The 40,531-nt window shown below is 63.9% G+C and carries 39 protein-coding genes; 27 read left to right on the top strand and 12 right to left on the bottom strand.

Annotation, left to right across the window (positions count from 1 at the left end):
- The 3 genes from GV035_RS26455 to GV035_RS26445 form a co-directional block, all read right to left on the bottom strand.
- Positions 1–1,533, bottom strand: a 1,533-nt coding sequence (locus tag GV035_RS26455) for a DHA2 family efflux MFS transporter permease subunit (protein ID WP_159838656.1), incomplete at its 3' end; no start/stop codon positions are given.
- 104 nt (positions 1,534–1,637) lie between these two features.
- A complete protein-coding gene (locus GV035_RS26450) occupies positions 1,638–2,420 on the bottom strand; it encodes an ABC transporter substrate-binding protein (RefSeq protein ID WP_159838654.1) in 783 nt (260 codons plus the stop codon).
- Positions 2,421–2,444: 24 nt separating this feature from the next.
- Positions 2,445–3,599: a methionine aminotransferase gene (locus tag GV035_RS26445; protein ID WP_159838652.1), complete on the bottom strand. Its 1,155-nt coding sequence runs from the start codon at positions 3,597–3,599 to the stop codon at positions 2,445–2,447.
- A 106-nt stretch (positions 3,600–3,705) separates the two neighbouring features.
- Here GV035_RS26445 and GV035_RS26440 point away from each other — a divergent pair, with 106 nt between their 5' ends.
- Entirely contained in the window at positions 3,706–4,644 is a 939-nt protein-coding gene (locus tag GV035_RS26440; RefSeq protein WP_236572848.1) for a LysR substrate-binding domain-containing protein, read from the top strand.
- 3 nt (positions 4,645–4,647) lie between these two features.
- On the opposite strand, the gene GV035_RS26435 is transcribed toward GV035_RS26440, so the two are convergent.
- Complete coding sequence (locus tag GV035_RS26435) at positions 4,648–5,808, bottom strand: branched-chain amino acid ABC transporter substrate-binding protein (protein WP_159838650.1); 1,161 nt, start codon at positions 5,806–5,808, stop codon at positions 4,648–4,650.
- Between the two features lie 301 nt (positions 5,809–6,109).
- Here GV035_RS26435 and GV035_RS26430 point away from each other — a divergent pair, with 301 nt between their 5' ends.
- Both GV035_RS26430 and GV035_RS26425 read left to right on the top strand, forming a co-directional pair.
- The gene (locus tag GV035_RS26430; RefSeq protein ID WP_159838648.1) at positions 6,110–6,538 is read left to right on the top strand and encodes a MarR family winged helix-turn-helix transcriptional regulator; all 429 of its coding nucleotides are present in this window, start codon (positions 6,110–6,112) and stop codon (positions 6,536–6,538) included.
- Between the two features lie 78 nt (positions 6,539–6,616).
- Positions 6,617–7,324, top strand: coding sequence for an SDR family oxidoreductase (locus GV035_RS26425; RefSeq protein ID WP_159838646.1), 708 nt, complete (start codon positions 6,617–6,619; stop codon positions 7,322–7,324).
- Here the strand turns inward: GV035_RS26425 and GV035_RS26420 are convergent.
- The gene (locus GV035_RS26420) at positions 7,321–7,740 is read right to left on the bottom strand and encodes a YciI family protein (protein ID WP_159838644.1); all 420 of its coding nucleotides are present in this window, start codon (positions 7,738–7,740) and stop codon (positions 7,321–7,323) included. The genes GV035_RS26425 and GV035_RS26420 overlap by 4 nt on opposite strands.
- A gap of 192 nt (positions 7,741–7,932) precedes the next feature.
- On the opposite strand from GV035_RS26420, the gene GV035_RS26415 reads away from it, so the two are divergent.
- The 10 genes from GV035_RS26415 to GV035_RS26370 all read left to right on the top strand — a co-directional run bounded on the left by GV035_RS26415 (position 7,933) and on the right by GV035_RS26370 (position 19,567).
- Complete coding sequence (locus GV035_RS26415) at positions 7,933–8,952, top strand: LacI family DNA-binding transcriptional regulator (protein ID WP_159838641.1); 1,020 nt, start codon at positions 7,933–7,935, stop codon at positions 8,950–8,952.
- A gap of 2 nt (positions 8,953–8,954) precedes the next feature.
- The gene (locus tag GV035_RS26410; RefSeq protein ID WP_159838639.1) at positions 8,955–10,442 is read left to right on the top strand and encodes a sugar ABC transporter ATP-binding protein; all 1,488 of its coding nucleotides are present in this window, start codon (positions 8,955–8,957) and stop codon (positions 10,440–10,442) included.
- Positions 10,423–11,439: an ABC transporter permease gene (locus GV035_RS26405; RefSeq protein WP_159838637.1), complete on the top strand. Its 1,017-nt coding sequence runs from the start codon at positions 10,423–10,425 to the stop codon at positions 11,437–11,439. Before GV035_RS26410 ends, GV035_RS26405 begins: the two co-directional genes overlap by 20 nt.
- A gap of 31 nt (positions 11,440–11,470) precedes the next feature.
- A complete protein-coding gene (locus tag GV035_RS26400) occupies positions 11,471–12,442 on the top strand; it encodes a substrate-binding domain-containing protein (RefSeq protein WP_159838635.1) in 972 nt (323 codons plus the stop codon).
- Positions 12,443–12,498: 56 nt separating this feature from the next.
- On the top strand, positions 12,499–13,560 hold the full coding sequence (locus GV035_RS26395) for a sugar phosphate isomerase/epimerase family protein (RefSeq protein WP_159838633.1): 1,062 nt from the start codon (positions 12,499–12,501) through the stop codon (positions 13,558–13,560).
- Positions 13,557–14,675 carry a Gfo/Idh/MocA family protein gene (locus tag GV035_RS26390; RefSeq protein WP_159838631.1) on the top strand — a complete coding sequence of 373 codons (1,119 nt, stop codon included), beginning with the start codon at positions 13,557–13,559 and terminating at the stop codon, positions 14,673–14,675. Before GV035_RS26395 ends, GV035_RS26390 begins: the two co-directional genes overlap by 4 nt.
- 427 nt (positions 14,676–15,102) lie before the next feature.
- A complete protein-coding gene (locus GV035_RS26385; RefSeq protein WP_159838629.1) occupies positions 15,103–16,110 on the top strand; it encodes an AfsA-related hotdog domain-containing protein in 1,008 nt (335 codons plus the stop codon).
- A complete protein-coding gene (locus GV035_RS26380) occupies positions 16,107–16,781 on the top strand; it encodes an HAD family hydrolase (protein ID WP_159838627.1) in 675 nt (224 codons plus the stop codon). The genes GV035_RS26385 and GV035_RS26380 overlap by 4 nt, the downstream gene beginning before the upstream one ends.
- 4 nt (positions 16,782–16,785) lie before the next feature.
- On the top strand, positions 16,786–17,991 hold the full coding sequence (locus tag GV035_RS26375) for a cytochrome P450 (RefSeq protein WP_159838662.1): 1,206 nt from the start codon (positions 16,786–16,788) through the stop codon (positions 17,989–17,991).
- 16 nt (positions 17,992–18,007) lie between these two features.
- Positions 18,008–19,567 carry an MFS transporter gene (locus GV035_RS26370; protein WP_159838625.1) on the top strand — a complete coding sequence of 520 codons (1,560 nt, stop codon included), beginning with the start codon at positions 18,008–18,010 and terminating at the stop codon, positions 19,565–19,567.
- 61 nt (positions 19,568–19,628) lie between these two features.
- Here the strand turns inward: GV035_RS26370 and gndA are convergent, their stop codons facing one another.
- The gene (gene gndA / locus GV035_RS26365) at positions 19,629–21,035 is read right to left on the bottom strand and encodes an NADP-dependent phosphogluconate dehydrogenase (protein WP_159838623.1); all 1,407 of its coding nucleotides are present in this window, start codon (positions 21,033–21,035) and stop codon (positions 19,629–19,631) included.
- A gap of 283 nt (positions 21,036–21,318) precedes the next feature.
- On the opposite strand from gndA, the gene GV035_RS26360 reads away from it, so the two are divergent.
- The 11 genes from GV035_RS26360 to GV035_RS26310 all read left to right on the top strand — a co-directional run bounded on the left by GV035_RS26360 (position 21,319) and on the right by GV035_RS26310 (position 31,113).
- Positions 21,319–21,660 carry a hypothetical protein gene (locus GV035_RS26360; protein ID WP_159838621.1) on the top strand — a complete coding sequence of 114 codons (342 nt, stop codon included), beginning with the start codon at positions 21,319–21,321 and terminating at the stop codon, positions 21,658–21,660.
- Positions 21,661–21,710: 50 nt separating this feature from the next.
- The gene (gene panE / locus GV035_RS26355; protein ID WP_159838619.1) at positions 21,711–22,649 is read left to right on the top strand and encodes a 2-dehydropantoate 2-reductase; all 939 of its coding nucleotides are present in this window, start codon (positions 21,711–21,713) and stop codon (positions 22,647–22,649) included.
- A gap of 68 nt (positions 22,650–22,717) precedes the next feature.
- Positions 22,718–23,263 carry a chromate transporter gene (locus GV035_RS26350; protein WP_159838617.1) on the top strand — a complete coding sequence of 182 codons (546 nt, stop codon included), beginning with the start codon at positions 22,718–22,720 and terminating at the stop codon, positions 23,261–23,263.
- On the top strand, positions 23,260–23,787 hold the full coding sequence (locus GV035_RS26345) for a chromate transporter (RefSeq protein WP_159838615.1): 528 nt from the start codon (positions 23,260–23,262) through the stop codon (positions 23,785–23,787). Before GV035_RS26350 ends, GV035_RS26345 begins: the two co-directional genes overlap by 4 nt.
- Positions 23,788–23,878: 91 nt before the next feature.
- Positions 23,879–24,217: a thioredoxin family protein gene (locus tag GV035_RS26340; RefSeq protein ID WP_159838613.1), complete on the top strand. Its 339-nt coding sequence runs from the start codon at positions 23,879–23,881 to the stop codon at positions 24,215–24,217.
- Between the two features lie 113 nt (positions 24,218–24,330).
- A complete protein-coding gene (locus GV035_RS26335) occupies positions 24,331–25,035 on the top strand; it encodes a FadR/GntR family transcriptional regulator (protein WP_159838660.1) in 705 nt (234 codons plus the stop codon).
- A 22-nt stretch (positions 25,036–25,057) separates the two neighbouring features.
- The gene (ltnD, locus tag GV035_RS26330) at positions 25,058–25,951 is read left to right on the top strand and encodes an L-threonate dehydrogenase (RefSeq protein WP_159838611.1); all 894 of its coding nucleotides are present in this window, start codon (positions 25,058–25,060) and stop codon (positions 25,949–25,951) included.
- A 136-nt stretch (positions 25,952–26,087) separates the two neighbouring features.
- Positions 26,088–26,876 carry a 2-oxo-tetronate isomerase gene (otnI, locus tag GV035_RS26325; RefSeq protein ID WP_159838609.1) on the top strand — a complete coding sequence of 263 codons (789 nt, stop codon included), beginning with the start codon at positions 26,088–26,090 and terminating at the stop codon, positions 26,874–26,876.
- A gap of 19 nt (positions 26,877–26,895) precedes the next feature.
- Complete coding sequence (gene denD, locus GV035_RS26320) at positions 26,896–27,861, top strand: D-erythronate dehydrogenase (protein WP_159838607.1); 966 nt, start codon at positions 26,896–26,898, stop codon at positions 27,859–27,861.
- Positions 27,862–28,216: 355 nt separating this feature from the next.
- Positions 28,217–29,323, top strand: coding sequence for a DedA family protein/thiosulfate sulfurtransferase GlpE (locus GV035_RS26315; RefSeq protein WP_442859606.1), 1,107 nt, complete (start codon positions 28,217–28,219; stop codon positions 29,321–29,323).
- Entirely contained in the window at positions 29,320–31,113 is a 1,794-nt protein-coding gene (locus GV035_RS26310) for an FAD-dependent oxidoreductase (protein WP_159838603.1), read from the top strand. The genes GV035_RS26315 and GV035_RS26310 overlap by 4 nt, the downstream gene beginning before the upstream one ends.
- 21 nt (positions 31,114–31,134) lie before the next feature.
- On the opposite strand, the gene GV035_RS26305 is transcribed toward GV035_RS26310, so the two are convergent.
- Positions 31,135–32,535, bottom strand: a complete 1,401-nt coding sequence (locus GV035_RS26305) for a heavy metal sensor histidine kinase (protein ID WP_159838601.1) — start codon at positions 32,533–32,535, stop codon at positions 31,135–31,137.
- The gene (locus GV035_RS26300) at positions 32,532–33,203 is read right to left on the bottom strand and encodes a heavy metal response regulator transcription factor (protein ID WP_159838658.1); all 672 of its coding nucleotides are present in this window, start codon (positions 33,201–33,203) and stop codon (positions 32,532–32,534) included. The genes GV035_RS26305 and GV035_RS26300 overlap by 4 nt, the downstream gene beginning before the upstream one ends.
- A gap of 124 nt (positions 33,204–33,327) precedes the next feature.
- On the opposite strand from GV035_RS26300, the gene GV035_RS26295 reads away from it, so the two are divergent.
- The 3 genes from GV035_RS26295 to GV035_RS26285 are packed head-to-tail and all read left to right on the top strand — an operon-like array spanning position 33,328 to position 35,392.
- Entirely contained in the window at positions 33,328–33,960 is a 633-nt protein-coding gene (locus tag GV035_RS26295) for a cytochrome b/b6 domain-containing protein (protein ID WP_159838599.1), read from the top strand.
- A 4-nt stretch (positions 33,961–33,964) separates the two neighbouring features.
- Positions 33,965–34,732 carry a molybdopterin-dependent oxidoreductase gene (locus tag GV035_RS26290; RefSeq protein WP_159838597.1) on the top strand — a complete coding sequence of 256 codons (768 nt, stop codon included), beginning with the start codon at positions 33,965–33,967 and terminating at the stop codon, positions 34,730–34,732.
- Positions 34,733–34,780: 48 nt separating this feature from the next.
- Positions 34,781–35,392 carry a DUF5666 domain-containing protein gene (locus GV035_RS26285; protein ID WP_159838595.1) on the top strand — a complete coding sequence of 204 codons (612 nt, stop codon included), beginning with the start codon at positions 34,781–34,783 and terminating at the stop codon, positions 35,390–35,392.
- A 106-nt stretch (positions 35,393–35,498) separates the two neighbouring features.
- Here the strand turns inward: GV035_RS26285 and acnA are convergent, their stop codons facing one another.
- From acnA to GV035_RS26265, 4 genes are all read right to left on the bottom strand, one after another.
- On the bottom strand, positions 35,499–38,204 hold the full coding sequence (gene acnA, locus GV035_RS26280; RefSeq protein ID WP_159838593.1) for an aconitate hydratase AcnA: 2,706 nt from the start codon (positions 38,202–38,204) through the stop codon (positions 35,499–35,501).
- Between the two features lie 69 nt (positions 38,205–38,273).
- On the bottom strand, positions 38,274–39,725 hold the full coding sequence (locus GV035_RS26275) for a bifunctional 2-methylcitrate dehydratase/aconitate hydratase (protein ID WP_159838591.1): 1,452 nt from the start codon (positions 39,723–39,725) through the stop codon (positions 38,274–38,276).
- Between the two features lie 32 nt (positions 39,726–39,757).
- Entirely contained in the window at positions 39,758–40,279 is a 522-nt protein-coding gene (locus GV035_RS26270) for a hypothetical protein (RefSeq protein WP_159838589.1), read from the bottom strand.
- 88 nt (positions 40,280–40,367) lie between these two features.
- Positions 40,368–40,531 (bottom strand): citrate/2-methylcitrate synthase (locus GV035_RS26265; RefSeq protein ID WP_328699813.1); only part of this gene is annotated, 164 nt, incomplete at its 5' end.

Genomic DNA, 40,531 nt, shown 5'->3' with positions numbered 1-40,531 from the left:
CTTCGCCACCTTCGTGATCCAGATCAGCGGAATGATCAAAATGAAGATCACCGCCGAGATCAGAAAGATATCGTTGAGGCCCATCATCGCGGCTTGCGAGTTGACGGTGAAATTGAACATGCCGCGCGCCTGCGCTTCGCTGATATCGAGCGTCGATTGCGACGCGCCGAGCGCCTGCAAGAACGTCGGATTAAAGGCATTCGCCTGCTCGGTCAGCCGCTCGTGATGCAGCGCGATGCGGTCGTCCCACGCGTTGCCCGCGAGCGACGTGCCGACCGCGCCACAAAAGACCCGCGCGAAGTTCGACAAACCAGCCGCCGCCGGAATCTTCGAAGGCGGCAAGCCCGACAGCACGATGGCGGTCAGCGGCACGAAAAACATCGCCATTGGAATGCCCTGAAGCAGCGTCGGCAGCACGAGATGGAAGGTGTCGATCTCGATCACGTACTTCGAGCGCAGCCAGAACACGAACGCGAAGCCGACGAACGCCATCGTCGCGATCACGCGGGCGTCGCTGCGCGGCAGAACCTTGCCCATCACGGGCGCGAGGATCACGGCAAAGATGCCGAGCGGCGCGGTGACGAGCCCGGCATCCACGGAGCGGTAGTTCAGATACTGCTGCATCCACTGCGGCAGGAGCACGAGATTGCCGAAGAACACGCCGTAAGCCACCGAAATCGCCACGGTTCCGCCAAAGAAATTGCGCCCGGTGAAAAGCCGTAGGTCGACCACCGGATTGGCCTCCGTCAATTCCCAGACCACGAAGAACGCGAACGAGATAACCGCGACGATCGCCAGCGCCACGATGACCGGCGACGAGAACCAGTCGAGGTCGCGCCCCTTGTCGAGCATGATCTGCAACGACGCCACCCACGCGACGAGCAGCGCGAGCCCGATCACGTCGATGGGCGCCTTGCGCGTCGGCGACTCGCGAGTGCGGTAGATGAACCACGTCACGCCCGCCGCGAAAATGCCGACCGGTATGTTGATATAGAAGATCCACGACCACGAATAGCTGTCGGTAATCCAGCCGCCGAGCGCGGGGCCGGCAATCGGGCCGACAGTCGCGGTCATCGCCCAGAGCGAGAGCGCCATCGACGACTTCTCTTTCGGATACGAGCCGAGCAGGATGGCCTGCGAGAGCGGAATCAGCGGCCCGGCGACCGCGCCTTGCAGCACGCGGGCAATCAGCAGGACCGGCAGATTCGGCGCGAGCCCGCAGAGCCACGACGACAGCACGAACATCAGGATGGCGCCGACAAACAGCCGGATCTGTCCGAGCCGTTGCGTGAGCCAGCCGGTGAGCGGAATGGAAACCGCGTTCGACGCCGCGAACACGGTGATGACCCACGTGCCTTCGTTGACCGAGACGCCGAGGTTGCCGGAAATCGTCGGAATGGCGACGTTCGCAATCGACGAATCGAGCACGTTCATGAACGTCGCGAGCGCCACGGCGAACGTGGCGAGCACAAGCTGGCCGCCTTTGAGCGGCGGCGGAGGCGGTGCGGCGTTTGTTGGCGGCGGCGTGCTCATGCATCTCCCGGCGAAGCGCCGCGACGGCGAAGTCGCGGCCGGATGTCAACGAATCCGCCAGTGTGCCTGTGCTTCTAAAAAGCTGCAGCGCCGCCGAACGCAGCTTACTTCGCTGAAATGTCGATGTTGCCGAGATACTTCTTCGCGTACTTGTCGATGGTGCCGTCCGCCTTCACCTTCGCGATCGCCGCGTCGAGCTTGGCCTTCAGCGCATCGTCGCCCTTGCGGACGCCGTACGCGATGCCGCTGCCGAGAATCTTGTCGTCGCGCACCGGCGCCCCGGCGAACGAGAAGCCTTCGCCGTCGGGCTTCGACAGGAAGCCGCTTTGTCCGGCGGGCGCGAGCACGAGCGTCGCGTCGAGACGGCCGGATTTGAGATCGGCATAGACCTGATTCTGGTCCTGATACGGCACGACCTTCACGCCTTCGTTCTCCCAGTGCGCCTTGGCGAACGTCTCCTGAATGGAGCCTTGCAGCACGCCCACGCTCTTGCCCTTGAGCGACGCCGCCGTCGGTTCGATACCGCTGCCCGTCTTCGCGATGAGTTGCGTCGGCACGCGATACACGACCGTCGTGAAGTCGATCGCCTGGCGGCGCTGCTCGGTCGCGTTCATCGCGGAGTTGATCGCGTCGAACTTGCGGCCTTGCAGCGCGGGAATCAGGCCGTCGAACGACGTTTCGACCCACTTGCACTGCATTTTCGCGGCGGCGCAGACCGCGTTGCCCACGTCGATATCGAGCCCTTGGAGCTCGCCCGTCGCCGATTTCGACTCGAACGGCGGATATTGCGCTTCGAGACCGAAGCGCAGCGTGTCGGCGGCGAGCGCCGCGCCGCTGGCAAACGAGCACGCGACGAACAGTGCGGCGGCGAGGTGGTTCTTCTTCATCGTGGTCTCCAGGAATTCAAAAGGCTAGATCAGGCAAAGGCGGCGCGCGCCTTCGATGAGCGTATCGTCGTCCTTCGCGAACGACAGGCGAATCAGGCGATGGTCGGTGCCGTCCGTGTAGAACGCGGACAGCGGGATGGTCGCGACGCGCGCTTCGCGGATCAGCCGCAGCACGAAGTCGCTGTCCGGCGCGTCCGAGATCGCGCTGTAGCGTGCAAGCATGAAGAAGCTGCCCGCGCTCGGCAACAGTTCGAAACGCGAGCCGGCGAGCGCGTTTGCGAGCACGTCGCGTTTGTGCTGATAGAACGGCCCGAGATTCAGGTAGCTCGATTCATCGGCGAGCGCCTCGGCGAACGCCATTTGCATCGGCGTGTCGGCGGAAAACGTCATGAACTGGTGAACCTTGCGAATCTCGGCGGTCAGCGCGGCGGGCGCGAGGCAATAGCCGACGCGCCAGCCTGTCACGTGATACGACTTGCCGAACGACGACACGATCACGCTGCGTTCGGCCAGCGCCGGATAGCGCGCCATGCCGTGATGCGGCGCGCCGTCGAACACGACGTGCTCGTACACTTCGTCCGACAGCACGACGATGTTCGTGCCGCGCGTGAGCGCCGTGAGCCGCTCGATGTCGGCGGTCGTGAACGCGCTGCCCGTCGGGTTGTGCGGCGTGTTGACGAGAATCATGCGCGTCTTCGGCGTGATGGCGGCGGCGACTTCGTCCCAGTCGATGCTGAAATCTGCGGGCGACAGCTTGATCGCAACCGGCGTCGCGCCCTGAAGCTGCACGATGGGCGCATAGCTGTCGAATGACGGCTCGAAGTAGATCACCTCGTCGCCCGGATGCACGAGCGCGCTGATCGTCGCGTAAAGCCCTTCGCTCGCGCTCGCCACGACGGTCACTTCCGTGCCCGGATCGTACTGCGCGCCGTAGACCTTTTGCGTCTTCAAGGCGATTGCTTCGCGCAGCGCGAGGACGCCGGACATCGGCGAATACTGGTTATGTCCTGCCTGCATGGCTCGCGTGACGCTGTCGACGAGCCTCGGATCGCACGCGAAATTCGGCGCGCCTTGCGACAGGTTCAGCGCGTGATGCTCGTCGGCAAGCTGGCCGATCACGGTGAAAATGGTGGTGCCGACCTTCGGCAGTTTCGATTCGGGGACACAGGCGCTTTGCACGACGGCTCGCTCCAATAAACAGTGCAACTAGACAGTGCGACGATTCAACCCCGGCAATAAGCGGCCGACAATCGAAACTTTGTCATACTAGCCATGTGCGCCGCTCATGGCTATCTTCCATAACCCGATGAAACCGCTGCCCTCGCTCGATGTCCTGAAGACCTTCCTCGTGGTCGCGCGGAAGCTCAATTTCACGCGCGCCGCGGACGCTCTCAACGTGACGCAGGGCGCCGTCAGCCGGCAGATCGCGGGACTGGAAGGCCAGCTCGGCTACGCGCTTTTCGTGCGGCAGGCGCGCGGGCTCGCGCTCACGCATCATGGCGCGCTGCTCATCGCGCCGTTGCAGCAGGCGTTCGCGCAAATCGAAGACGCGCTCGCCAAAGGCGGCGGCCAGTCCGGGACGCTGCGCGTCAAATGCCCGACTTGCGCCATGCGCTGGGTGCTGCCGCGCGTGATCCGGCTGCAAAACGAGCGTCCGGAACAGGTGGTGGAGGTGACGGCGTCGGTGTCGCACGGCGTCGAATTCAATGCCGAACAGTTCGATGCCGCCATCGTCTTCAGCGCGACGAACGCGCGCCCGTCGGGCAAGGGCCTGACGGTGCATCATCTTTTCGATGAAGTGCTCACGCCCGTCTGTGCGCCCGAACTGTGGAAGCCGGACGGCCGCACGAAGCCCACGCCCGACGACCTCGCGGGCCAGACGCTCTTGCACCCGACGCGCGACCGCCGCGACTGGCTCCTGTGGCTCGGCGCCTATGGCTACAGCGGGTTGCCGTCCGCGAAGGCGCAACATTTCGACACGCTCGACCTCGCCATTTCGTCCGCGATGCAGGGCTTGGGCGTCACGATCGGCGATGTATCGCTGATCGAAGAAGACCTGCGCGCCAAACGCGTGATCGCGCCGTTTGCGTTGCGCGTGCCGAGCGGCGCGGCGTACTACCTCGTCTATCCGGAGCGGCCCGCGCCGTCGCCCGCGTTGCAGCAGTTCGCGCAGTGGCTGAACGGCGAAGCCGCCGCCACGCGCGAATCGCTGCGCCTTCGATGACGCTTACATGCCGTGCTTCGTGACGACGCTTTCCCACTGCCCGTTCTTCACCTGATACAGCGTCGACGACGCATTCTTTAGCGCGCCGTTGTCGTCGAAGGCGATGGGGCCCGTGATGCCCTGGAACGAGATTTTCTTCAGCACGGGGCGATAGACTTTCGGATCGGCGGAATTTGCCTTCTGCATCGCGTGGATGGCGGCCCACGCCGCGTCGTAGCCGAACGGCGCGTAAGAAAGAATCGCCACGCCGAACCGCTTCTGGAACTTGTCGCTGAACGCCTTGCCTTGCGGCAGTTTGTCGAGCGGACTGCCGTATTCCCACGCCTGCGCGCCTTCGGCGGCGTCGCCGGCGAGCTTCAGGAAGTCGGCGTCCATCACGCCGCCGCCGCCCACGAACTGCGCGTTCATGCCGAGCTGCTTCATGCGCTTGACGACCGCAGCGGCTTGCCGGTCCAGTCCGCCGAAGAAAATCAGATCCGCGTTCGTCGCCTTGATGCGCGTAAGTTGCGCGCTGAAATCGACGGTCTGGTTGTCGCTGAACTCGCGTCCGACGACATTGCCGCCTTTCGCCTTCGCCGCTTTCTCGAACTCGTCCGCTTCGCCCTGACCGAAGGCCGTCCGGTCGTCGATGATGGCGATGCGCTTGGCTTTCGTCGTCGTGACCGCGTACGCGCCGGCGTTGCCGGCGTTCTGCGCGTCGCTGGAAATCACCGTGAACACGTTCTCCATGCCGCGCGTGGTGATGGTCGGATTCGTCGCGGCCGGATCGATCATCGGGATGCCGGCGTTGTTGTAAATGGGCGAAGCGGGCAGCGTCGTGCCGGAATTGAAGTGACCGACGACCACGGCGACGCCGTCATCGACGAGCTTCTGCGCCGCCTGCACGCCGACGCGCGGGTCCGCCTGATCGTCTTCCGCCTGAATCTCGAACTTCGCCGTCTTGCCGCCGATGGTGATTTTCTGTGCGTTCGCTTCGTCGAGCGCGAGCTGCACGCCGTTCTGAAGATCTTTCCCGTAGCCCGCGTTCGCGCCCGTGAGCGGCGCGGCGAAGCCGGCCTTCACGGTGACGTCTTCGGCGGCGGCGGTCATGGGCGCGGCGGCGAATGCGGCGCTGGCGAACGCCGCCAGCCATGCCAACGGTTTGAGGTTCGTACGGATACGCATGGTTTCCTCTCCTTTTGTGGTTTGGCAATCCAGGGAACGCGGCTAGTGCATGGAACATGACCAAATACCCGCCGGCAAGACGGAGTTGCCCTCGTTCGGCCGAAACTCGCGTCCGTGCCCCACACGGCGGACAAGCGCAATGTAGGGAGCCAAATTGGCTGCGTCTTGTCGTTTAGTCGCGCGGGGACTGCGGATTTCGGCACAGGCGCGGCATGCCGCTCGCGCAGATGCGGCGCGCCTATCGCGACCATAGAAACGCCGCGCTTGACAGAGTGCATATGCACAAACTACGCTTCCATCCATGACAACGCATTCTTCTCCTCTCGACTGCAACTGCTTCGCCATCCGGCAGGCCGCGCGCTATGTGTCGCAACTTTACGAGCGGCACATGGGCGAAATCGGCCTGACGTCCGCGCAATTCACGCTCATGGCGTCGATTGCGCGCCGACCGGGCGTGCAGATGGTCGAACTCGCCGACGCCATGGTGATGGACCGCACCACGCTCGTGCGCGCGCTGAAGCCGCTTCAGCGCGACGGTTTCGTTCAGGCGGAGCAGCAATCGCCGAATTCGCGCGCGGTCGGCCTCACCCTGACGGCGGCGGGCAAGGCGCTGCTCGCGCAGGGCGTCGAAAAATGGCAGGCGGCGCAAGCCGAGTTCGAGCAGAAATTCGGCGAAAAGCGCGCGAAGTCGCTGCGTCAGATGCTGTTTCAGGTCACGGCGATGGATTGATTCAGTCAGCGGGGCACACACACGCGCATGCCTTTTTAAACTCTTTTATAGTGCATATGCACTGATAAGGAAGCAGCCATGCAAATCAAGGGAAAAGTCGTACTCGTCACCGGCGCGAATCGCGGTCTCGGCAAGCAATTTGCGAAGTCGCTGCTGCAAGCGGGCGCAGCCAAGGTCTACGCGGCGGCGCGTGATCCGGGCAGCGTCGATATCGAAGGCGTCGAAGCAATTCGTCTCGACGTCACGAAGCCCGCCGACATCGCGCAAGCCGCGGCGAACTACACGGACGTGCAGATCGTTGTGAATAACGCGGGCGCGTTGGCGCGCGGCGCGCTGATCGATGCGGCATCGACGCAAGACATGCGCGATCTCTTCGAAGTGAACGTGATCGGCCCGCTCGCCGTGACGCAGGCGTTCGCGCCCACGCTCAGGAAGAATGGCGGCGGCGCGGTCGTCAACGTGCTGTCGGTGCTGAGCTGGCTCGCGTTGCCGGATGCGGGCGCCTACAGCGCCTCGAAGTCGGCGGCGTGGGCCGTGACCAACGCGCTGCGCGACGAGTTGCGCGCGCAGGGCACGCTGGTCGTCGGCGTGCATCCGGGCTACATCGATACCGACATGGTCGCCGAAGTCACCGCGCCGAAGATCTCGCCGGCGAGCGTGGTCGAGCAGGTGCTCGCCGCCGTCGAGCGCGATGAAGAAGAAGTGCTCGTGGACGACACCGGCCGCGCCGTCAAGGCGTCCCTGTCGACCGCGAAGCCGATCTATCTCACAGGCATTCCCGGCTAGGAACGCGAAGGCGCTTTCTGCATGGCCTCGAAGCCGGCGGCGGCTTCCTGCACATCGGGCGGGAAGTCGCCGAACTCCTGCACTTGCCGCACTTCGATCATCTCGTTCGCCGAAGCCGGACACCGCTTCGCCCATTCGATGGCCTCTTCGCGCGACTTCACCTGGATCATCCAGTAGCCGCCGAGCACTTCCTTCGCTTCGGCGAACGGGCCGTCCGTCACGCGCGGCTTCCCGCCTTCGAACGTGACGCGCGCGCCCATCGACGGCGGATGCAGCCCGTCGAGCGCGAGCAGCACGCCGGCCTTCTGCAAGTCTTCGTTGTACTTCATCATGGCGGCGACGGCGTCCGCGCTCGGCATCGCGCCGGGTTCCGCTGTTTCATAGCCGCGCGGGATCATCAGCATCATGAATCGCATGAGAGTGCTCCTCTAAAGGGATGGCGCGGGATTGCGCGCTCACACCTTACGACGCGCAAGCCGCTGCGCAATCGACACGCGCGGTCAAATTTTGACTTAGGCGTTTATCCCTATCGGATTGAGGTTGCCTTCCGAGCAAGCTGCATCAAATAATGTAATCCATTACATCTCGTCCGCCTTTTGGCGCGCAGCATGTCGGATACCGTGCGTCCCCGCGAGGAAGTGTCCATTGCCGATGTCGCCCGGCGCGCCGGTGTATCCGTCGCCACGGTGTCGCGCGTGCTCAATAGCCATAGCAACGTGCGGGAAGCCACGCGCGAGAAAGTGCGCGAGGCGGTGGCGGAAAGCGGCTATCGCGTCAACGAGCTTGCGCGCAATCTGCGCACGGCGGAAAGCCGGCTGCTGCTGACGATGGTGCCCGACTTCGGCAATCCATTCTACGCGGCCATCGTGCGCGGCATCGACACGGTCGCGCGGCAAAACGGCTACTTCATGCTTCTCTGCGATACCGGCGCGGACCCGTTGCGCGAGCGCAGCTATTTCGATCTGCTACGCGGACGCCGCGCGGACGGCGCAATTTGCCTCGATCCCGCCGCCGTGCAGAAGGCGCTGGTCGAGCAGGCATCGACGCTGCCGTGGGTCGCGTGTTGCGAATTCGATCCGGCCGCGCACGTGCCTTACGTGGGCATCGACAATCATCTTGCCGCAGGCGATGTCGTGCGTTATCTGCTGGAGAAGGGGCACGAGCGCATCGCGTTGATCAATTCCGGCGAGGGTTATTTGTACGGCCGTCAGCGGCTCGCGGGCTATCGCGATGCGCTCGAAGCGGCGGGCATCGCGGCGCATCCGGCGTGGCAAGTCGAACTGGACAGCCTCGATTACGACGCAGGCGAGCGCGCCGCACGGCAGCTTGCGTCGCTCGGGCGCGACCGGCCGACGGCCATCTTCGCCGTGTCGGACACGCTTGCCATCGGCGTGATGAACGGGCTGCGCGGCGCGGGCCTGCGCGTGCCGGACGATGTCGCCGTCGTCGGCTTCGACGACATCGCCGTGGCCGCGCACGCCGCGCCGCCGCTCACGACCGTCGCGCAGCCGATGCGCGCGCTCGGCGAAACGGCGGCCAACCTCTTGCTCAAGCGTCTGCGCGATCCGCACGCGGACGTGCCCGGCGTGCTGCTGCCGCATCGCCTGATCCAACGAAGGAGCGCCTGACGATGACCCTTGCCGTGCGCTTTGAAGCAGTCGAGAAACAGTTCGGGCCGGTGCGCGTGCTGCACGGCGTGAGCTTCGATCTCGCGCCGGGGCGCATCTACGGCTTGCTCGGCGAAAACGGCGCGGGTAAGTCCACGCTCATGAAAATTCTCGCGGGCTACGAGCGCGCGAGCGCCGGGGACGTGCTGATCGACGGCAAGCCCGCCGCCTTCGCCAGTTCGCGCGATGCCGAGCGCGCGGGCATCGTCCTGATTCACCAGGAACTGAATCTCGCGGATCATCTCAGCATCACGCAGAACATGTTCCTCGGGCATGAGTTGCGCAAAGGCATCTTTCTCGATGAACCCGCGATGCGCGAGGACGCCCGCGCGGCGCTCGGCGAAGTCGGCCTGCACAAAAATCCGGACACGAAGGTGCGCGAACTGATCGTCGCGGAGAAGCAACTCGTCGAGATCGCGAAGGCCATGCTGCGCGACACGCGGCTGCTCATCATGGACGAGCCGACCGCCACGCTGACGCCTTCCGAGACGCAGCGGCTCTTCGCGCTGATGGCGCGGCTGAAGGACGCGGGCACGACCATCGTCTATATCTCGCACAAGCTGGATGAAGTCGAGCGCGTGACCGACGAAGTGATCGTGATGCGCGATGGCCGCTTCGTCGCGCGCGCGCCGACCGCCGACCTCACGCGCCGGGAAATGGCGAATCTGATGGTGGGCCGGGAAGTCTCCGACATGTTTCCGGAGAAGCCCGCGCTCGCGTCAAATGCGCCGCTTGCCTTTCAGGTGGACGGCGCGTCGGTGCCCGGCTGGGCCGAAGGCGTGAGCTTTTCCGTGCGCCAGGGCGAAGTGTTCGGCTTCGCGGGGCTGGTCGGCGCGGGCCGCACGGAGTTGTTCGAGGCGCTCGTCGGCTTGCGGCCGCTGGCGGCGGGGCGTGTCTCCATCGAAGGCGAAACGGTGCGGCTCAGAAACCCGCGCGACGCGATGCGCCACGGCATCACGTATCTGAGCGAAGACCGCAAGGGACGCGGCCTGCATGTGGACATGACGCTCAAGGACAACCTCACGATGATGACGCTGGAACGCTACGCGCATCCGCTCATCGACACGCACGCCGAGCGCGACGCGCTGACGCTCGCGGTCAAGGACTTCGGCATTCGCACGGGCAATATGCGCAGCCGCGCCCGCATGCTCTCGGGCGGCAATCAGCAGAAGCTCGCGCTTGCAAAGTTCCTGCATCCCGACCCGCGCGTGGTCGTGCTCGACGAACCCACGCGCGGCGTGGATGTCGGCGCGAAACGCGACATCTATTTCCTGATACATCGCCTCGCCGCGGAAGGGCGCGCGGTGATCGTCATTTCTTCCGAGCTGATCGAACTGATCGGGCTGTGCCATCGCGTCGCGGTGATGCGCGCGGGCGAGCTCGTCGCGACGCTCGGCATGGATCTTTTGACCGAAGAGAGGTTGATCGCGCATGCGACCGGCACACACTGAAGACACCGCGCAAGAAAGCCGCCTCACCGCCGTCGCGCGGTTTCTGCTCGGCGTCGGGCCGCTAATCGGGCTCATTGCGCTGTGCATCGGCGGCACGCTGCTGAACGGCGACTTCGCCACCTTCGACAACGCGATGAACGTGCTCACGCGCACGTCGTTCATCGGCATCATCGCGGTGGGCATGACGTTCGTCATCATCTCGGGCGGCATCGACTTGTCCGTCGGGTCGATGGCCGCGCTCATCGCGGGCAGCATGATCTACATGATGAACGGGCTGCTTCAGGGCGTGCGCGGGCATGCGTTGCCGCCGCTTTTGATTGTCGCGCTCGGGATCGTGCTCGCGCTCGTGCTCGGCGCGCTCTTCGGCCTGGCGCACGGGCTGCTCGTGACCAAAGGGCGCATCGAGCCGTTCATCGTGACGCTCGGCACGCTCGGCGTGTTTCGCGCGCTTCTCACGTGGCTCGCGGACGGCGGCGCGCTGACGCTCGACAATTCGCTCGTCGATCTCTACGGCCCCGTGTACTACGCGAGCCTTTTCGGCGTGCCGGTGCCGATCTGGGTCTTCGCGATCGTCGCGGCGGGCGGCGCGCTCGTGCTGAACCGCACGGTGTTCGGACGGCACGTGCAGGCCATCGGCTCGAACGAACAGGTCGCGCGCTATGCGGCCATTCGCGTCGATCACGTGAAGATCGCGACGTATGTGCTGCTCGGGCTGTGCGTGGCGGTGGCGACCGTGCTCTACGTGCCGCGCTTAGGCTCCGCGACGCCGACGACCGGCCTCCTGTGGGAACTCGAAGCGATCGCTGCCGTGGTGGTCGGCGGCACGGCGCTCAAGGGCGGCGAAGGGCGCGTGATCGGCACGGTCATCGGCGCGATTCTGCTTTCGGTCATCAACAACATTCTGAATCTCACGAGCGTCATCAGCGTGTATCTGAACGCGGCGGTGCAAGGCGCCGTGATCATTTTCGTAGCCTTCTTGCAGCGTGGCCGTCGGTAACTTCCTACTTCGAATAACAGGAGACTTCGTCATGAAAAAGCTGTTTCGCGCGCTCGGCGCGCTGACGCTCGCGGCGAGCGCGTTCGCCGCCGCATCGTCCGCATCGTCCGCCTTCGCCGCCGACAAGGTCGTGCTCGGCGTCGCCATTCCGACCGCCACGCACGGCTTCACGGGCGGCATCGTCTGGTGGGCGAACGAGGCGAAGAAAGAGCTGGAAAAAGCGCATCCGGACCTGAAGATCATCGTGAAGACGGCGGCCGGCGCGCCCGAACAGGCCAACCAGTTGCAGGATCTCGTGACGGTCAACAAGATCAATGCGCTCGTGATTTTCCCGTTCGAATCCGCCTCGCTCACGCAGCCGGTCATGCAGGCGAAGAAGAAGGGCGTGTACGTGACGGTCGTCGATCGCGGTCTCACCGACACCAGCGCGCAGGACGCGTACGTGGCCGGCGACAACACCGCGTTCGGCAAGCTGCCCGCCGAATATCTGGCGAAGTCGCTGAACGGCAAGGGCGATATCGTCGCGCTGCGCGGCATTCCCACGACGCTCGACAACGAACGCTGGGCCGCTTTCGAAGGCGTGATGAAGCAGCATCCGGACATCAAGATTCTCGATGCGAAGTACGCGAACTGGAACCGCGACGACGCCTTCAAGGTGATGCAGGACTATCTCACGCGCTTCAAGCATATCGACGCGGTGTGGGCCGCCGACGACGACATGATGATCGGCGTGCTGAAGGCGATCGATCAGGCGCATCGCACGGACATCAAGGAAGTGTTCGGCGGCGCGGGATCGAAGGAAGCGGTCAAGCGCATCATGGATGGCGACAAGCTCGTGAAAGCGGACGTCTCTTACTCGCCGAAGTTCATCTACGACGCGATCAAGCTCACCGCCGAGGCGCGCCTGAAGGGCGACAAGCTGCCGCCGACGACCATCATTCCTTCGGTGCTCATCACGAAGGACAACGCGAAGCAGTTCTACTACCCGAACTCGCCGTTCTGAGCGTTCCGAGTGCGGAGCCGGTCACGCGCTGACCGGCGTTCAAAGCGAGGCGAAAGATGAAGACCATCAAGGGACCGGCGATTTTCCTCGCGCAGTTCATGGGCGACGAAGCGCCGTTCGATACGCTCGCGAATCTCGCATCGTGGGCGGCGGGACTCGGCTACAAGGGCATTCAGGTGCCCGCCGATCCACGCCTGATCGACCTGGAGAAAGCCGCATCGAGCGATGCCTATTGCGACGAGATCCGCCGCACCGTCGAGGATGCGGGCGTCGTCATCACCGAACTGTCGACGCATCTGCAAGGACAGTTGATCGCGGTGCATCCGGCCTACGACACGCTCTTCGACGGCTTCGCCGCGCCGCACGTGCGCGGCAATCCGCAGGCGCGCACCGAATGGGCGATTTCGCAGTTGAAGCATGCGGCGGCGGCATCGAAGCGGCTGGGCCTCGCCGCCCACGTCACGTTCTCCGGCGCGCTCGCGTGGCCGTACGTGTATCCGTGGCCGCAGCGCCCGGCGGGTCTCGTCGAAGCGGCGTTCGATGAACTTGCCACGCGCTGGCGTCCGATTCTGGATGAGTTCGACCGCGCGGGCATCGACGTGTGTTACGAGCTGCATCCGGGCGAAGACTTGCACGATGGCGTCACGTTCGAGCGTTTTCTCGCGGCGGTGGAGGATCATCCCCGCGCGAACATCCTGTTCGATCCGAGTCACTTCGTTCTGCAACAACTGGACTATCTCGCGTTCATCGACATCTATCACGCGCGCGTCAAGGCGTTCCATGTGAAGGACGCGGAATTCCGGCCGAACGGCCGGCAAGGCGTGTACGGCGGTTATTCGGGCTGGGTCGAGCGCGCGGGGCGCTTTCGTTCGCTCGGCGACGGGCAGATCGACTTCAAGGCGATTTTCTCGAAGATGGCGCAGTACGACTTCGCGGGCTGGGCGGTGCTCGAATGGGAATGCGCGTTGAAACATCCGGAAGACGGCGCGCGCGAAGGCGCGGTGTTTATCCGCGATCACATCATTCGCGTGGCGGAGCATGCGTTCGACGACTTCGCCGGCAGCGGCGCCGGCCTTGGCCAGATGCGCAAGGTCCTTGGGATCGGAGGCGAGCGATGAAGCGCGTGCGGCTCGGCATGGTCGGCGGCGGCGAGGGCGCGTTCATCGGCGCCGTGCATCGCATGGCCGCGCGCCTCGACGATCGCTATGAACTGCTGGCGGGCGCGTTGTCGTCCGATGCGCAGCGCGCGGCAGCGAGTGCGGCGGCAATCGGATTGCCGCGCAGCTACGACGATTATCGCGAGATGGCGCGCGTCGAAGCCGGCCTTCCCGATGGCATCGAAGCGGTGGCGATCGTCACGCCGAATCACCTTCATGCGCCGATTGCGACGGCGTTTCTCGAAGCGGGCATTCACGTGATCTGCGACAAGCCGCTTGCCGTGTCGCTCGATGAAGGCGAGGCGCTGGCGAAGCTCGCACGCGAGAAGGGGCTCGTGTTCGCGGTGACTTATACGTACACGGGCTATCCGCTCGTGCGCCATGCTCGCGCGATGGTGCGGGAGGGTTTGCTCGGCGATATCCGCGTCGTGCAGGTGGAGTATGCGCAAGACTGGCTTTCGATGCCCGTCGAGACGCAGGCGAACCGGCAGGCGGCGTGGCGCACCGATCCGGCGCTCGCGGGCCCGGCGGGGTGTCTCGGCGATATCGGCACGCATGCGTATCAGTTGGCCGAGTATGTGACGGGCATGCGGCCTTCCGGGTTATCGGCGGAAGTGACGACGTTCGTGCCGGGGCGGCGCGTGGACGATCACGTTCAGGCGATGCTGCGCTACGCGAACGGCGCACGCGGCATGCTGTGGGCCAGTCAGGTCGCGGCGGGCGAGGAAAACGCGCTGCGGCTGCGCGTGTACGGCACGAAGGCCGGTTTGATGTTCGATCAGCAGGCGCCGAACGAGCTATGGTTCACGCCGGTCGGCGGCGCGTCGCAGCGGATCACGCGCGGGCGCGTGCAAAGCCCCGAGGCGCTGCATGCGACGCGCGTGCCGGCGGGGCATCCGGAAGGCTATATCGAAGCGTTCGCGCAGGTTTATGTGGATGCGGCTGCTTGCATCGCGCAAGGGACGACACAGGGGGATGAGTGGTTGACGACCGTGGAGGATGGGGTCGCGGGGTTGAGGTTCGTGGAGGCGGTGTTAAGGAGTAGTGCGGCCAACGCGCAGTGGGTTGGAATCTAATCATCGTCGGATAGAAAATTCTGAAAAATGCGAGTTGATTGCGGTATTGGCTGCTTCGAAGTCGGTTAACTGATCTGTGGCAACTGAAGTGCTCATCGCCAACTGCGCAAGACCTAATCCATTGATTACATAGTGGTACTTATAATGTGCCAATAGTGCCACGACGCAACATTCGTCATTTGAGAACTAGAGTTATCCAGAACTCGCTATATTCCCCGTTCTCTAAGCGTTTTGCATTGAACTAGCTGACTTTGTTCAGTCAAACTGAGCTTGCTGTGTATCAGTCCTGCATGCGCTAATAAAAAGGGAAAGCGGATGCGCCGATACTCAACACATTTCCCTGTTTTCCCTGTACCCGTATCGGTCAGTCGCTTTGCCAATCCGTACGTCGACACAATTCATGGCATCACGACGAGGTAGACCGACAATGCCTGTGGCCTGGGAAGTGAGTGAAACGCTCGATCTGGAAACGGCGCAGCCGGTATCAAGAAAAACGGTGCATCGAGCTGCCGTGGCGGAAGTATTTCTGACTGGCGGTGTTCAATTGGACGGCAAGCATTTTCAATGCTCCGCTCAATTACCGAGAACGAATATCTATTTCAATGATACTCGTTCCCGCGAACCGCATTACGATCTCATGCTTCTGCTTGAGACGTTCCGGCAGGCGTCGATTTATGTGTCTCACACGTTCATCGGCGTACCCAAGGATCAGAGCTTCGTTTATCTGGAAAGCGAGACCGAGCTCCTTCGTCCGGACCGGCTCAAGATTGGCAATGTCCCTTGCGCCGTAGTGATTGATGTACGCGTCGTCGCGGAACATCGGCGCCGTGGCGTGCTCCAAGGCGTCACGTTTGACATGGCGCTTCTCGTCAACGGAAGAGCTGCCGCACAACATCACGGAATGAGCATCCAGTGGATGTCGCGCGAACTGTGGGCGCGCATGCGCGAGAAGGCACTGTCTCGCATTCCAGGCGGAGGCGACGCGAGATGCACTCAGGTACCGCCGGCTTGCCCGGACGCCGTAGGACGCAATCAGCCGGGAAATGTCGTGATCGGACGCGACCTCGCCATCGACAATGACGTGTTGAGTTCGACCTTGCTTGTTCCCTTCGAGAACGGCGCGATATTCGACCATCCCCTGGACCATATTCCCGGCATGCTTTTGCTGGAAGCGTTTCGGCAAACGGCCATGCTTGCGGCCGGCGAATTTCTTCGGCTCGACCCACTGGCGCTTGCTTTCCACCGCTGCAAAGTCGCATTCGGCCAGTTCGGAGAATTCGGACTGCCGACGCATTGCCACGTCCGAAAGGCGAATGTCCTGCTCGATCGAGCGGATAACGTTCTGCATGTCTCTGACTTGGTGTTGGAACAGAGCGGCGTGACCATCGCCAGCGCGAGCGTTTCCTTCGTATGCTACGAGGACGCAAGCCGATGATCGACATGATCTGGTTCGACTTCGGCGGCGTTCTTTCTCCGCCTATTCCATGGCTATTCGACAACTACGCGCGCAAGACAGGCTTGCGGCCCAAAGCGATGCAGGGTGCGATGTGCACCGTTGCAAAGGACCTCGGTGTACCGATGCTCGAACCCATCGAATGCGCGATGCTAACGGAACGCGAATGGGGAGCGCGACTGCGAATTGCCCTTCAGGAAGCAGATCCGCACTGTGATACGAGCGCGGCGCAACTCGAGACGTTTGGCAAGCAATGGTTCGCGGATGTGGCGCCGAATCAGAGCATGGTCGCAGCGGTTCGTGCACTGAAGCGCGCCGGCAAATCTGTCGGCATTCTCACCAACAATGTCGTCGAATGGGAGCCGCACTGGCGCGCAATGGTCGGTCTTGATGATGTCGTCGATATCGTCGTCGACTCATCGAAGGTGCGTTGCCGCAAGCCGGATGCGCGCATCTTCCAGATCGCGTGCGAACGCGCGGGGGTGCACGCATCGAAAAGCCTGCTCATTGACGACCTTCCGGAAAACGTCGAGGCGGCGCGCGATCTGGGCTGGAATGCCATTCTCTTTACCCACAACGAAGATGCGCTCGATCGTTTGCAACGGTGGACAGGCGTCAATATCATCCGCACTGAGGGAGCACTCTTTGAGTAACGCCATGCCGGAAGCGAAATTCGTCGACGTGACGACGATTCCGATGCTCGATCCGCAGCCCTTCTATCAGATGGCTGCGCCCGAGAGCGGCCTCGAGAGGATTATCTTACCAAGCGGACACCTTGCGTACCACGCCACCCGTTACGAGCAAGTCCAGGAAGTGTTACTTAGTCGACAGCTCATCCGGGAACCCAGCAACAGGGAAGGGGCGGCAACGGTTTTCCCGACGCTCACGCCCCAGGAGCTTCTACTGAATAACGATCATCCCGGGCACGCACGGCTGAAGGCGTTCGTCGCCAAGGATTTCAGCCCGTCGGGAGTGAGCGGGCTTCGGCCGCTGGCGGCTGGGATCATCGCGGAACGCATCGAAGGCATGAAGCCGCTGGGCGGCAGCGGCGACCTCTTCGCACAGCTTCTCGACCATGTGCCTTCGCAAGTCGTGTGTCGCTTTCTCGGGTTGCCGCTACAGGACATGGCGTACTACAGGCCGCTGTCGCAGACAGTTCAGATTGCTTCACGCGCAGACGTTTCTGAACTCACACGACAATTCTCCCTCGTGTACGGGTATCTGATGGACCTCGTGCGCGGCAGAAGGCAATCGTTGCCCGGTGGCTATCTGCAACGCGCACTCGACATGCGCGGCGCGGGCGAGCCTCCGCTTACCGACGAAGAGCTGGTCGGCATCCTGATCGGCATACTGCTCGGCGGCGATCAGAACGTGCTTTCCGCGCTCACGAAGATCGTCTATGCGCTGCTGGCCGCGCCGTCGCTATATGCCCGACTTGTTGCAGATAAGGGGTTGATTCCCGCCGCCATCGAAGAGCTGTTCAGGGTGATACCGCTCGGTGTTGTCTCTGCATTTCCGCGCATTGCTGGTGAAGACACGGTGTTTTCCTGGGGAACCATTCCGAAGGGAGCGGCAGTCTATCCCAACCTTCTCGAAGCGAACCGCGACCCGGATGTCTTCAATGAGCCACTGAACATCAGCTTCGGGCGTGAGGGGCGACGGCATCTGCAGTTCGGCTATGGCATGCACGCCTGTATGGGCGCGGCGCTCGCGCGCATGGTAATTCAGACGGTCATCGAAAAGCTGGTGACACATATTCCCACGCTTCGGCTGGCTGTTTCACCCGAGCTGGTTCCGTGGCGGCACGGACTGATTCTGCGCAGGCCGGAAGCGCTCCCGGTCTGTTGGCAAAGCATCACATAAGGAAACTCGAAGATCCATGAACACGCAATCGACAACTCACCCGGTAATCGATCGAAGATCGATGCTTCTTCTCATACTGCTTGCGATCTTCGTCGTGCCGAGTTCCATCTCCGGCACTGCGATCGCCTTGCCCGTCATCTCCGTCGATACGGCCGCTCCGCTGACCAGCCTGCAGTGGGTGGTCAACGCTTTCAACCTGACGTTCGCCTGCCTGACCCTCGCTTGGGGCGCTCTCGCCGATGGTTTCGGGCGCAGGCGCTGCTTCCTGACGGGCGTCGTCATTTATACCGCAGGTTCGTTAGTGTCGGCGCTCGCGCCCGTTCCGCTCATACTAGACGTGGGCCGGGGCGTTGCCGGCATTGGCGCGGCAGCGGTGTTTTCATGCGGTATCGCGCTTCTTTCCACCAACTTCGAAGGCGATCAGCGTTTGCGGGTGTTCGCGCTTTTCGGCACGGTAGCGGGGCTCGGCGTCAGCTTCGGACCGACTATCGCCGGTACCTTCCTCGATGCCTTCGGATGGCGATCAATCTTCTATTTGCACGCCGTCCTCCTGTTCATCGTCCTCCTTGGCCGGAAAGCCATCCCGCTCGAACAAGCACGCGTCGCCGCGCGGTTTCACTTCGATGTCGGCGGCAGCGCGTTGTTCATTCTGGCGCTATTCGCGAGCATGGCGGCAATCGTGCAGAGCTCGCAATGGGGCTGGGGTGATGTACGAATCATCAGTATGCTGGTCATCTCGGCACTTTTTTTTGTGGTCTTTTGGCATGTCGAGCGGCGACAGAGGGCGCCCATGCTCGACCTGTCGCTGCTCGCAAACCGGGCTTTCGTCGGCTATTGCCTCGTGACTGTCGCTGGCTCGTTCGGCTTCGTCACGCTGCTCACATATTTCCCGACCTATACGACGTCGGTGTTGACTATGACAGCCACGCAGGCTGGTCTGACGATGCTGATGCTCACCGCGCCGATGCTCGTTTGCCCGATGGCGGCCGGGAAGCTCGTCGCGAGGGGAGTGTCGTCCTTCCGGGTGCTGATGACGAGCTTGCTTTGCCTGCTGGCTGGTGTTGCCGGACTTGCGTGGCTGAGCGCCCCGGACGTGCATGTTGTTGTGCTTGCCGCTCCGCTTCTCCTGGTGGGCTCCGGGTTCGGATTGGCGGCGGGTCTCGTCGACGGACTAGCGCTCCACACGGTTCCCGAGCAAAAATCAGGGATGGCGGCTGGACTCGTCAATACCTTTCGTCTCGGTAGCGAGGCGATCGCGGTGTCGCTCTACGGCTCCACGCTCGCCAGCGTACTCGGCGACCGTCTGCAATCTCGACTGCTGCAAGTGGAAGGTGGCGCGGCGAACGTGCGGCGCTGGATCAACGAGGTCGCCGCCGGCAATCTCGACATCCAATCGTCGGGAACCGATTTGTCGGCCGATACGTTCCATCGCTTACTGGTGCAGGCGTACGACGGTGCGTTCCATCAAGTGCTGTGGCTGCTATTCAGTGTCGTATTGTTGCTGACAGTGCTCATCGGCCTCTTGATCCGGACCTCGCGCAAGGCTGGTACGAATCTGAAGGTGGAACTCAACTGAATGTCCTACGAAAACGGGGCGGCCAAAGCCGCCCCGTTCCTGCTAACGCATCAAAAACCCCTCACGCCCAATTCGCGTGAAAACTCCCCGCCTTATCCGTCCGCTCGAACGTATGCGCGCCGAAGAAATCGCGCTGCGCCTGCACCAGATTCGCCGGCAGCCGTTCCGACCGATACGCATCGAAATACGCAATCGCCGATGAAAACGCCGGCACCGGAATGCCCGCCTTCACGGCCGCGACGACGACATCGCGCAGCGCATCCTGATACTTCGCGGCGATATCGCTGAAATACGGATCGAGCAGCAGATTCGCAAGTGCCGCATTCTTCTCATAAGCGTCGGTGATCTTTTGCAGAAAGCGCGCGCGGATAATGCAGCCCGCCCGGAAAATCTTCGCGATTTCGCCGTACTGCAAATCCCAGTTGTATTCCTCCGATGCCGCGCGCAACTGCGCGAAGCCCTGCGCATAAGAAACGATCTTCGAAAGATACAGCGCACGCCGCACCGATTCGATGAACGCCGCGCGATCGCCGTCGAACTTCGGCGACGGCCCCGACAGCACCTTGCTCGCCGCCACGCGCTGATCCTTCAGCGACGACAGCACGCGCGCAAACACCGCTTCGGTAATCAGCGGCAGCGGCGCGCCCAGGTCCAGCGCGTTTTGGCTCGTCCACTTGCCGGTACCCTTTTGCGCGGCGCGATCCAGAATGACATCGACGAGATCCTGGCCCGTTTCCTCGTCCTTCTTCGAGAAAATCTTCGACGTGATTTCGATCAGATAGCTATCCAGCTCGCCCTGATTCCATTCGACGTAGACCTTGCCCAACTCTTCGTTCGACAGCCCCGCGACGCGCTTCAGCACATCGTAGCTTTCGGCGATCAACTGCATGTCGCCATATTCGATGCCGTTGTGCACCATCTTCACGAAATGGCCCGCGCCGTCCGGGCCCATGTACGCGACGCACGGCTCGCCGTCCGGCGCTTTCGCGGCGATTTCCGTCAGGATCGGCGCGACCAGTTCGTACGCTTCCTTCTGTCCGCCCGGCATGATCGACGGTCCTTTCAGCGCGCCTTCCTCACCGCCCGACACGCCGGTGCCGATGAAATGCAGCCCCGACTTCGCGAGGTCCTGATTGCGGCGGATGGTGTCGGTGAAATGCGTGTTGCCGCCGTCGATGAGAATGTCGCCCTTTTCCAGCAGCGGACGCAGCGCCGCGATGGTGTCGTCGGTGCCGGCGCCGGCTTTCACCATCATCAGGATGCGGCGCGGCGTTTCGAGCGATTGCACGAACTCTTCGAGCGTGTACGTGGGCACGAGCTTTTTGTCGGGGTGTTCGGCAATCAGTTCGTCGGTTCTGGCGCGGCTGCGGTTGTAGACCGACACAGCGTGCCCGCGGCTCTCGATGTTCAAGGCCAGATTGCTGCCCATCACGGCGAGACCCACCACGCCGATAGCTTGTTTGCTCATGCTTGATCTCCGAATGACCGAAGCGATCGCGGCTCGTGGCGCGGGCGCTTCGGAATAAAAACGTGTCGATTGAATGCGGCTCTCGCGCAGGAGGGGTCGTCCTCATGTCCGCCCGGCGAAGGGTTGCGCCGCCGCCCGGCCGGTGCGCGAGCGAAGACCGCCCGAATTTACCACTTTGGACGGTATCCGGCAGCGTGCGCGGTCGAGCGCGGCGCGGTGTGGCGGCATAGAATGGACGCCCGCCATCGGCGCAAGAAGAAAGCAGCAACGCAATCAACGAATCATGGCGCTTTCCCGGCGCACGCGAGCGCATCACTATTCGGTTTATGTCGTCGAACTCTCGGACGCGGTCTGGAACGAGGCGCGCTTTCGTCGCGCGAATCCGGACTACGTGCTGGGCAAGCCGTTCGTTTATGTCGGCATGACGGGCGTGGACCCGGACGTGCGGTTCGACAAGCACAAGGCGGGCATTCAGTCGAACCGCTATGTGCGCGAATTCGGGCTGCGGCTCGTGCCGCATCTCTACGAGATGTACAACCCGATGCCCTACGACGGCGCACGCGACATGGAAGTGGAACTCGCCATCGGTCTGCGCGAAGCGGGCTACGGCGTCTGGCAGGCGTAGCGGCGAGCACCGGACGATCATCGAACAACTATCGCGATAAGGAGCGAAACATGCGGATTCTGGTCGTGGGCGCGGGAGCGATTGGGGGCTATTTCGGCGCGCGGCTGCTGGAAGCGGGCAGGGACGTGACGTTTCTCGTGCGCGAACGCCGCGGCGGGCAGTTGCGCGAAAGCGGCCTGCATGTGCGAAGCCCCGAAGGCGATCTGACGTTCGCGAATCCGCCGATCGTGCTCGCGCAGGACATCGATCGGCCTTTCGATCTCATTGTCCTGAGTTGCAAAGCCTACGATCTGCAAGGCGCGATCGATTCGTTCGCGCCCGCCGTCGGCCCCGGCACGGCGATTCTGCCGCTGCTCAACGGCATGGCTCACCTCGACGCGCTCGACGCGCGTTTCGGCGCGGCCAACGTGCTCGGCGGCCAGTGCGTGATCGCCGCGACGCTCGATGCACAAGGCGCGATCGTGCATCTCAACAGCATGCAGTCGATGACCATCGGCGAGCGCGCGGGCGGCAGGACGCCGCGCATCGACGCCATCGCGCAGCAATTGGGCGGCGCGCGCTTCGAACTGAACGTGAGCGAGAACGTCCTTCAGTCGATGTGGGACAAGTGGGTCTTTCTCGCGACGCTCGCGAGCGGCACATGCCTGATGCGCGCGCCGATCGGCGACATCGTAGCCGCGCCCGGTGGCGAAGCGCTGATGCGACGACTCTTCGACGAATGCCGCGATATCGCCGCCGACAACGCTCACGCGCCCGGCGAGGCCGTGCTCGCGCGTGCCCGTGCGTTCTTCTCCGAGCGCGGCTCGCAGATGACGGCCTCCATGCTGCGCGATATCGAGAACAACGCGCCGATCGAAGCGGACCACATCGTCGGAGATTTGCTGGCGCGGCGTAAGGCGGCGGTGGATGCGTCGTCGTCCGTGCTGGCGACTGCCTTCGCGCATCTGAAGGCGTACGAGGCGAGGCGCGCGCGGTCGTCGCACGCATGAACTCGCGCGGGCCGCTTTTGCCGAGCGGCCCGACGCTGTACGCTCACGGCTTTGCCCTTCACCGCGCCATGCCACCGGATTCCGCCCGCCCCACGATTCCCGAACTTTTCCTGGGCTTTCTGACGCTCGGCCTCACGGCGTTCGGCGGCGCGCTGCCGCTCGCGCGACGCGAAATCGTCGAGCGCCGCAAGTGGCTCGATGCCGAAACGTTCACCGATCTGCTCGGCCTTTGCCAGTTCCTGCCGGGCGGCAACGTGATCAATCTGTCCGTGGCCATTGGCATGCGCTTTCGCGGCGTGCCGGGCGCGCTCGCCGGTCTGCTCGGGCTGCTCGTCGGACCGTCGCTGATCGTGATCGGGCTCGGCGTCATCTATCAGCGCACGCATCAGGATCCGCGCGTCGCGCATCTGTTCGCGGGGCTTGCGGCGGCCGCGGCGGGACTGTTGATCGCAATGGCCGTCAAGCTGCTCTGGCCGCTGCGCAAGAAGCCGGAGGCCGCCGCCGTCGCGCTCGTGATGTTCGCGGGCATCGCGTTGCTGCGCACGCCGCTTCTTCCGTCGATGCTCGTGCTCACGCCGATTTCCGTGCTGATCGCGTGGAAGGTGCGCCGATGAACGACGATCTCTTTTCGCTTGCCGCCATCTTCAGCCAGTTGTCGCTGCTCGCGTTCGGCGGCGGCAACACGATCCTGCCGGAGATGCAGCGGCAGGTCGTGCAGGTGCATCACTGGATGACGAAGGCGGACTTTTCCGCGCTCTTCGCGCTCGCGCAGGCCGCGCCGGGCCCGAACATGATGGTCGTCACGCTGATCGGCTGGCACGTCGCGGGATGGCCCGGCGTGCTGGTGACGTCCATCGCGAAGTTCGGACCGTCGTCGCTCGTGACGATTCTCGCGCTGCACGCGTGGGAGCGTTTCAAGGACCGCCCGTGGCGGCGTTACGTGCAGCTCGGGCTCGTGCCGATCACGGTTGGCCTCGTCGCGGCGAGCGCGCTTTTGATCGCGGAGGCGTCGGACCGCGCGGCGGTGCTCGCCGGCATCACGGCGGCCGTCGCGCTGCTCGCGTACAAAACGAAGCTGCATCCGCTGTGGCTGCTGGCGGGCGGCTCGCTGGTCGGGCTGTCGGGGTTCGGGCAGTAACCGAGTAACCGTGTAACCGAGTAACCGTGTAACGCAAGCTGGCAGACTTCCTGCTGCTTCTCAAGCCGATGCCAATTCGAGGACACGCGCCATGACCATGACCACCGAATACGCGAAGACCGCGCCCGACCGCAGCGAAATCGACGCGATGACCGCGCCGACCGTCGTCGAGTTCGGCACGGACTGGTGCGGCTTCTGCCGCGCCGCGCAGCCGCTCATCGCGCAGGCGTTTCAGGCGCACCGCAGCGTGCATCACATCAAGATCGAGGATGGCAGCGGCCGGCCGCTCGGCCGATCCTTCCGCGTGAAACTCTGGCCGACGCTCATCTTCATGCTCGAAGGCAAGGAAGTCGCGCGCCTCGTGCGCCCCGGCGATGTCAGCGAGATTCGCGACGCGCTCGCGCTCATCGACGAGCCGCTCGCCGAATGACCACTCGCGCTTCTTAGCGAACTTCTAAGCGCGCTCAGGGTTATCGCCAGCAAGACAGCGCCGCGCCTGACTTGTAGGATGACCCGATGACTTCCCAAGCCACCACGCCGCGCCTGTTCGAGAAGATTCCGCCTCGCGCGTTGTCGGACACGGTCGCGCAGCAATTGCAGAAGCTGATCGAAAGCGGCAGTTTCGCCGCGAGCGGCAAGCTGCCGAGCGAAGCCGTGCTCGCGCAGGAATTCGGCGTGAGCCGCACGGTGATCCGCGAAGCCGTCTCGCGCCTGAAGAACGAAGGCATGGTCGAGCCGCGGCAGGGCAGCGGCGTATTCATCGTCGAGCGCGCGGGCATCCGGCCGCTGCGCATCGATTACGCGCAGGCGGTCGAGCCCGGCGCGGTCGTGCAGATTCTCGCGCTGCGGCGGGCGATCGAAGCCGAAGTCGCATCCGAAGCCGCGATGCATCGCACGGACGCGCATCTGCAGGCGATCGACGCGGCGCTCGGCCGTATCGACGACGCCGTGCGCGAAGGACGCGACGGCGTGGCCGAAGACGTGGCGTTTCATCGCGAGATCGCGACCGCGACCGGGAATCCGTATTTTCTGAAGACGCTCGCTTTTCTCAATCAATATCTCGAGGCCGGCACGGTCGTCACGCGCCGCAACGAAGCCCTGCGCGCAGACTTCTCGCGGCAGGTGCGCGACGAGCACGCCGCGATTGCCGACGCCATCCGCGCGGGCGACGCCACGGCCGCGCGCAACGCCGCGCAGACGCATCTGATCAACGCCGCGCGCCGTCTCGCGGAAGCCGGCATCCGCTAACACTTCACTTCAAGGGAACGCCATGTCGAGAAACGTCGGGGTCATCGGGCTGGGCGCAATGGGATTGGGCGTCGCGCGCTCGCTCTTGCGCGCGGGTTTCGCCGTCCATGCGTGCGACGTGCGCCGCGACGTGCTCGACGCCTTCGCGGCGGAGGGCGGCGTCGCGTGCGCGTCGCCGGCGGAACTGGGCGGCCAGTGCGATGTCGTCGTGACGCTCGTCGTCAACGCGGCGCAGACGGAAGCCGTGCTATTCGGCGAGTCCGGCGCGGTCGACGCGATGAAGCCGGGCAGCGTCGTGCTGGCCTGCGCGACGGTCGCGCCCGCGTTCGCCGTGCAACTGGGCGAGCGCATCGGAGAAAAAGGCGTGCTGATGCTGGATGCGCCCGTTTCCGGCGGCGCGGCGAAAGCCGCATCCGGCGACATGACGATGATGACCTCCGGCCCCGCCGCCGCCTACGCCGCGTGCGAAGACGTGCTCGACGCGATGGCCGGCAAGGTGTATCGGCTCGGCGACGCGCACGGCGCGGGCTCGAAGGTCAAGATCATCAATCAACTGCTCGCGGGCGTGCATATCGCGGCGGCGGCCGAAGCGATGGCGCTCGGCCTGCGCGAAGGCGTCGATCCGGACGCGCTGTATGACGTCATCACGCACAGCGCGGGCAATTCGTGGATGTTCGAAAACCGCGTGCCGCATATTCTGGCGGGCGACTACACGCCGCTTTCCGCCGTCGATATCTTCGTGAAAGACCTGGGCCTCGTGCTCGATACCGCGCGCAGCACGAAGTTTCCGCTGCCGCTGTCGGCGGCCGCGCATCAGATGTTCATGATGGCGTCGACGGCGGGACACGGCGGCGAGGACGATTCCGCCGTCATCAAGATTTTTCCGGGCATCGACGTTCCGAAAGGCGCGAAGTGACGCCGGACGATTGCAACCGCGGCGCCGCTCACGCCGCAGAAGGCCGCGCCATGCGGCTGACGACGAATCGCGCATGACGTACGGCGCGCGCCGCCCGCCGCCGCGCCGCAACCCGAACACGCAAGGAGAACACGCGATGCCCCGCTTCGCCGCGAATCTGACGATGATGTACACCGAACACGCGTTCCTCGACCGCTTCGCCGCCGCCGCGAAAGACGGCTTCAAGGCGGTCGAATTCCTGTTTCCGTACGACTTTTCCGCCGCCGACATTAAGGCGCGCCTGACGGACAACGGTCTCACGCAGGCGCTCTTCAACGCGCCGCCCGGCGACTGGGCGGCAGGTGAACGCGGTATCGCGTCGTTGCCGGGCCGCGAGGACGAGTTCCGGCAAAGTGTCGACAAGGCGCTCGAATACACAGCGGCGCTCGGCAACCGGAAACTGCACGTCATGGCGGGCCTGATCGCGCCGGATCAGCCGCGCGACGAACATCGCGCGGTGTATCTGCGCAATCTGGAACATGCGGCGAAGGCGGCGCAGACGGCGGGCGTCGGCATCGTGATCGAGCCGATCAACACGCGCGATATTCCCGGCTTCTTCCTGAATCGTCAGGACGAGGCGCAAGCCATCTGCGATGAAATCGGCGCGCCGAATCTGCAAGTGCAGTTCGACATTTACCACTGCCAGATCGTCGAAGGCGATATCGCCATCAAGCTCGAGCGCGACATGCAACGCGCGAACGCGGGCATCGGCCATATTCAGATTGCGGGCGTGCCGGACCGCAACGAACCGGATATCGGCGAGCTCAACTATCCGTATCTGTTCGATCTCGTCGATTCGCTCGGCTACGACGGATGGATCGGCTGCGAATACCGGCCGAAAGCGGGCACGTCCGAAGGTCTCGGCTGGCTCAAACCCTATCTGTGACGCCTTCCGGAGCGACGACATGAAAATTCTGATCACGGGCGGCGCGGGCTTTCTCGGCCAGCGGCTCGCCACGCGGTTGCTCGAACGCGGCACGCTCGACGGCGAGCCCGTCACGCAACTGGTGCTGCTCGACGTGGCGCGTCCCACCGATGCGCGTCTCGTTTCCGACCCGCGCGTGCGCGCCGAAACCGGCGATATCGCGGAGCGCGCGGTGCTGGAACGCTGCATCGACGGCGAGACACGCGCGATCTTTCACTTGGCCGCGATCGTCTCCGGTCAGGCCGAAGCGGAGTTCGATCTCGGCATGCGGATCAATCTCGACGCGTCGCGCACGCTGCTCGAAGTCTGCCGCGCGTCGGGGCACGCGCCGCGCGTCGTGTTCACGAGTTCGGTCGCGGTCTACGGCGGCGCGCTGCCGGATGTCGTGCAGGACGACACCGCGCTCAATCCGCAATCGTCGTATGGAACGCAGAAGGCCATCGCGGAACTGCTGCTTTGCGATTACGCGCGGCGCGGTTTCGTCGATGGCCGCGTGCTGCGGCTGCCGACCATCAGCGTGCGGCCGGGCAAGCCGAACGCGGCGGCGTCGTCGTTCGCGAGCGGCATCATTCGGGAACCGCTGAACGGCGAACGTTCGGTGTGTCCGGTGGACGGAGAGACGCGCCTGTGGCTGCTTTCGCCGAAAAGCGCGGTCGATGCGCTGATCGCGGGCTGCGAGATCGACCGCGCGGCGCTGGGCACGCGGCCCATCGTCAACCTGCCGGGACTTTCGGTGAGCGTGAACGAGATGGTCGCGGCGCTGCGCGAAGTGGCCGGCGACGATGCCGTGACGCGCATCGACTGGCAGCGCGACGAGCGCATCGAGAAGATCGTCGGAAGCTGGCCGGGCGCGTGGGATACGTCGCGCGCCCAGCAATTGGGACTGACGGGCGACCGGTCGTTTGTGGACGTGGTTCGCGCTTATACGGAGGATGCGCGGGGGTAGGGCGACGGATTCGCGCCGACGGTCTGCGCGTTTCGAGCGAAGACCGAAGCGCGCGGCGTGCGCGCAAGCAGGAACGCGGCTTCTCGGCGGTTGAGCGACGCGCGTCGTCGTGCGCCGCGTTCAATCGCCGACCGGAGCCCGCGAATCAACCGCCCGACCCACCGGCACCTGTCACGGTTACATCTGCATTTCCGCGCTACACTCCTCTCTTCAGTGTGACGAAGGCCGCAGTGGATCACGGGGGTCCGCACGCCCGTTTCTCCCTCGCTCGCGGCCGGATTGCCGCCTTCGCCGCGCTCGCGGCAAGCGCCTCGGTCACGTCAGAACGCCATCGCGCACGCGGGAGAATCCCATGTTGCTCCATCAGCTAGTCGATCGTTTCGGCCCGGCGATCGTTTTCATCAACGTCATGGGCTCCGCGCTGGGGCTGCCCGTGCCCGCCATGCCGACGATGATCATCGTCGGCGCATCCACCGCGCTCATGGCCGTGAACGGCGCGGCGTTCTGGCCGCCGCTCATCGGCGTGCTGGCCGTCGCGGTCGCGGGCGGCGTGCTCGGCGATCTCGTCTGGTTCCAGGGCGGCCGCAGATACGGCGACCGCACGCTCAAGACCATCTGCAAGCTGTCCCTTTCGCGCGATACCTGCGTGAAGAAGACCGAACGCTTCTTTGGGCGCTGGGGCGTGCGGATTCTGCTCGTCGCGAAGTTCATTCCCGGTCTGTCGCTCGTCTCCGTGCCGCTCGCGGGCGCAATGGGCGTGCGGCTGCGCAGCTTCATCCTGCACGACGGCGCGGGCGTCGCGCTGTGGAGCGCGGTCGGCCTCTCGGTCGGCGTGGTGTTTGCGGCCGAGCTGGAAATGGTCTTCGCGATGATCTCGCGGCTCGGACGCCAGGCGGTCATCGTCGTCGCGGTGCTGCTCGCCGTTTATGTGACGTATCGCTGGTGGCGTCGGCGCGCGCTCATGGCGACGCTCGAGAAGGCGCGCATCACGGTGGACGATCTTTACGCGCTGATGCACGGCGATCCGCTGCCCGTCATCTTCGACATCCGCTCGGCTGAGAAGCGCATGCTGGACCCGTACGTGATTCCGGGCGCGCTGTTCGCGGACGAGCGCGAATTGCAGAAGATCATCGAGGGCTACGACAAGGACCGCAAGCTCGTCATCTACTGCTCGTGCCCGAACGAAGTGTCCGCCGCGTGGATGGCGAAGACGCTGCGCAACGCGGGCTTTCGCGATGTCCTTCCGCTCACGGGCGGCCTCGACGCGTGGCGGCTCGCCGGCTTCGAAGTGGCAAAGCTGACGGAGTTCGGCGAACTCGTCGCGGCCACGCCGGAGGAAGCGGAGCAAATGGCGAACATGTGCTCGCTGCCGATGGTGCGGGACGCGGCGTCCGCCAATACAGCGTCGGCAGCGTCGGCGCCCCTGCATGAACCCGGCCTACCCCACGGAGATCACGCATGAGCACCACCCCGAACAGCGAGCGCGCCGCGCCGATGCCGAACGTGATCGCGTGGAGCCCGGGCATGCCGCCGCCGGACGATTCGGACACGGCAGCGCAGGGCGCGAGCGCGCCCGAAGCCGAGAGCGCGCCGTTTTCGCCGCTGCAAACGCGCGCGCACCAGATGTTCCCGCGTCTCACCGACGACGAAATCCGGCGCATGGCCCGCTTCGGCACGGCGGCGCGCTGGCGCGCGGGCGAGTGGATGTTCCGCACGGGCGAGGTCGGGCGCGGCATGGTGATCGTGCTCAAGGGACTCGTGAGCGTCACGCGCCGCGATGCGCTCGGCAAGACCCATATCGTCGTGCAACACGGCGCGGGGCATTTTCTCGCGGAAGTCGCGCAGCTTTCCGGCAAGCCGTGTCTCGTCGACGGCATGGCGGCGGAAGACGTCGAAGGCATCGTGATCGGGCCCGAACGGCTGCGGGCGTTGCTCGTCGCCGAAGCGGAACTCGGCGAGCGCATCATGCGCGCGCTGATCCTGCGGCGCGTCGGGTTGATCGAGAAGGGCAGCGGGCCGGTGCTGCTCGGCCAGTCGGACGATGGCCGGCTGATCTCGCTGCAAGGCTTCTTCCGGCGCAACGGCTACCCGCACACGGTCATCGACGCGACCACGGACCCGGACGCCATCGCGCTGCTGGAACGCATCTCGGCGTCGACGGCGGACTTTCCCCTCGTCATTTGCCCGGACGGCACCGTGCTGCGCGCGCCTGACGAGAATCAGGTCGCGACGCAGCTGGGCTGGCTGCCGGAGTTCGATTCGAATCACGTCTACGATGTCGCGATTGTCGGCGCGGGGCCGGCCGGTCTCGCGACGGCGGTCTATGCGGCGTCCGAAGGGCTGTCGGTGGCCGTGTTCGACTGCCGCGCGCCGGGCGGGCAGGCGGGCGCAAGTTCGCGCATCGAAAATTATCTCGGCTTTCCGACCGGCATTTCGGGTCAGGCGCTCGCGGGGCGGGCGTTCGTGCAGGCGCAGAAGTTCGGCGCGCATATCGCGATTCCGACGCGCATCAAGGCGCTGCATTGCGGCGAGTCGCCCATCGAGATCGAACTGGAGAACGGCACGCGCGTCGCCACGCAGACGGTCGTGGTCGCGTCGGGCGCGGCGTACCGGCGGCCGGCCATCGAAGGGCTCGAACGTTACGAGGGCCGCGGCACCTACTACTGGGCGTCGCCGGTCGAAGCGAAACTTTGCAAGAACGCGGACGTCGTGCTCGTCGGCGGCGGCAATTCGGCGGGACAGGCGGCGGTGTATCTGGCCTCGCACGCGAAGCACGTCGATGTGCTAATTCGCGGCGCCAGTCTTTCGGCGAGCATGTCGCACTATCTGGTCGAGCGCATCGGCTCGTTGCCGAACGTGACGGTACACACGCACACGCAGATCGTCTCGCTCGAAGGCGATGACCGGGTGCTGACGGCGGTCAACTGCAAGACGCCGGACGGCCCGAAGCGGCTCGAATCGCGGCATCTGTTCCTGTTCACCGGCGCCGATCCGAACACGGACTGGTTGCGCGATTGCAGCGTGAACACCGATGCCAAAGGCTTCGTGCTGACCGGCCCCGAGGCGCACGACGGACGCACGCAAGGCGTGATGGGGCTGGAGACGAGCGTGCCGGGCGTGTTCGCCATCGGCGATGTGCGCTCCAGTTCGACCAAGCGCGTGGCGGCGGCCGTGGGCGAGGGCGCGGCGGTCGTCTCGCAGATTCACGCGTTGCTGGCGCAGCGCGAGGTGGCGAGCGTCGCGGGAACGTGACCGCTTTCGCCTTGCGCGGCCTCAGGCTTCGGCGGGAAAACGCAGCGTGAACTCGATCCACCCGTCCGCCGAGCATTCCGCCGATGCGCTTCCGCCGTGCATCCGCATGATCGCCTGCACGATGGCGAGGCCGAGCCCGCTCGATTCCGTCCATTCGCTGCGGGCCGCGTCGCCGCGATAGAAGCGGTCGAAGAGGCGCGCGATTTCTTCGCGCGGAATGGGCGTGCCTCGATTGCCGACGACGATGCACGCGCCCTCGGCATCGGCGTGGGCCGTCAGACGCACGACGGTATCCGGCGCCGCATACCGCACCGCGTTCACGACGACATTGCCGATTGCGCGGCGGCACATGATCGCGTTGGCGCGCATGTCGCCGTGCGCGTCGATTTCGAACGTGATGCGGCGTTCGTCCGCGATGCCTTCGAAATACGCCGCGATGCTCTGCAATTCCTCGCGTAGGTCGAGCCGCTCGCGCTCGATCGCCTTTTCGCCGTGATCCGCCTGCGCGAGAAACAGGATGTTCTGCGCGATGCGCGCGAGCCGCTCCAGCTCCTCCAGATTCGATTCGAGCACGCTGCGATATTCTGGCGCGCTGCGCGTGTGCGCGAGCGTGACCTGCGTCTCGCCGATCAGCACGCCGATCGGCGTGCGCAGTTCGTGCGCGAGGTCCGCCGAAAATTGCAGCAGACGTTCGTAGCCGTTTTCGAGGCGGTCGAGCATGGCGTTGAAGGACGCGGCGAGGCCCTGCAATTCAGTCGGCGCGTGTGCCACGTCCAGACGCGCGGACATGCGGTTCGGCGTGATTTCGGCGGCTTTATCTGCCATGAGCTTGAGCGGGCGCAAGCCGCGGCCCGTGACCCAGTACGCAAGCAGCATCGCGATGAGCGCCGCGCCGATCATGTTGACCCACACGCGGACGCGATACGTGGACAGCACGCGCGCTTCCTGCGTCATCACGTGCGCCGCGATGATTTCGACCATTTCGCCGCTGTCGCCGATGCGCGCCTGCGCCCCGACCCAGCGCATGCGCACGCCGTCGGCGCGCGTGCCTTCGTAGAGATCGTCGAGACCGATGGCGCGGCTCACCGGCACGATATGCAGCGGCGGCAACGGCATATGCTCGGGATTGACGTTGATGAAAGCCGCCGATCCCGCGCGCCGGAAAAGAATGACGTCCTGCCGGTCGCCGAGCATGGTTTCGAAGAGCCGGGGCCGCGCTTCGATTTCGTTGATCGTGTAGAGATCGTGCAGCAGCGAGCGAAAGTGCTCCACGCGCCCGATCAGCTGATAATCGGCGCGCGTGGAGAGCGCCGAGTTTGTCGCGTGATAGAGCGCCACGCCGACCATGCCGACCACGACCCAGACGATGACCGCGAACGACAGCGCGATCCGTAGCGCAAGTGAACGGGGGCGCCGGCTCAAGCGTCTTCTCCGAACGAATAGCCGATGCTGCGCACCGTGTGAATGAGCTTCGGCTCGAACGGATTGTCGATCTTCGCACGCAGGCGTTTGACGGCGACATCGACCACGTTGGTATCGCTGTCGAAGTTCATGTCCCAGACTTCTGACGCAATGAGCGTGCGAGACAGCGCCTCGCCCGGATGCTTGCAAAAGAGATGCAGCAGTGCGAATTCCTTGTTCGTCAACACGATGTCGATGCCCTTGCGCGTGACTTTGCGGCGCAAGACATCCACATGCAAATCGGCGATCTGAAACGTATCCGATTCGCGCATCACGCCGCGACGCAACAGCGTGCGAATGCGCAAGACAAGCTCCGTGAAGGAGAACGGCTTGACGAGGTAATCGTCCGCGCCGAGTTCCAGTCCGTGAATGCGGTCGGTGACGTGATCGCGCGCCGTGAGAAAAATGACAGGCAAGTCACGCTTCGCGCGTAGCGCCGCCATGACTTGCCATCCGTCGATGCCGGGCAGCATGACGTCCAGCACGATCAACTCATACGGGTTCGCGAGCGCCTGATGCAGGCCGTCCGTGCCGTTGCGCACGAGATCGACCTGATAACCGGACTCGATGAGCCCTTTTTTCAGGTAATCGCCGGTCTTGCGGTCGTCTTCGATCACGAGGATGGTCATGCGCGCGAGCTTCGTTATCATGTTGACATGATTCTATCGAGCGTCCGCGCTTGTCCCGCGTAAATGACAAAAACGTCATGGAGAGGTCATCGATCGATCAGCGCGCGACCGTTAGCATGCGTCCATGCTCGATCATCAACTCGCGAGGCAATACGTGCAAGAACGGACACTTCACACGGTCCAGCCGCTGTGGCTGCGCATCACGCATTGGGTGAATGCGCTTGCCATCGTCGTGATGGTAACGAGCGGCTGGCAGATTTATAACGCGTCGCCCATCTTCAAGGCGCTCACGTTCTCTCCCGCCGTCACGCTCGGCGGCTGGCTCGGCGGCGCGCTCCAGTGGCATTTCGCGGCGATGTGGCTGCTCGTCGCGAACTTCATCGTCTATCTCGCGATGAACGTGGCGACCGGCCGCCTGCGCCGGCGCATGCTTCCGTTGAGCATCAGGAGCGTGTTCGGCGATGCGTTCGCCGCGCTGCGCGGCAAGCTCGGCCACGACGATCTCACGCATTACAACGCGGTGCAAAAGCTCGCGTATCTGGCGGTGATCGTGGATATCTTCGTCATTATTCTGTCGGGGCTGGTCGTGTGGAAGTCCGTGCAGTTTCCGTGGCTGCGTGCGCTGATGGGCGGCTATGACAACGCCCGCGTCGTGCACTTTTTCGGCATGAGCTTTCTCGTCGCGTTCGTCGTGCTGCATGTGGCGATGGTCGCGCTCGTGCCGCGCTCGCTCGTACTGATGATCAGAGGACGTTGACGCCATGCGGATCAGCAGGAACACACTCGACGCCGAGTCCATCATCAAGGACGCAGCGAAGGAACTCAAAGCGCCCGCGCGGCGTTTGTTCGGCAAGCGCATTCTTTCGCTCGGCAGCCTCGTGATGCTGTCGGGCTGCAATATCACCGACGACACATCCGTCAGCGCGATGCTGCGCAAAATTTCGTCGCTGAACGACGACGCGCAGGCGCTGCTCTTCGATCCGAACAAGCTCGCGCCGACGTATCCCGAATCGATGATCACGCGGCCGTTTCCGTTCAACGCGTTCTATGACATCGACGAAGTGCCGGAAGTCGATCCGTCCGCGTACAAGCTGGCAGTCGGCGGTCTCGTGCAGGGCAAGCGCGTGTGGACGCTCGACGAACTCCACGCAATGCCGCAGGAAAGCCAGATCACGCGGCATATCTGCATAGAAGGATGGAGCGCGATCGGCAAATGGGGCGGCGTGCGCTTCGCGCACTTTCTGGCGCGCGCCGGCGCGGATACGAGCGCGAAGTATGTCGCGTTCCACTGCGCGGATAACTACTCGACGAGCATCGACATGCCGACCGCGCTGCACGCGCAAACGCTGCTCACGCTGACTTATGACGGCCAGATCCTGCCGCCGAAATACGGCTTCCCGATGAAGCTGCGCATGCCGACCAAGCTCGGCTACAAGAACCCGAAGCATATCGTGGCGATCACCGTCACCAACGAATATCCGGGCGGCTATTGGGAGAACCAGGGCTACAACTGGTTCGGCGGTTCGTGACGAGGTGACTTCAACGTTCGCTAGTTTGTTCAACCAGAAGGAGATTGCATGTGGATTCGCATGAAACTCGGCGTCAGCATCGCGGCGCTCGCATTCACGGCTGCCGCGTTCGCGCAAACGCCCGCCGCCAAGCCCACGCGTATTCGCGGCGATATCGTCGCGATTTCGGGCGACACGCTCACGGTGCATCGTCGTAGCGGCGATACGGTCAAGGTCACTGTGAAGGCCGACACGCCCGTGACGGCGCTCAGGAACATCGCACTGCAGGACATCAAGCCGGGCGAATTCGTCGGCACGGCTGCGACGACGGGCACCGATGGCAAGCTCACGGCGACCGAAGTGCTGGTGTTCCCGGAAGCGGCGCGCGGCACGGGCGAAGGTCATTATGCGTGGGACCTCGGGCCGCAAAGCTCGATGACGAACGCGAATGTCGATCAGGTCGTTCAGGGCACGAGCGGACGCGATCTGAAGCTGTCGTACAAGGGCGGGTCGAGCTCGATCACGGTGCCGGAGAACGTGCCGGTGGTGACGTTCGCGCCCGCCACGCATGATGATCTGAAGCCGGGGAAGAAGATTTTCGTGCTGGCGAGCCCGGATGGTGGGGATTTTGCCGCGCAGCGGATCGTGGTGGAGAAGGGCGGGGTTGTGCCGCCGATGTGAGGGGGCGGTGGCGCACGGATGCCACGCACGCAAAAAAAACCCGGCCAAGGCCGGGTCCAATGTTCCCGCGCCCTTTCGGGCGCGGTCACCTGCAAAACACTCAAGCTTAAGCCGCGAGCAGCGAGCGCAGCACGAACGGCAGAATCCCGCCGTGCTTGTAGTAGTCCACTTCAATCGGCGTATCGATACGCAGCAGCACCTGCACGCGATCGTCCTTGCCATCCTTGCGGTGAATCACCAGCGTGACTTCCTGCTGCGGCTTGAAGTCGTCGCCCAGGCCTTCGATGTCATACGTCTCGTCGCCCGTGATGTTGAGCGACTGCACGCTATCCGAGCCCTTGAACTGCAGCGGCAGCACGCCCATGCCGACCAGGTTCGAGCGATGGATACGCTCGAAGCTGCGCGCGACCACGGCCTTCACGCCGAGCAGTTGCGTGCCCTTCGCCGCCCAGTCGCGCGACGAACCCGTGCCGTACTCTTCGCCCGCGAAGACGATCGTCGGCGTGCCTTGGTCGATGTACTTCATCGCGGCGTCGTAAATCGACAGTTGTTCGCCGCTCGGCTGATGGATCGTCAGGCCGCCTTCCACGCGCGTGCCGTCCGCTTTCGCCGGAATCATCAGGTTCTTGATCCGCACGTTCGCGAAGGTGCCGCGCATCATCACGTCGTGGTTGCCGCGGCGCGAGCCGTAGCTGTTGAAGTCGGCCTTCTGCACGCCGTTCGCCTTCAGCCACACGCCCGCCGGCGACGTTTCCTTGATCGAACCCGCCGGGCTGATGTGGTCCGTCGTCACCGAATCGCCGAAGATGCCGAGCGCGCGCGCGTTCGTCACGGCGGGGATCGAATCGGCCGGCTTCATCGAGAAGTCGTCGCCGAAGAACGGCGGCTCTGCGATGTACGTCGACTTCGGCCAGTCATAGACCTGACCGGTTTCGCCCGCGATCTTGCTCCACAGGTCGCCTTCCTTCGTGAGCTGCGAGTAGTTCTCGCGGAACGCTTCGGCGTCGAGCGCGAACTTGAGCAGCGCGTGCACTTCCTCGCTCGTCGGCCAGATGTCGCCCAGGAACACGTCGCGGCCATCCTTGCCTTGGCCGACAGGCTCGGTCATCAGATCGCGCGTGATGTTGCCGGCGATCGCGTACGCCACGACCAGCGGCGGCGATGCCAGGAAGTTGGCTCGGATGTTCGGGTGAATGCGCGCCTCGAAGTTGCGGTTGCCCGACAGCACGGCGGCCGCGACGATATCGTTCTTCACGATGGCGTCGTTCAGTTCCGGCGTCAGGTCGCCTGCATTGCCGATACACGTCGTGCAGCCGTAAGCGGCGAGCGTGAAGCCGAGCTGGTCGAGATACGTCAGCAGGTTCGTCTTCGTCAGATACTCGGTGACGATGCGCGATCCCGGCGCGAGCGACGTCTTGATGTGCGGCGCCACCGTCAGGCCGGCTTCGACGGCCTTCTTCGCGAGCAGGCCGGCCGCGAGCAGCACGCTCGGGTTCGACGTGTTCGTGCATGAGGTGATGGCCGCGATCAGCACGTCGCCATTCTTCACGTCGATGCCGTCCGCCGTCTTGTACGTCGCTTGCAGGTCGTCCGGCTTCTTCGCGAAGCCGTTTTCGCCGACCGGCTTCGAGAACAGGTCGGTGAACGTGCTCTTCACGTTGCCGATCTCGATGCGGTCTTGCGGACGCTTCGGACCCGCGAGCGACGGCGCGACAGTCGAGAGATCGAGCGTCAGCGTCTTGGTGTAGTCGATGTCGCCGGCCTTCGGCACGCCCCAGAGGTTCTGCGCCTTGAAGTAGTTCTCGAACGCCGAAATTTCTTCGTCGGTGCGGCCCGTGCCCTGGAAGTAGTCGATGGTCTTTTCGTCGACCGGGAAAAAGCCCATGGTCGCGCCGTATTCCGGCGCCATGTTGCCGATGGTCGCGCGGTCTGGCACTGCGATCGACGCCGTGCCTTCGCCGAAGAATTCGACGAACTTGCCGACGACTTTCTCCTTGCGCAGCATTTCGGTGATGGTCAGCACGAGGTCGGTGGCCGTGCAGCCTTCGCGCAGCTTGCCCTTCAGCTCGACGCCGACCACGTCCGGCGTCAGGAAGTACACCGGCTGGCCGAGCATGCCCGCTTCCGCTTCGATGCCGCCCACGCCCCAGCCCACGACGCCGATGCCGTTGATCATCGTCGTGTGGCTGTCCGTGCCGACGAGCGTGTCCGGATAATAGACGCCGTCTTTCTTGTGGACGCCGCGCGCGAGGTATTCCAGGTTCACCTGGTGCACGATGCCGACGCCCGGCGGCACGACCTTGAACGTGTCGAACGCCTGCATGCCCCACTTCATGAACTGGTAGCGTTCGTTGTTGCGCTGGAATTCCAGCTTCATGTTCAGGTCGAGCGCGTTCGGCTCGCGGAAATGGTCGATCTGCACCGAGTGATCGACGACCAGATCCACCGGCACGAGCGGCTCGATCGCCTTCGGATCCTTGCCCGTGCGCTTCGCCACGCCGCGCATGGCGGCGATGTCGGCGAGCAGCGGCACGCCGGTGAAGTCCTGCAGCACGACGCGCGCAACGACGAACGGGATTTCATCGACGCGCGGGGCGTTCGGCTTCCAGTTCGCGAGCTGCTTGATGTGCTCTTCGCTGATCTTCTTCTCGTCGTAATTGCGCAGCACGGATTCGAGCACGAGACGAATCGAAACCGGCAGGCGCTGAATGTCGACATTCAGTGCTTTTCCGAGTTGCGGCAGCGAGTAGTACTTGCCTTTGCCGGAGCCGCTGTCGAATTCCTTGAGCGTATTGTGGAGATTGTGGGCCATGGTTATTTTCCTAGGGCTAAACGAGGAAATAGCTTCGATGCAACGTTTCTGTATGACCGAGTCGATCGACTAAATCACGTACAGATCGACGTATTCATTGACCGGCATTGCTTCCAGCTTTGCCTGATCCAGCGATACCGCGAGGATCGCCTGTTGTTGCCTGGTGGGAAAGCGCCGCGCGAGATTCGTCCTGAACTTCTCGATGAGCAGCGGAATGCCGTCCGCGCGGCGGCGCTTGTGACCGATCGGATAATCGACCGCGATTTCGTCCAGCTTCGTGCCGTCGTTGAATTCGACGGTCAGCGCGTTCGCGATCGACCGCTTGTCCGGGTCGAAATAGTCCTTCGTGAATTGCGGGTCTTCCACGCATTCCATCTTCGCGCGCAATGTGTCGATGCGTGGGTCTTTCGCCACGACATCTTCATAATCGGCGGCGGTCAGGCGCCCGAAAATCAGCGGCACGGCGATCATGTACTGAATGCAGTGATCGCGGTCAGCGGGATTATCGAGCGGGCCTTTCTTGTCGATGATGCGAATCGCCGCTTCGTGCGTGCGAATGGTGATCTTTCTAATGTCTTCGACGCCCTTGCCGGCTTCCTTTAGCTTGCCGTGCAGCGTCATGGCCGCTTCCACCGCTGTTTGCGAATGGAATTCGGCAGGGAACGAAATCTTGAAGAGCACGTTCTCCATCACGTACGAGCCATAGGGGCGCTGGAACTTGAACTCGTTGCCCTTGAAGAGGACATCGTAGAAGCCCCATGTCTTGGCGGTCAGAACGGATGGATAGCCCATTTCGCCGGTTTTCGCGATCAACGCGAGACGCACGGCACCCGAGGTCGCGTCGCCTGCGGCCCACGACTTGCGCGAGCCCGTGTTCGGCGCATGGCGATACGTGCGCAGCGAGTGGCCGTCGACGAATGCGAGCGACACCGCGTTGATCAGCTCTTCGCGCGACAGCCCGATCATTTGCCCGACCACGGCGGTCGATGCAACCTTGACGAGCAGCACGTGATCGAGCCCGACCTCGTTGAACGAGTTTTCGAGCGCGATGCAGCCCTGAATTTCGTGCGCCTTGACCATGGCGATCAGGACGTCTTTCATCGTAAGCGGCTTCTTGCCGCTCGCGACGGCGTTGCGCGAAAGCCAGTCGGCCGTGGCGAGAATCCCGCCGAGGTTGTCCGACGGATGGCCCCATTCAGCCGCGAGCCACGTGTCGTTGAAGTCGAGCCAGCGGATCATCGCGCCGATGTTGAACGCGGCCTGAACCGGGTCGAGCTGGAATTGGGTGCCCGGCACCTTCGCGCCGTTGGGGACGATCGTGCCGGGCACGATCGGTCCCATCAGCTTGGTGCAGGCGGGGTAGGAGAGGGCTTCGAGTCCGCAACCGAGCGTGTCGATCAGGCAATTGCGCGCGGTTTCCAGCGCAAGCGTGCTGTCGACGTCGTAATGAAGAACATAGTCGACTATGTCGACGAGTACCTTGTCCGGTTCGGGCCGGACATTGGAGATCGGTGCGGACATCGAGGATTCCTGTATTGAAATACTGATGTAGCTTATTCCGCCGGCTTGAGCAACAGCGGGTTTTGCTTCAACGCTTCCGCCTGCGTGGGCGCGGTCGCGCCTGCCGCCATCTCGGCCGTCATGCACTCGTCGGCGAGACGCGACGAGTCCTTGTCCGAGAACAGCATGGCCTTCGTCGGGATGACGACGAGATCCATGCCGGTAGCGGCGTCGTGGAAGCGGTCGGCGCCGGTCGTCGTGTCCTGACGCGGCAGCTTGTAGTCCTTCTTCGCCCAGTTCACCGTGACGATCGAGTCACGTTTCATGTCGCCTTTCAGGTAGAAAGCCGTGCCGTCCTTGCACGACCACTTCACGGAGCCATCGGGAATCGGGTCCGTCTTCGCTGCCGCAGCCGCTTCGGCCTTGGGCTTGCGCTTGATCAGGCGGCGCGCCGGAGCGGGGCGTTTGGCCTTGGCCGCGCTCGATTCGGTTGTCGCGGCGAAGGCGTCGGCGCTCACGAACACGCTCGTGGTGGCGAGCGTGCCGACGATTGCAGCGATCAGAAGTTTATTCATCGGTAAAACCTTTCAAAAACATTTGGGTTGAATGGCGGTTGCTGCGCGGATGGGAATCTCACCTCGCGAATTCCGATCGCGCAGCCCGCTATTTTCGCCTATTTATCGGCACGAACTTCAAATTCTCCGGCCCCGTGTAATTCGCGCTCGGCCGGATGATCTTGTTGTCGATGCGCTGCTCGATGATGTGCGCGCTCCATCCGGAGGTGCGCGAGATCACGAACAGCGGCGTGAACATGGCGGTCGGCACGC

Source organism: Burkholderia sp. 8Y (genome assembly GCF_902506145.1).
In the GTDB taxonomy this organism is placed as follows: domain Bacteria; phylum Pseudomonadota; class Gammaproteobacteria; order Burkholderiales; family Burkholderiaceae; genus Caballeronia.
Note: the sequence above shows the minus strand (reverse complement) of the source record. Positions and strands in the feature narration are given on the sequence as shown.

Coding starts and splice junctions, on each gene's coding strand:
- GV035_RS26440 (WP_236572848.1), top strand. CDS start 3,706: ATGGCTATCTTCCATAACCCGATGAAACCGCTGCCCTCGCTCGATGTC.
- GV035_RS26420 (WP_159838644.1), bottom strand. CDS start 7,740: ATGCGATTCATGATGCTGATGATCCCGCGCGGCTATGAAACAGCGGAA.
- GV035_RS26350 (WP_159838617.1), top strand. CDS start 22,718: ATGCCACCGGATTCCGCCCGCCCCACGATTCCCGAACTTTTCCTGGGC.
- GV035_RS26385 (WP_159838629.1), top strand. CDS start 15,103: ATGCCTGTGGCCTGGGAAGTGAGTGAAACGCTCGATCTGGAAACGGCG.
- GV035_RS26340 (WP_159838613.1), top strand. CDS start 23,879: ATGACCATGACCACCGAATACGCGAAGACCGCGCCCGACCGCAGCGAA.
- denD (WP_159838607.1), top strand. CDS start 26,896: ATGAAAATTCTGATCACGGGCGGCGCGGGCTTTCTCGGCCAGCGGCTC.
- gndA (WP_159838623.1), bottom strand. CDS start 21,035: ATGAGCAAACAAGCTATCGGCGTGGTGGGTCTCGCCGTGATGGGCAGC.
- GV035_RS26400 (WP_159838635.1), top strand. CDS start 11,471: ATGAAAAAGCTGTTTCGCGCGCTCGGCGCGCTGACGCTCGCGGCGAGC.
- GV035_RS26450 (WP_159838654.1), bottom strand. CDS start 2,420: ATGAAGAAGAACCACCTCGCCGCCGCACTGTTCGTCGCGTGCTCGTTT.
- GV035_RS26295 (WP_159838599.1), top strand. CDS start 33,328: ATGCTCGATCATCAACTCGCGAGGCAATACGTGCAAGAACGGACACTT.
- GV035_RS26275 (WP_159838591.1), bottom strand. CDS start 39,725: ATGTCCGCACCGATCTCCAATGTCCGGCCCGAACCGGACAAGGTACTC.
- GV035_RS26370 (WP_159838625.1), top strand. CDS start 18,008: ATGAACACGCAATCGACAACTCACCCGGTAATCGATCGAAGATCGATG.
- panE (WP_159838619.1), top strand. CDS start 21,711: ATGCGGATTCTGGTCGTGGGCGCGGGAGCGATTGGGGGCTATTTCGGC.
- GV035_RS26310 (WP_159838603.1), top strand. CDS start 29,320: ATGAGCACCACCCCGAACAGCGAGCGCGCCGCGCCGATGCCGAACGTG.
- GV035_RS26290 (WP_159838597.1), top strand. CDS start 33,965: ATGCGGATCAGCAGGAACACACTCGACGCCGAGTCCATCATCAAGGAC.
- GV035_RS26360 (WP_159838621.1), top strand. CDS start 21,319: ATGGCGCTTTCCCGGCGCACGCGAGCGCATCACTATTCGGTTTATGTC.
- GV035_RS26425 (WP_159838646.1), top strand. CDS start 6,617: ATGCAAATCAAGGGAAAAGTCGTACTCGTCACCGGCGCGAATCGCGGT.
- GV035_RS26375 (WP_159838662.1), top strand. CDS start 16,786: ATGCCGGAAGCGAAATTCGTCGACGTGACGACGATTCCGATGCTCGAT.
- GV035_RS26395 (WP_159838633.1), top strand. CDS start 12,499: ATGAAGACCATCAAGGGACCGGCGATTTTCCTCGCGCAGTTCATGGGC.
- GV035_RS26390 (WP_159838631.1), top strand. CDS start 13,557: ATGAAGCGCGTGCGGCTCGGCATGGTCGGCGGCGGCGAGGGCGCGTTC.
- GV035_RS26380 (WP_159838627.1), top strand. CDS start 16,107: ATGATCGACATGATCTGGTTCGACTTCGGCGGCGTTCTTTCTCCGCCT.
- GV035_RS26345 (WP_159838615.1), top strand. CDS start 23,260: ATGAACGACGATCTCTTTTCGCTTGCCGCCATCTTCAGCCAGTTGTCG.
- acnA (WP_159838593.1), bottom strand. CDS start 38,204: ATGGCCCACAATCTCCACAATACGCTCAAGGAATTCGACAGCGGCTCC.
- otnI (WP_159838609.1), top strand. CDS start 26,088: ATGCCCCGCTTCGCCGCGAATCTGACGATGATGTACACCGAACACGCG.
- ltnD (WP_159838611.1), top strand. CDS start 25,058: ATGTCGAGAAACGTCGGGGTCATCGGGCTGGGCGCAATGGGATTGGGC.
- GV035_RS26415 (WP_159838641.1), top strand. CDS start 7,933: ATGTCGGATACCGTGCGTCCCCGCGAGGAAGTGTCCATTGCCGATGTC.
- GV035_RS26300 (WP_159838658.1), bottom strand. CDS start 33,203: ATGACCATCCTCGTGATCGAAGACGACCGCAAGACCGGCGATTACCTG.
- GV035_RS26410 (WP_159838639.1), top strand. CDS start 8,955: ATGACCCTTGCCGTGCGCTTTGAAGCAGTCGAGAAACAGTTCGGGCCG.
- GV035_RS26285 (WP_159838595.1), top strand. CDS start 34,781: ATGTGGATTCGCATGAAACTCGGCGTCAGCATCGCGGCGCTCGCATTC.
- GV035_RS26430 (WP_159838648.1), top strand. CDS start 6,110: ATGACAACGCATTCTTCTCCTCTCGACTGCAACTGCTTCGCCATCCGG.
- GV035_RS26270 (WP_159838589.1), bottom strand. CDS start 40,279: ATGAATAAACTTCTGATCGCTGCAATCGTCGGCACGCTCGCCACCACG.
- GV035_RS26405 (WP_159838637.1), top strand. CDS start 10,423: ATGCGACCGGCACACACTGAAGACACCGCGCAAGAAAGCCGCCTCACC.
- GV035_RS26435 (WP_159838650.1), bottom strand. CDS start 5,808: ATGCGTATCCGTACGAACCTCAAACCGTTGGCATGGCTGGCGGCGTTC.